Source organism: bacterium, assembly GCA_030018315.1.
Taxonomy (GTDB): domain Bacteria; phylum Hydrothermota; class UBA3073; order JACQXS01; family JAGMCI01; genus JASEGA01.
Genome location: JASEGA010000018.1, coordinates 1 through 43,197 on the forward strand (window position 1 = coordinate 1; position 43,197 = coordinate 43,197).

37 protein-coding genes are annotated in these 43,197 nt (G+C 37.4%); 19 read left to right on the forward strand and 18 right to left on the reverse strand.

What is annotated here, in order from left to right; genetic code table 11:
• On the forward strand, positions 1 to 949 hold a 949-nt coding region (locus tag QMD71_06735; GenBank protein ID MDI6840523.1), incomplete at its 5' end, for a T9SS type A sorting domain-containing protein.
• Between the two features lie 301 nt (positions 950 to 1,250).
• Here the strand turns inward: QMD71_06735 and QMD71_06740 are convergent.
• Positions 1,251 to 2,591: a TldD/PmbA family protein gene (locus QMD71_06740; GenBank protein MDI6840524.1), complete on the reverse strand. Its 1,341-nt coding sequence runs from the start codon at positions 2,589 to 2,591 to the stop codon at positions 1,251 to 1,253.
• 153 nt (positions 2,592 to 2,744) lie between these two features.
• On the opposite strand from QMD71_06740, the gene QMD71_06745 reads away from it, so the two are divergent.
• Together QMD71_06745 and QMD71_06750 are read left to right on the forward strand one after the other, a co-directional pair.
• On the forward strand, positions 2,745 to 3,410 hold the full coding sequence (locus QMD71_06745) for a tetratricopeptide repeat protein (protein MDI6840525.1): 666 nt from the start codon (positions 2,745 to 2,747) through the stop codon (positions 3,408 to 3,410).
• Positions 3,407 to 4,624, forward strand: coding sequence for an asparagine synthetase B (locus QMD71_06750; protein MDI6840526.1), 1,218 nt, complete (start codon positions 3,407 to 3,409; stop codon positions 4,622 to 4,624). The genes QMD71_06745 and QMD71_06750 overlap by 4 nt, the downstream gene beginning before the upstream one ends.
• A gap of 4 nt (positions 4,625 to 4,628) precedes the next feature.
• On the opposite strand, the gene QMD71_06755 is transcribed toward QMD71_06750, so the two are convergent.
• The 6 genes from QMD71_06755 to QMD71_06780 all read right to left on the reverse strand — a co-directional run bounded on the left by QMD71_06755 (position 4,629) and on the right by QMD71_06780 (position 12,832).
• Entirely contained in the window at positions 4,629 to 5,636 is a 1,008-nt protein-coding gene (locus QMD71_06755; protein ID MDI6840527.1) for a Gfo/Idh/MocA family oxidoreductase, read from the reverse strand.
• A 204-nt stretch (positions 5,637 to 5,840) separates the two neighbouring features.
• The gene (locus QMD71_06760) at positions 5,841 to 6,755 is read right to left on the reverse strand and encodes a sugar transferase (protein ID MDI6840528.1); all 915 of its coding nucleotides are present in this window, start codon (positions 6,753 to 6,755) and stop codon (positions 5,841 to 5,843) included.
• A 6-nt stretch (positions 6,756 to 6,761) separates the two neighbouring features.
• Positions 6,762 to 9,173 (reverse strand): leucine--tRNA ligase, encoded by a 2,412-nt coding sequence (gene leuS, locus QMD71_06765; GenBank protein ID MDI6840529.1) that lies wholly within the window; start codon positions 9,171 to 9,173, stop codon positions 6,762 to 6,764.
• 31 nt (positions 9,174 to 9,204) lie between these two features.
• The gene (locus tag QMD71_06770) at positions 9,205 to 10,209 is read right to left on the reverse strand and encodes a hypothetical protein (protein MDI6840530.1); all 1,005 of its coding nucleotides are present in this window, start codon (positions 10,207 to 10,209) and stop codon (positions 9,205 to 9,207) included.
• A gap of 114 nt (positions 10,210 to 10,323) precedes the next feature.
• On the reverse strand, positions 10,324 to 12,399 hold the full coding sequence (locus tag QMD71_06775; GenBank protein ID MDI6840531.1) for a polysaccharide biosynthesis tyrosine autokinase: 2,076 nt from the start codon (positions 12,397 to 12,399) through the stop codon (positions 10,324 to 10,326).
• Positions 12,389 to 12,832: an SLBB domain-containing protein gene (locus tag QMD71_06780; protein MDI6840532.1), complete on the reverse strand. Its 444-nt coding sequence runs from the start codon at positions 12,830 to 12,832 to the stop codon at positions 12,389 to 12,391. The genes QMD71_06775 and QMD71_06780 overlap by 11 nt, the downstream gene beginning before the upstream one ends.
• A 249-nt stretch (positions 12,833 to 13,081) precedes the next feature.
• On the opposite strand from QMD71_06780, the gene QMD71_06785 reads away from it, so the two are divergent.
• Together QMD71_06785 and QMD71_06790 are read left to right on the forward strand one after the other, a co-directional pair.
• On the forward strand, positions 13,082 to 14,869 hold the full coding sequence (locus QMD71_06785) for a bifunctional homocysteine S-methyltransferase/methylenetetrahydrofolate reductase (protein ID MDI6840533.1): 1,788 nt from the start codon (positions 13,082 to 13,084) through the stop codon (positions 14,867 to 14,869).
• Positions 14,866 to 17,202: a homocysteine S-methyltransferase family protein gene (locus tag QMD71_06790; GenBank protein ID MDI6840534.1), complete on the forward strand. Its 2,337-nt coding sequence runs from the start codon at positions 14,866 to 14,868 to the stop codon at positions 17,200 to 17,202. The genes QMD71_06785 and QMD71_06790 overlap by 4 nt, the downstream gene beginning before the upstream one ends.
• Before the next feature lie 169 nt (positions 17,203 to 17,371).
• Here QMD71_06790 and QMD71_06795 read toward each other — a convergent pair whose 3' ends face one another.
• The 6 genes from QMD71_06795 to QMD71_06820 all read right to left on the reverse strand — a co-directional run bounded on the left by QMD71_06795 (position 17,372) and on the right by QMD71_06820 (position 24,183).
• A complete protein-coding gene (locus tag QMD71_06795) occupies positions 17,372 to 17,503 on the reverse strand; it encodes a hypothetical protein (protein ID MDI6840535.1) in 132 nt (43 codons plus the stop codon).
• Positions 17,504 to 17,561: 58 nt separating this feature from the next.
• Entirely contained in the window at positions 17,562 to 18,869 is a 1,308-nt protein-coding gene (locus QMD71_06800; GenBank protein ID MDI6840536.1) for a T9SS type A sorting domain-containing protein, read from the reverse strand.
• Positions 18,870 to 19,181: 312 nt separating this feature from the next.
• The gene (locus tag QMD71_06805) at positions 19,182 to 20,303 is read right to left on the reverse strand and encodes a glycosyltransferase family 4 protein (protein MDI6840537.1); all 1,122 of its coding nucleotides are present in this window, start codon (positions 20,301 to 20,303) and stop codon (positions 19,182 to 19,184) included.
• A 103-nt stretch (positions 20,304 to 20,406) separates the two neighbouring features.
• Positions 20,407 to 22,485, reverse strand: a complete 2,079-nt coding sequence (glyS, locus tag QMD71_06810; GenBank protein MDI6840538.1) for a glycine--tRNA ligase subunit beta — start codon at positions 22,483 to 22,485, stop codon at positions 20,407 to 20,409.
• Entirely contained in the window at positions 22,482 to 23,324 is an 843-nt protein-coding gene (locus tag QMD71_06815; protein ID MDI6840539.1) for a glycine--tRNA ligase subunit alpha, read from the reverse strand. The genes glyS and QMD71_06815 overlap by 4 nt, the downstream gene beginning before the upstream one ends.
• A 13-nt stretch (positions 23,325 to 23,337) precedes the next feature.
• Complete coding sequence (locus QMD71_06820) at positions 23,338 to 24,183, reverse strand: ARMT1-like domain-containing protein (GenBank protein MDI6840540.1); 846 nt, start codon at positions 24,181 to 24,183, stop codon at positions 23,338 to 23,340.
• 125 nt (positions 24,184 to 24,308) lie between these two features.
• Between QMD71_06820 and QMD71_06825 the strand changes: the two genes are divergently transcribed.
• The 5 genes from QMD71_06825 to QMD71_06845 are packed head-to-tail and all read left to right on the forward strand — an operon-like array spanning position 24,309 to position 27,308.
• Complete coding sequence (locus tag QMD71_06825) at positions 24,309 to 25,085, forward strand: NAD-dependent deacylase (protein ID MDI6840541.1); 777 nt, start codon at positions 24,309 to 24,311, stop codon at positions 25,083 to 25,085.
• A 59-nt stretch (positions 25,086 to 25,144) separates the two neighbouring features.
• Positions 25,145 to 25,696: an NTPase gene (locus tag QMD71_06830; GenBank protein ID MDI6840542.1), complete on the forward strand. Its 552-nt coding sequence runs from the start codon at positions 25,145 to 25,147 to the stop codon at positions 25,694 to 25,696.
• Positions 25,693 to 25,977: a DUF6504 family protein gene (locus QMD71_06835; protein MDI6840543.1), complete on the forward strand. Its 285-nt coding sequence runs from the start codon at positions 25,693 to 25,695 to the stop codon at positions 25,975 to 25,977. The genes QMD71_06830 and QMD71_06835 overlap by 4 nt, the downstream gene beginning before the upstream one ends.
• On the forward strand, positions 25,970 to 26,899 hold the full coding sequence (locus tag QMD71_06840; GenBank protein ID MDI6840544.1) for a 4Fe-4S cluster-binding domain-containing protein: 930 nt from the start codon (positions 25,970 to 25,972) through the stop codon (positions 26,897 to 26,899). Before QMD71_06835 ends, QMD71_06840 begins: the two co-directional genes overlap by 8 nt.
• Positions 26,892 to 27,308 (forward strand): UPF0158 family protein, encoded by a 417-nt coding sequence (locus QMD71_06845; GenBank protein MDI6840545.1) that lies wholly within the window; start codon positions 26,892 to 26,894, stop codon positions 27,306 to 27,308. The genes QMD71_06840 and QMD71_06845 overlap by 8 nt, the downstream gene beginning before the upstream one ends.
• Positions 27,309 to 27,358: 50 nt before the next feature.
• Here QMD71_06845 and QMD71_06850 read toward each other — a convergent pair whose 3' ends face one another.
• The 4 genes from QMD71_06850 to QMD71_06865 form a co-directional block, all read right to left on the reverse strand.
• Positions 27,359 to 28,549, reverse strand: coding sequence for an MFS transporter (locus QMD71_06850; protein MDI6840546.1), 1,191 nt, complete (start codon positions 28,547 to 28,549; stop codon positions 27,359 to 27,361).
• Positions 28,550 to 28,573: 24 nt separating this feature from the next.
• Positions 28,574 to 29,548, reverse strand: a complete 975-nt coding sequence (locus QMD71_06855; protein ID MDI6840547.1) for an NAD-dependent epimerase/dehydratase family protein — start codon at positions 29,546 to 29,548, stop codon at positions 28,574 to 28,576.
• Positions 29,549 to 29,935: 387 nt separating this feature from the next.
• Positions 29,936 to 30,859 (reverse strand): transposase, encoded by a 924-nt coding sequence (locus QMD71_06860; GenBank protein MDI6840548.1) that lies wholly within the window; start codon positions 30,857 to 30,859, stop codon positions 29,936 to 29,938.
• A 19-nt stretch (positions 30,860 to 30,878) separates the two neighbouring features.
• A complete protein-coding gene (locus QMD71_06865) occupies positions 30,879 to 31,082 on the reverse strand; it encodes a hypothetical protein (GenBank protein MDI6840549.1) in 204 nt (67 codons plus the stop codon).
• A 474-nt stretch (positions 31,083 to 31,556) separates the two neighbouring features.
• On the opposite strand from QMD71_06865, the gene QMD71_06870 reads away from it, so the two are divergent.
• The 9 genes from QMD71_06870 (at position 31,557) to QMD71_06910 (ending at position 40,231) form a co-directional block, all read left to right on the forward strand.
• Positions 31,557 to 31,916 carry a hypothetical protein gene (locus tag QMD71_06870; GenBank protein MDI6840550.1) on the forward strand — a complete coding sequence of 120 codons (360 nt, stop codon included), beginning with the start codon at positions 31,557 to 31,559 and terminating at the stop codon, positions 31,914 to 31,916.
• Between the two features lie 421 nt (positions 31,917 to 32,337).
• Entirely contained in the window at positions 32,338 to 33,708 is a 1,371-nt protein-coding gene (locus QMD71_06875) for an acetyl-CoA carboxylase biotin carboxylase subunit (protein MDI6840551.1), read from the forward strand.
• Positions 33,709 to 33,763: 55 nt separating this feature from the next.
• On the forward strand, positions 33,764 to 34,249 hold the full coding sequence (locus tag QMD71_06880; protein MDI6840552.1) for a biotin/lipoyl-binding protein: 486 nt from the start codon (positions 33,764 to 33,766) through the stop codon (positions 34,247 to 34,249).
• A 41-nt stretch (positions 34,250 to 34,290) separates the two neighbouring features.
• Positions 34,291 to 35,133: a flavodoxin family protein gene (locus QMD71_06885; protein ID MDI6840553.1), complete on the forward strand. Its 843-nt coding sequence runs from the start codon at positions 34,291 to 34,293 to the stop codon at positions 35,131 to 35,133.
• Positions 35,134 to 35,176: 43 nt separating this feature from the next.
• Positions 35,177 to 35,671 carry a hypothetical protein gene (locus QMD71_06890; GenBank protein ID MDI6840554.1) on the forward strand — a complete coding sequence of 165 codons (495 nt, stop codon included), beginning with the start codon at positions 35,177 to 35,179 and terminating at the stop codon, positions 35,669 to 35,671.
• A 150-nt stretch (positions 35,672 to 35,821) separates the two neighbouring features.
• Positions 35,822 to 35,971 carry a hypothetical protein gene (locus QMD71_06895; protein MDI6840555.1) on the forward strand — a complete coding sequence of 50 codons (150 nt, stop codon included), beginning with the start codon at positions 35,822 to 35,824 and terminating at the stop codon, positions 35,969 to 35,971.
• A 32-nt stretch (positions 35,972 to 36,003) separates the two neighbouring features.
• Positions 36,004 to 36,765 (forward strand): enoyl-CoA hydratase-related protein, encoded by a 762-nt coding sequence (locus tag QMD71_06900; protein ID MDI6840556.1) that lies wholly within the window; start codon positions 36,004 to 36,006, stop codon positions 36,763 to 36,765.
• Between the two features lie 106 nt (positions 36,766 to 36,871).
• The gene (locus QMD71_06905; protein MDI6840557.1) at positions 36,872 to 38,209 is read left to right on the forward strand and encodes a 3-hydroxyacyl-CoA dehydrogenase family protein; all 1,338 of its coding nucleotides are present in this window, start codon (positions 36,872 to 36,874) and stop codon (positions 38,207 to 38,209) included.
• Between the two features lie 87 nt (positions 38,210 to 38,296).
• Complete coding sequence (locus tag QMD71_06910; GenBank protein MDI6840558.1) at positions 38,297 to 40,231, forward strand: DUF3160 domain-containing protein; 1,935 nt, start codon at positions 38,297 to 38,299, stop codon at positions 40,229 to 40,231.
• Between the two features lie 51 nt (positions 40,232 to 40,282).
• On the opposite strand, the gene QMD71_06915 is transcribed toward QMD71_06910, so the two are convergent.
• Complete coding sequence (locus QMD71_06915; protein ID MDI6840559.1) at positions 40,283 to 43,024, reverse strand: M14 family zinc carboxypeptidase; 2,742 nt, start codon at positions 43,022 to 43,024, stop codon at positions 40,283 to 40,285.
• Positions 43,025 to 43,197 lie beyond the last annotated feature (173 nt).

A 43,197-nucleotide genomic window follows, 5' to 3' on the forward strand; every position in this document is an offset into this window, starting at 1 on the left:
GATACCAGGACAGCCTCTTCATACAGTTATCTCTTACTATATAAAAGCAAAAGATGTATTAGGAAATACAAAGACGACACCAGAATATACATTCCGTATAGAGCCTACTTATGAATTCTCTACCATTATATGTAATGCTTACAATGTGTTCATAACTACCAATGATGAGATTATAACCATCAAGCCAGATACACTTGATTGCGGGATTCCTGATAAGAAGAAAGAAATAAGCTTTATTATTAATAAAACTGGCACACTTGGTTGGAGTGAGATTGTGGTTCCTTGGGATCTACTACATGGGAATTCGGTGCTTGGTGGGTTCGTAGTGAAGCTTAATGATATTTCTGTAAACTGTGAGATTACAGAATTCCCGGGACACTTTACCAAAATATATTTTACTTATGAAGATGGTGGCTATGTTACAATTTGTGCACCTATCTGTGTCGGTGATGTAAATGAAGATGGAAAGATTGATATGAAAGATATCCGTGAAGTAGCTAAGCGATTTGGAGATACACCATGGTACTCAAACGCAGGTGTGCCATGGCTTCCGCGTGCTGATATAGATAAAAATAAAAAGATAGATATGAAAGATATAAGATTTGTAGCAAAGCTCTTTGGCCTCACAAAGGAAAGTGATATACTTGCACTCTTAGAAGATATCGTAGGCCATCCAATAGCGCCACCAGTGCTTACTTTGTATCAGAACTTTCCTAATCCATTCTCATCTGGTACTTTAATAAGGTATGGAGTACCAAGAAATGGAAGGGTATCGCTTAAGGTGTATAACTCTGCTGGTCAAATAGTAGAAACAATTGTTGATGAAGAGAAGCTACCTGGATATTACTCGGTGGGTTGGAGTTCCGAAAAAATGCCTGATGGTATCTATTTCTTACGACTTGAGACTCAGGATAGGGTTATCACCAAAAAGATGATATTGGTGAAGTAAAAGGCATCTCGTTGAGATAGGTGAACAGGGGAGGTTGAAAAATCCTTCCTGCTCACCTTTTTATTTAAACTCTGCTAAATCGGAACCTTTCCATATATGAGGTGAAGCTGATAGGATAAGCTTCACTATTCCTAATCTTTATATAAAATATTGTTTTTATTTTTCCTAAATTGTAAGAGAGTATACCGGGATGATAGAGGCTTTCCAGCAGGCATTTATTTTGTAAAGTTTGTAGCCGTAAATTTTAAAGCAACTGAGAAACTGATTTTGATGCAGTTAGTACTTAGTTAACTCCGGTATTTCAGTGTTCTGTTACACCTGTGAAATTCCAGTTCTCTACTTTTATTGCCGGTACCATTGAGCCATATAAAAATGGTAGCCCATAGTGCTCACCACTCGCAATAAGTATAGGTTGTGAGATTTCGGATACATTTGACAAAGCTTCTAATATACTTTGGGTAAATCGGAGATTTTTTAAAGGCTTTGATAGCTTACCATTTTCAATTAAATAAGTACCATCCCTTGTCATACCTGTTATTGTTAGGGTCATTGGGTCTATGACATTTGTATAGTGAAATCTTGTTACAAGTATACCTTTTTTTGTAGACTTAATCATATCTTCAAGGGTTGAACCGCCACCCCCCATAAATAAATTAGATGGTACAGGTCCTATTGTAGTGCTTCCAGTTGAGTGGCCTGTAGACTCTTTACCAGCTTTTTTAGCAGTGGTAAGGTCGTAAACTAAGCCAGTGGCTACACCGTTTTCAATTAGAGATACCCTTGTTTTTGGTACGCCCTCAAAATCAAATGGAAACGCAAATCCAATTGGGTCAAGTCCATCATCCCATATTGTTATATTCTCACCTACTACTTTTTTACCTAATTTGCCACATAAAGGACTTCTACCTTCCTGGTATCTAAGTGCATTGAATCCAAAATAAGCAAGATAAGATAAAAGGTCGGCAACAGCAAGCTCTTCCATTATGACTTCGTATTTTCCACATTCAATTTTGGACGGATTTTGAGCCAGTTTTGCCTTTGTTATAGCTTTATCTGCGACACTTTCATAATCTATTTTGTTTATATCCCTTGAACCTGCTTGGGCATAACCAGAACCAGAGTTTCCTATAATTATTGTATTCAAGAAGGCTGATGTGCTCAAGTTATAAACAAATAGATGATTTGAGTTTGCAATACATATTTCTAATACATCTGTAGATAAACTACCAAAAGATTGTAAATCTTGTGCCCTACGGATGATTGACTTACAGACTTTTGCCATCTTTTGAGGCGTTAACTCTTTAGTTGATGAAATGAAGCTTTCTACTTCTATAATTGATTTTGGCCCCGGAAAGCATGGAAAGTCTTCATTTTTTGGGCTTATTTTTGATACCTCTTGTGCTTTATCTATTATAGCCTCTATTGTATCAGGACGGTTTGTGATGGCTTCACCAATACGATTTTCATTTACACACTTTACTCCTATAAATATATTTTCTTCACTCATATTTTGATGTATGTATGAATTTGCAAATCTTGTAAGTTTTGAATCCCAAGTGTAAATAGAGACTTGGGTTGATTCAGCTTTAGAATATGTTAGAGCCCTATTTACAAGCTCCCTTAATGCTTTTTCACCCCACATATATTACTATGTTATTCTATATTGCAAAGAATGTCAAGGATAAAAATTCAAATACAAGCCATAGATTTCATTGCGTAGAAAGAATATTTTAATCTGTGCAACCTGTGCTTTCTTTTTACTTGACATTTGTGAACTCTTGCATATGATTAAACTATGGTTTTAGAATTGGTATTTTTAATAATGAGTTTTGGTCAACTAAATGTTGCTCACACTGAAATTACCGACTCTCTTGTAAGATATTATTTAGAAACGGGTGAACTAAAAAAGGTAGATGAACTTTCTAATGAAATCAACGATAATTTCTTACTCGGTGAGCTTGCTTATTTTAGTCACAAATTTGACAAAGCCATCAAATTCTACTCCCTGGTGCCGTTAGATTCTGAGGATGCAAATGATGCAATTTATCGGATAATTTTTATTAAAGAAAATAAGAATGCAGAGCTACAAGATTATGTGACCGCAGAACTATTTGGTAGACAAAAGAAATGGGACAAGGGGATTGAAATTTTAAAAAAGATGAAGGAGAATAAATCAACAATTGCTCCTTCAGCTTCAATTCTTTTAGCAAACTTTATTGAACAAAAAGGCGACCTTAATGGAGCACTTAAAGAGTATCAAAATTTTATAAATAGATTTGATACAAATGTCATTGCAAACGATAGAGAAGCAATCTTGCCACAGATTTTATTAAAGATGGGCAAAATTTATACTACACTGGGAAGAATAAAAGAAGCTAGTGAATCATATCGACAGATTTTACTTAAGTACCCAAAATCATGTGTTGCTCCTATCGCTAGAGAGAGACTTGAGAACTTATGATTCTATTTTTTTATATTATTGGGACACTACTCCTTATACCAATGGATTTAACTCAAGCTGACCATTTACGGGCTTATGGTATAGCTTACTATGCACTTGAGAAGACGATAAAAGTGGAGTGGCTACTTAACTATAAAGGAGGCTCATTCTTGATGAGTTATAATCCTGAAATTGAAGAGCTCTGTAAAATAAGGGGTGTAAATTATAAAATTTTAGATGAACCTACAGTTCAAAGCATATATAACACAATAGAGATAGAGAATATGGAGAGGATAGAGCTTACTGTTGCCCCTAGGGTAGCTGTTTATGTACCACCAGATAATTCACCGTGGGATGATGCGGTGAGAATAGCACTTGAGTATGCTAAAGTACCTTATGATAAAGTATGGGATGAAGAGGTACTTGGGGGGGCACTTTCAAATTATGATTGGCTACATTTACACCACGAAGATTTTACTGGTCAATATGGTAAATTTTATGGTAGCTTCCGGAATGCACAATGGTTCAAGGAAGAGGTTAGAGTTAACGAACTTATGGCAAAGAAGCTTGGATTTAAAAAAGTATGGCAACTAAAACATCAGGTAGCTAAGAAAATAAGAGAGTATGTGAATAATGGTGGCTTTTTATTTGCTATGTGCTCAGCTACTGAGACAATTGATATTGCTATTTCTGCATACGGAATTGATATAGTGCCTTTACTTGATGGAGACGGATTTGAAGAAAACTGTCAAGATAAGCTTAATTTTGAAAGTACTTTTGCATTTAAAGATTTTGAAGTAGACCTTAATCCAATGATGTACAGACATTCAAGTATAGATGTGACTAATGAGGCGCGGGCAAGGGGTGAGAATGTGAATTTTGAGCTCTTCAACTTTTCTGCCAAATATGACCCTATTCCTACTCTTTTAACTCAGAATCATACAAGAGTTATAAAAGAATTTTTGGGCCAAACTACAGGATTTAGGCGAAATTTGATTAAGGAGGGTATAGTAATATTAGGAGATATAAAAGGAACAGAGGAAGTTAAGTACTTATACGGTGATTATGGCAAAGGGTTTTTTACATTTTATGGCGGCCATGACCCAGAAGATTACGCTCATCTTGTGGGTGACCCACCAACGAGGCTTGAGTTGTATCCTAATTCGCCAGGTTATAGGTTGATTTTAGATAACCTGCTATTCCCAGCCGCTAAATCAAAACGGCTAAAGACATAAAATTCTACTTAACCTTTATTACTCCTCCACCATTTCTAATTGATTCTTCTGCAAGTTCCAAATATTTAATGACCTTGATTCCTGAACTGCCATCAGTTTTTGGCGTCTCTTTATACTCGACGCACCTTATAAAATGACTTATTTCAGCCTTGAGTGGCTCAACACTGGATAAAACTGGTGCAGTTATATCACTAGTCCGATAAGATAATTGGAATTCACCAAAATTCATAGGTTCAGGCACTAAGACTCCCATATCAAATATTCGCACTTTTTCAGATAAGTTTGTATCATCATAAACTATCATTTTTTTAGATCCCACAATTACAGTATTTCTTAGTTTGCTGGGTGCTAACCATGAAACATGTATATTAACAAGGATATCTGATGGAAATGTTAGCGTCAGGAATGCTACATCCGGCTTATCTTTTATTACAGAGCCCTTTCCAACTGCCTGGATTGAAAGGGGCTCTTCATTAAGCCAATAAAAAATCATAGAAAGGTCATGCGATGCGAGGTCCCATATTACCGATTCATCCTTTCTGTGTATTCCCAGATTTACGCGAGTAGACGAAATATAGTAAATATCACCTATCTCTCTTTTCTCTAATAATTCCTTAATTTTTATTACAGCAGACGCGTATTCAAGGATATGTCCTACCATTAGAGTAACATTGTTTTGGGTTGCTAGACGCACAAGCTCATTGCCTTCATTAACAGAGCTTACGAATGGCTTTTCAACAAATATAGATTTGCCTGCTTCTATACCTTTCTTTGCTAATAGATAATGAGAAGATAAAGGGGTTGCTATAAATACAGCTTGGATTGATGCATCACTAAATATTTCGTCACTATATTTGGTTACCTTAATTTCGGGATAACGAGCGACAATGTTTTTAAGCCTGTCTTCATTTATATCACAACAATATTTTAGTGTGCAATTTGGGTGTTCATGTAATATTCTTACAATGTTAGGTCCCCAGTAACCGCACCCAATAACAGCAGTTGTTATCATATTTTGTTACTATTTAGCTATCCAATCTCTAAATTTATCACTAAAAATAAAAATGTAAATGAAAAATGAGAATGGCAGAGAAATTGTGTACTCCGTAATTTACACAAAATTACTGACATAACCTCTTCTACTGTTTTACTTTTAGACTATTAGACTTTTAGTCTATTTATTTTGATTTTTGCTTTTTTAATTTTTAACTTTCACTTAATACGCTCCTTTTAGGGACAGTACCATTGGAATTGTGCGTAATAGGATTTTTAAGTCTGTCAACAGAGATTTGTTTGTTGCATAATAAAGGTCTAGAACTACCATATCATTGAAGGGGATAAGACTTCTACCCATTACTTGCCAGAGGCCTGTTATTCCTGGTTTTGTGCACAAGCGGGCTTTATGCCAGTCTTCATATAACTCAACTTCGTAAGGAATTGGAGGACGAGGACCTACTAAACTCATTTCGCCTCGTAGCACATTTATAAGTTGGGGCAGCTCGTCTATTGATAGGATTCTGAGCCATCTTCCAATTGGTGTTACCCTTGGATCATTTGTTAGCTTGTATACTTTCCTGCCTGACGGCAAGAGAGGTTGTCTGTCATTGCGAGCCACACCTATACTGTCATTGCAAGCGATAGCGAAGCAATCTATACCAAGGTCATTTTGGAGTTGGTCTTTTATAAATTTCTCAATGTAATTATAATGGATTTTTGGTTCATTTGAGGCTTCCATAGTTCTAAACTTGTAAAAATTAAATGTCTTACCAATCCCATTAACCCGGACTTGACGAAATATGACAGGCCCCTTTGAACTTAACTTTGTTAGAATAGAACTAATAAGGAAGAGAGGTGCAGTTCCAATAATAGCTAATACCCCAATAAAAATATCCATCACTCTTTTTAATAGATAATCTGCTTTTTGATATTTTTTAAAGATGAGATAGCCATTTTTTATAAGTTTTGAGAATAATTTATCTGTTTTCACATATACATCTACAAAATCTACGTATCTCAAAACAATGTTTACAATATCTTTTGCACATAAGTTTGGGATATCTATTTTTACCATGTTAATTCCAGGTGGTAAATCTCTATTTAAATCTTCAACCCTATTTATCACAAGTTCCATTGGATTTCATATTACAAAATTAATTAGCTTGTTTTTGACAAATATAGTTTTTTTAATCTCCCTATTTTTAATACTTTCTGCTATTTTAGGAATTTGAATAGCTTGTAATCTTGCTTCCTCTTCTTCAATATCACAAAATGCAGTAAACTTGGCTCTCAATTTGCCATTAATTTCAACAAGTATTGTGATTTTTTCTTCTTCAATTTCTTCCCACTCAGGCCATTTAGATTTAAATACAGAGCCAGTATTTCCAAGATCACTCCATAACTCATCAGCTATGTGTGGCGCAAATGGCGCAAGTAATTGAACAAAAACTTGAAGTGAATAACCAAAACAAGGGTCTTCTTTTGATTTGTAAAGTTTATTTAAAAACTCCATAAGTGATGCAATAGCTGTATTGTGGCTAAAGGTTTCGATATCTTTAGTTACTTTTTTAATTGTATAATTTAGACTGCGATAAAGGGGAGTAGCCTCTTTTTGTACTATTTTAGGGATATTTCTGTTTTCATGTATTAGATTATATACTCTTTTGAGGAATCTACTTGCACCTGCTACTCCAGCTTCTGTCCAGACTGCATCTTTATCAGGTGGACCTATAAAAAGGATTGTTATTCTGCTTGTATCAGCACCCCATCTCTTTACAAAAGGACCAACAGGAACTGCATTTCCTCTGGATTTTGACATTACATTTCCATTTCTATCCATTATCATGCCATGAGTGAACAATCTAATGCAGGGTTCATCTTGGGGTAACAACCCCTCATCATAAAGAAATTTAGTTATAAAGCGGAAGTAAATAAGATGACCTGTCGCATGTTCAATGCCTCCGATATACTCGTCTATAGGGAACCAGGTTTTAACACTTGTTTGGGAGAATGGCTCAGTTTCATTCTTTGGGTCTAAATATCGTAAATAATACCAGGACGAATCTACGAATGTATCCATAGTATCTGAGTCTCTCTCCGCTACCTTACCACAATTTGGACAACTTGATTTAATAAACTCGGTAGCTGAAGCTAACGGCGATTTACCTTTTGGAGTGAAATCTACTCTTTCAGGTAATCGGACTGGCAAGTCTTTATAAGGAACAGGGACTACACCGCACTTATTACAGTGGATCATGGGGATAGGAGTTCCCCAATAACGCTGACGCGAGATGAGCCAATCTTTAAGTCTATAATTCAACTTAGACCTTCCAATTCCTTTTTTTTCTACATAAGCCTTTATTCTAAGAATTGCTTCCTGTGAATCTATTCCGCTAAATGGACCAGAGTTTACTAATATACCCGGTTCTGTATAAGCACCATTTGGTTCTTCTCCATAAGGTGGTTGTATAACTTTTTTGATAGGTATTTTATACCGCATTGCAAATTCAAAGTCACGAGAATCGTGTGCAGGTACACCCATTACTACACCTGTACCATATGAGGGTAAGACATAATCGGCAACCCAAATTTGGACTCGCTCTCCGGACAACGGATTAATTGCATATTCAGATGTAAAGATGCCATCCTTATCCCTTATATTAGAGGAACGTTCTATATCTGTCCTTCTCAATGAAGTTTCAACATATTTTATGAGTTCTGATTTTCTTTTTGAGCACTTTATAATTTTACTTGTAAGCTCACTCTCTGGTGCTACAGCTATAAATGTTACTCCATAAATTGTATCAGGTCGTGTAGTAAATACAGAAATTTTATCACCATTGTATAGGAAATCTATTTCTATACCATCACTCTTGCCAATCCAATTTCTCTGCAATGTCTTCACTCGCTCAGGCCATTCTGTAAGTTTATCTAAATCAGAAAGCAATCTATCTGCATAGGCTGTTATTTTAAAGAACCATTGAGTTAGTTCTCTTCTCGTTATAGGAGTGGCACACCGCCAACACCTTCCAGCTCCCACTTGCTCATTCGCAAGTGTAGTATTGCAATGAGGACACCAGTTCACATATGCTTCCTTCCTATAAGCAAGACCACGCTCAAACAGCTTTAGAAATAGCCATTGCGTCCATTTATAAAAGGCAGGTTCACAGGTGTTGATTTCTCTATCCCAATCATATGATATTCCCATTAGCTTTAGGGTAGAGCGTGATACGTCTATGTTACTCAGAGTCCATTTTTTAGGCTCAATCCCCCTCTTTATAGCAGCCTCCTCTGCTGGTAGCCCAAATGCATCCCAACCAAAAGGGTACATAACATCGTAGCCTTGCAGCATCTTAAATCGGGCTCTTGTATCTCCAATTACATAATTTCTAAATTGACCTATGTGTAAGTCGCCAGATGGGTAAGGATACATTTCAAGTATATAATACTTTTTGTAGGGGCGGGGTAACCCCGCCCCTACTTTGTAAATTGAGTTTTCTTCCCAAAAGGTCTGCCACTTTTTCTCTATAGCTTGGTAATTATACATTTCTATTGGATAGTTTTAGGCCTACTGACCCAAAAACCTACTCCTTTTTAGTTAATTCAAAGTTACAAGTTGTAGTCATTTCTTTAGCAATATATATCTTTTTCTCTACCCAGTAGTAGCCGGCAGCTTCTGCCCGTACCCAGTAACTTCCAGGTTTAAGTGAAATTATATACCGACCAGTTCTTACATTTGTAGAAACTGGTGAAATAGCAGTCCTTGGAAATGAAACTACCGCAAACAGTGGCTCCTTTGTATGCGCATCTATTACCGTGCCAGTGAGAGCACCAATCTTTGGGACTTTGGGAACCAATTTCCTACGAACTAAAGAGTTTATACTACCACCAATTGCAAACCTTGGGTAAAGTATAGGCGCTCCCCCAAGCCTATGCTCAAGTTTTATTGCCCCTATTCCTATTTGGAAGAAATCAGTCTTAATTTTAATACCTACATTGAAATCTCTGCCAGTAAATTCGCTCACTGCAAACACAGGAGGTGTAAGTTCTATTTCACCACCCCAAAAAATTCCTAAAGTGGGTGGTGGATTGGTTTTAAAAAAGTAATCTGAGTTAAATAATCGGGACCTTGGTCCATATCCTACAAATGAACCTCTTCCTATTCCAATATTATAAACCCCAAAGGGACCAAAATTTTTTGTTGCTACAATGAAAGCAGAAAATTGCTCCCAGTCCCTTTCTTTATATGATAAATCGTCTGCATAGCCGATATCTTCGCCAGCACCTACAGACGAGAGCCAGTGCTGTGTAGATATGCCCAAACTACCAAAAGAAATAACTGGCATAAAAGGGGTTTCATCACAGACTTTACATTTAAACTCACCAGATAAAAGATTTAGACCCAAAATTGATAATCCAACCTCTAATTGTTTTAAAGGATGAAACTTAATATGCATATCAATATTAAATGGATGAGAATCATTCTTAGTTGTTAACGAAGATGTCATTCCCATTTCAAAATACGTGCTCGATATGTATGCAGTTGGGCTATCAATTAAGTCTGTATCAGACATAAACGCACCATACACTGCCCCTACGAGGGGAATTTTGGGTCTCCTGACACAAAAAATGTAAAAATCAAATATCAAATTAATTGATAATAATAGACTCAAAAAGATGAGACAAGCTTTGATTACTTTCACTTATACAGCTTTTGATGTGTAGTATTTGTAGTAATAACGCGACCTGTAATAGATTTCTTTTTTTAATTTGTTGACTACAACACCAAGAAAAGTAGAGCCAGTAGCTTTAAACGAGGCTACCATCTCCTGCAATGTGTCTTTAGGAGTTCTCTCTAATTCTGCAACCAATATTACACCATCTACCATATTACCAAGCAAAAGACCATCTGCACACGCTGTTAGAGGGGGTGAATCTACTATCACTATATCAAACGCTTCCCTTAGCTCAGAGATTGAGGTCCTCATAGACTTAGAGTCTATGAGTTCACCAGGATTTGGTGGTATATGACCTGATGGAATAAGCCATAAGTTTTTAATTTCAGTTGCAATTATTGCATCCTCTTTTTTAATCTCGCCAACAAGTAAATTTGATAGCCCATTTTTATGCGAAATTCCTAAGAGTCTATGTAACTCGGGTTTTCTTAGGTCGGCTTCCAACAGAAGAGTCTTTGCACCTGCACTTGCATAAGTTATACCAAAGTTACAGGCAATTGTTGACTTGCCTTCTCTTGCTATACAGCTTGCAATGAGGATAGTTTTTAGCTCCGAATCTAATGATTTTGAGAACTTTAAGTTAACACGTAGTTTCTTATATGATTCAGCAACTGGCAAATTTTGGTCCTCAATAACTCCTTCTGAATGCACTGGGATTGTCCCAATAACAGGTAGTTTTAATCTTTCTATATCTTCTACATCTTTAATGGAAACATCAAGAAATTCACAAATTAGAACTACACCAAAACCAAGACCTATCCCAAATATTAATGCAAGTGTCAGATTACGCTTAGGCCTCGGTGAGATTGGGGTAGTAGGTTTTCTTGCATACTCAAGTATTATAGCACTGCCAATCTCTTGGGCTTCAACCATTTTTGAAGCCTCATAATCAGTGATTAATCTCTTATAGGAATCTTTGTTGAACTCATAGGTACGCTCCAAACCAGCAAGTTCATACTCTTTTGTAGAAAAGATACGAATACGGTGATTGCATTCACTGATTCTTTCAAGGAGTGCTTCTTTCTTTGCCTGTAGTGTTAGGAGTTCAGACTTGGTACTAAGTATCTTTTTTGACAAATCTTCTGAATAAGAAAGTGGGTCTACTAATAGAGCTTCGTCTTCGGTTCTATTCTTTACTCTCTCTTTAAGGCTTTGCTTTATGGTTTCAATTTTTTCTTTTAGGTCGGATAATTTTGGATGGTCTTCAGATAATCCGGCAAGCACATATGAAGAGTACTCTTTCTCAAGACTTACAAGTTGAGCTCTTAGATTTAATATAGAAGGATTATCGGTTCTTACAATCTCTTCTGTTAGTTTATCCGTTTCTTTTTTGAGTTCATCCCTTAATTGTGCAATTGCTTTGTCTTTTATGCTAATTTCAGATAAGACTAAATTATACTCGCCTTCTAGGTCAGCAAGTTCCTTCTGGAGTGCACTACTACCAGCAGATGCTGATAGTAGTTTCTCGTTTTGCTTGAATTTTTTAATAGCCTCCTCAGATTCTCGTAATTTATCTTTGGCTATTGGGAGCTGGGTTTCAATGAGTCTTTTTGCTTCAGTGAAACTGAGTCTTGCAATTTCGACAGAATAATCTTTAAAAGTCTCTGCTATGTTATTTGCTATAGATGAAATTTCTTCAGCATTACCACCACGAACAGTAATTTCAATGATACTAGATTTTTCTACCCTTGTTATTGTTGTCATACGACATAGGATATCAGGTGCATATTCATTGGATAGGAATGCAAATTTTAGCCCCTTCTCTTTCATTTTATTTACTACTCTTTTCATAAAGTCGTGGGATCTCAATATCCAGCAGTTTGTTTCTATTTCAAACACTTCCTCTGATAATCGAGTTGGAAAGATATAAACGGTTGAAGGTGTTTTCTTTATTAGAACTTTTGATGAAGCAACGAACACTTTTGGACTCCTTGCAGTCATCCAGTATGTGAGACCAAGAATTCCAAATAGTATACCAACAAAGCCCCACTTACGACGCAGGAACGCACGAATATACCTTCTTATATCTATTTCACCTTCCATATCTTAGTATATGATATAGCTGATAATATGCCCCTACGATAAATGTTACTTCAGTAAAGGCACGGACTGATTCTTTGATTCTATAGTAGGGACTCTCTTTTATGTACACCATATCTCCCGGTTTCAATGCCGTTACATTCTCTCTGTTTCCTGTCTTAAAGAAGTTGTTAAGGTTAAGGTTAAATACAGATGGAGATGGAAAAGATCTAACAACCTTAATTTTAGACAAGTCTGCTTCCCTTGACGGCCCACCCGCTATTGTGAGAAGTGTTACAAGATCTGTACCCTCAGGAACAGAATAAAGACCAGGAGCCATCACTTCACCCCATATAGAGACCTTCATCTGTAATTCACCGGTTTCACTGAGGTATGTGTAATACTTGACTACTGAAGGTTGGACTTGCAATAATAAAAAGTGTATAAAAACTACCATTTTGAAAAAATTATAATGCTAAAGAACTATGTTGTCAAGTAAAAATCCTGTTTTTATAACAAGAATTTCTACAAAACTTGCCTGACGGTAGTTAGGAACCTCACTCAAAAAGTCATCGCGAGCGTGAGCGAAGCAATCTATAAATAACTTCTATGTTTTAACACTTGACATTTAAATGATAAGGTTATATCTTTAGAGAAAAGTCATTGCGAGCGTAAGCAAAGCAATCTCCAATTTATCTAATATTACATGGACTTCCTGTCTCTGCTTAATGAACGTATTATTGTAGCTGACGGTGCTATGGGCACTATGCTATATGCGATGGGTGTGCCAAAGGGACATTGCTACGATGAGCTTAATTTATCTAAACCGAAGCTTGTTAAAGAAATACACCAAGCCTATATAGATGCAGGGGCAGACCTTATTGAAACAAATACATTTGGAGCAAACTCGTATATTCTTGGTAAATATTACGATTTGGATAAAAAGACTGCTGATATTAACTATATGGGAGCCAAAATTGCACGTAAAGTATGTAGAGATAAACTTGTAGCTGGTGCAGTAGGTCCAATTACGAGACCAATTGAGGCAGCTGAACGGCTTAGTTTATCCGAGATTCACTCTATTTTTAAAGAACAGATAACCGCTTTAGCAAATGGGGGAGTAGACCTTATTATTCTTGAAACTATGTCATCTATTGATGAGCTTATTCAAGGCTTCTTGGCAGCCAGTGAAGTATGCAACCTACCGGTTATATGTCAACTGTCGTTTGTCCATGATTGTAAGACAATTTTAGGAATAGACCCTGTAGAAGCGGCTAATGCACTTGAAAAGGCGGGTGCCCATATAATGGGGGCTAATTGTGGTACCGGACCACAAGTTGTGTACGAAGCTGTCAGGAGAATGGGACATGTGACTGATGCATTTATTTCAGCACTACCAAATGCAGGACTTGCAAGCTTCTCACAGGGTAAATTTGTGTATCCGGCTACTCCTGAGTATTTTGCAGCTTATTCAAAAAAGTATGTAGATGCTGGTGTTTCAATAATAGGCGGCTGCTGTGGCTCTACACCTACGCATATAGCTGCTATATCAAATGTAGTTAAAGGAATGAGACCTAAGCCACGTAAAATTGTGAGAGTAGAAGTAAAAACAGAATGTAGGGGTTTGATAAATCAAACCCATATAAGCGAGGTTACCTCACCATTACAGCAAAAGCTTAAAGAAAAGTTTATATTGAGCCTCGAAATTGACCCACCACGTTGTATAGATTTTGATAAGGAACTTAATGCAGCTCAAAACTTTAAAGCTATGGGCGGTGAGTGTGTAAATGTATCAGATACTCCTATGGCTAGGCTTAGGATGAGTCCTATTTCACTTGCCCATATAATAAAACATAGAGTAGATATTGATGTAATCCTGCACTGTACATGTAGGGACCGTAATTTGATTGCAATTCAATCCGATCTGATTGGAGCTTATAGCCTCGGCATTAGGAATATACTTGCATTAACTGGTGACCCGCCATCTGTTGGTGATTACCCGTTCGCAGCAGCTGTATTTGAGATTACTTCAGATAAGTTGATAGAGATTATAAATTCACTTAACAGGGGAGTAGACTGGCTCGGTAATCCTATAGGTAAACCGACTTCTTTCTTCATAGGTGTAGCAGGTAAGTTAAATGAACCAGAAAGAGTCAAAGAGAAGGCAATGAAAGGGATTGGGTTCATACAGACTCAGCCTGTATTTGATATAAAAGAGATACAGTCTTTTGTAAAAGAAGTAGCTGAACTTCACATTCCTGTGATTACAGGAATTCTTCCACTTGTGAGTGTGAGACATGCTGAATTTATTCAAAATGAGGTTCCAGGAATTACTATACCTGACAAAGTAATGAAGCGAATGAGAGACGGGGCTGCAGACGAGGGTGTGAAGATAGCGCATGAGTTGTTTGATGAAATAAAGCTTATCTGTAATGGCGTTTGTATAATGCCACCATTTGGTAAATACGAACTCGTTGAAAAGATAATAACATGAAGATATTTAGCAGACTAACTAAAGAAATACTTGTCGCTGACGGCGCTATGGGCACTATGTTACAAGAGGCGGGTTTACCTGCTGGAGCACTACCTGAATTATGGAATTTGACGCACCCAGAGCGTGTTAAGTCTATTCATATGGCTTACATTAAAGCGGGTGCCAATATCATTACAACTAATACTTTTAATGCTAATCGGGCAAGGCTTAGTGAATTTGGACTTGCTAAAAATATAAAACAGATAAATGAGAAAGCTGCACAAATTGCGTTGGATGTGGCTAAACCAGATACAATTGTTGCTGGCTCAATTGGACCGAGTGGTAAATTTTTGAAGCCATTTGGGGAGCTTGACTTTGATAAAGCGTATAAAATATTTTACGAGCAAGCAAAGTATCTATCACTTGCTGGTGTCGATGTTATAATAATTGAGACAATGGTAGACATACTTGAACTTAAAGCAGCAATACTTGGGTCAATGGATGCTACAAATCTTACAGTAATTGCACAGCTCTCATTCAATGAAGGAATTAGAACAGTCACAGGAACAGACACGGCTACTGCTTGTGCAGTCATTGAGCCTATGGGGGTTAGGATTTTTGGCGCTAACTGTATGTGTGTTGAGGATGCAGAAAAAGTTATTAAAATAATGGGTGAATCTACCTCTTCATTCCTAATTATACAACCAAATGCTGGGACTACGCAAAGTAAAGTGGCTCCTACTGAATTAGCAGAATTTGCAGCAAGATTTGTAAGTTTAGGCGCAAATATTGTTGGCAGTTGCTGTAACTCTACACCTGAGCATACATTCTATATTGCAAAAACAGTGAAAAAGATGACCCCTGTTACAAGAGTTAAAAGGAAAAAGACTTGCATAGCAAGCCGTACCAATGTTGTTTATATTGGAGAGGGTGAGCCATTCTTCACAGTGGGGGAGCGGATAAATCCGTCAGGAAAGCCAAAACTTGAGAAAGAATTGCGAAAGAGGAAGCTTGGTAGGATTAAAGCAGAAGCCATTCGCCAAGTAGAATCAGGTGCTATTGCACTTGATGTAAACATAGGTAATACAAATCACAAATTTATTGCCAATGTGATTCAAGAGTTACAAAATGTTGTTAGTGTCCCATTATTTATTGATTCGCAAGACCCAATAACTATAGAGAATGCACTCAAAGTTTATGCAGGTAAAGCGGGGGTAAATTCTGTTACAGGGTGTGCTGATTTATGCTCTAAAATTTTACCAATTGTCAAGCGATATGGGGCAGCTGTTGTTGGGCTTACTATTGATGAAAATGGGATACCTGAGACCCCGGTTGAGCGTCTTAAAGTTGCTAAAAAGATAATAAAGAGTGCTAAATCTTATGGAATTAGAAAAGAAGATGTTATTATTGATACACTTGTCCTTCCAATCGGTACTTATGAGAAAAGTAGCACAGTTGCTATTGAGACGTTAAGAATGGTAAAAAAGAAACTGAAGGTGGCTACAATTCTTGGAATTAGTAATATCTCTTACGGCCTCCCTGGGAGAGAGTTTATTAACCAATCTTTCCTATCAGCTGCTATTCAAAATGGATTAGATGCCGCAATAATTGACCCATATGATACTCAGCTTATGGGCATCGTTAGTGCAGGCTCACTTCTTGCACAGAGAGATTTGCACGCAAAAAGATATATTGAAACGATTCAACGGTTAACGAATCAACAATTAACGATATTACCGACTAACCCACTTTATAGAGAAATACTGTTAGGAAATAAAGAGTTAATACCCAAACTTATTGATGAAGTTATAAAATTAGGAACAAAACCAATTGAGATTATTAACGAGATTATAATTCCTGCAATAAAAGAGGCAGGTGATAGATACTCAAGAAAAGAGCTGTTCCTACCTCAACTTATTGCTGTTAGTGAAGCTGCTAAAGTAGCTTTTTCTATACTCACCCCGTTACTTCCAAAAAATAGTGATAAAAAGCGAGTCAAAATACTTCTTGCTACTGTTAAGGGTGATATGCATGACCTGGGCAAGAATTTAGTTGGTGCTTTGCTTGAGGCAAATGGATGGCATGTAGTTGACATTGGGAAAGATGTGGATAGGGATGAACTCATTAAGGCTTGTAAGATAGAGCGCCCAGATGTAGTTGGGCTTTCTTGTCTTATGACTACTGCTATTCCAAGTCTTGAGTCTACTATAAAATATCTAATTGAAGAATACCCATTAGCAAAAATTATAGTCGGTGGTGCATGTGTAGATGCACGGATTGCAAAAAGACTCGGCGTCAGCTACGCTAAAGATGCAGTGCAGGCAGTGCAAAAAATAAAATCGCTACTATTCTAACCTATCTTACAGTTTAGCACTGTCAAAAGTTCATCAGGAGAGAATATCATTTTTAGCTGAAATTCTCTCAATATCTCTTATCTCTTTCAACCTCTATCCATTTTTCTTATTCCTTAAAAATCAGCACATACAAGGAGCAAACTCCCTAATCTCATGCACCCTCCAGTATTTAGATTTTAGGAGATGCCTCATAAATTTCAACTAAATTTAGCACACCTTCGTTCCCTCTGTTACTTAACCACGCCATTTTTTCACTCATTCCCATCCCTTTTCCGTTCATTCCTCTCCACAAATCATTCATAATCTGCGTGTATCTGCGGGTCCAATGTTCTCCCTAACTACTAACTACTATCTACTAACTACTTAATAATCGTAAGCTTCCTCGTCGCCGTGAACTTACCTGCCTCCATTTTCACAAAGTAGATGCCATTGGGGAGTTCCTCAAGATTTACCGCAATCTCACGAGAGCCCGCACTGACTCCTATAGTCTTTACCAACTTGCCTGAAAGGTCGTAAATCTTCAAACCGATTCTTTCTCTTTCGCTAATCTCTGACCACTGAATCCTAACCCTTGTAGTAAATGGATTTGGATAGATTGACAATTGACAATCGCTAATTGGTAATTGAGAATCGGAAGTCTCATCAGCCCCCGACGGCCCATCTTTTAACCTTATAAGATAGACATCCCACCTGCCAGCACCAAAAGACCATGTCAATCCTGCAATTATAAATCCACCATCCGCACACTCAAGAACTGAATAGCCCAAATCCCGGCTAGCTCCACCATAAGTTTTCGTCCACAGGGTATCTCCATTTGCTTTTGTCCTTATAAGATAGACATCCTCGCTAGAACTAGGAGTATAATATCCTGCCATTATAAATCCACTATCCGCACACTGATGAACTGACATGCCCACATCAAAGTTAGCTCCTCCATAAGTTTTAGTCCACAGGGTGTTGCCATTTGCATCTGTCCTTATAAGCCAGACATCAGCCGAGCCAGCACCAAAAGACCATGTACATCCTGCAATTATAAAGCCACCACCCGCACACTCAATAACTGAACAGCCCACATCATCGTCAGCCCCACCATAAGTTTTCGTCCACAGGGTATCTCCATTTGCATCTGTCCTTAGAAGCCAGACCTCCCTCCCGCCAGCACCAAAAGACCTTGTCTCTCCTGTAATTATAAATCCACCACCCGCACACTTACCAACTGAATAGGCCGCATCATAGTTAGCTCCACCATAAGTTTTCGTCCACAGGGGGTTGCCATTTGCATCTGTCCTTACAAGATAGACATCAGCATCGCCAGCACCAAAAGACTTTGTCTCTCCTGCAATTATAAAGCCACCACCCGCACACTCATAAACTGACCAGCCCCAATCACAGTTAGTTCCACCATAAGTTTTCGTCCACAGGGTATCTCCATTTGCATCTGTCCTTATAAGATAGACATCATCCTCGCCAGCACCAAAAGACCATGTCCCTCCTGCAATTATAAAGCCACCACCCGCACACTCCTGAACTGAATAGCCACAATCATCGCTACCTCCACCATAAGTTTTCGTCCATAGGGTATCAGGCTGTGCATGGAGGGGGGCAAAATTTTGAACCCCTACAACTGTCACAACCACACATCCACAAATTCCTAAAAATGAACGCATCCATCCTCCTTTCCGAGAGAATATCATTTTTAGTTGAAATTCTCTCAATATCTCCTATCTCTTTCAACCTCTATCCATTTTTATATTTTTATCACCCCTCTCCTCCAATCACTCCATTATTCTACAATCACTAAAATCCCCTTATCAAGTTAGAAATTCCTGATACTCCAATTTTTCTTATTCCTTAAAAATCAGCACATACAAGAAGCAAACTCCCTAATCTCATGCACCTCCAGTATTTAGATTTTAGGAGATGCCTCATAAATTTCAACTAAATTTAGCACACCTTCACCTTAACAGTAACAGCAAAATCTACAAGGTTTTATTCAAAAGTTTCATCTTAATAACTTTTTCCATAAGTTCAAGTGTCATTCGTGCTGCACTATCCCAGCTAAATCTCTTTGCCCACTCAATAGCGTTTTGGGATAATATTCCTCTCAACTTGTTGTCCTGTAAAACTTTTATAATTGCCTTTGATAACTCCATAATATTTCCATGCTCAACAAGGAAACCTGTCTTACCATCAACCACTGAGTCTCTAAGACCCGGGGAGTCACTAGCAATCACAGGTGTTCCACATGCATTTGCTTCAATATTTGTAATACCCCACCCTTCTTTTGGAGAAGTATTCACGGCGATAGATGCACTTTGCAAAATTTCTATCTTCTTATCCTCTGTGACAAAACCAGTAAATTCAACTTGTCTTTCTAAGTTCAGTTTTTTAGATAACCTAACTAAATATGGCAAGTAATCACCACTACCCACAACAACAAGCTTAGTATCCGGAATTTGAGAAACTACATCCTTCATAGCATATAAGAGAGTATCAGGACATTTATACTTCTTAACTCTTCCTAAGAACACAATTAATGGCTTCTTAGACTTCTTGCTGAAATTTGGAAAGAAGTTAGGTCCGATTGCGGGTGAAATTACATGAATATTACCCTCAGGAATACCATTTTTTACAAGCTCATCTTTTGTACTCTCTGAAGGCACAGAAAAAAATTCTCTTTTATACACTTTAGGAACCAAAAATTCGCTGAGATACACATAAGAAGCAAAAATAGGATTTGTCTCTCGATATACAGTACGCCCAAAAAAGTGATATCCAATGGCTAATATTGGTATTTTTACATATAATGGGGTGAAAAATGGAATCTTATTAATATTATCGACAACGATATCATACTTATATTTTAAAAGTGTCCGGCAAACAAAGGGGACATAAAAATTAAAGTTGTACCTTCTACCCAATCTTATTACTTTTATTCCATCTATCAACTCGCTTTTCGTCGCTCCATTAAAGGAATTGCAGAAAAGTGTCACCTCATTTCCAAAATTTACAATCCTACCAAATATTTCGTGAATCTGGGTTTCTGCACCCCCGGATAGCGGATTTTTCCTATCCTGCCAGTTAATTGCAAGTATTTTCATCCCGTCTCTCTTTCATCCCGCTCCTCTAGTAAGGGACGGGATTCACAAATAGTGTCTTTAATCCTTAATAAATAAACATAATACCACGAGTGAGGGGTAGGATTCATTCTGCAATTTTTGAGAAGTCAGCTACTTTTTGGAAAAAATAGAAGTGAAGATACTGAAGAAGAGCAAGGCGATTCTCCCTAAGCTCAGGTTCCGGAGCCATCACTAAAATCTCATCAAAGAAATTATTTATTAAAGGAGCTAAATTAAGTAACCAATCTAAAGCACTCTTGTAATCTTTTTCTCCAATGTAATTTTCGAATTTGTCCTGCTGTGATATTAAAGTATTATAAAGCACTCTCTCGGCAGGCTCTTTTAATAATTCTGCTTTACATTTTGAATCTTGAACTTTGGACTTTGAACTTTTTAATATATTTCTTACTCTCTTAGCTAAAATAACCAGTGCACTAAAATTGCCTTTACTTTTCAATCCATCCAATGCTTCTGCTCTTGTTTTTAAATCAAGCACATCTTCATTTGGAACACCAAGCACTGCCTCTACAATATCGCCTCTAACCCCTCTATCTTCTAAGTATTTCTTGAATCTCTGTATAAGAAACTTAAATATATCGTTCTCTATATTCGGATTAGATAGTTTATAAGTTGCCGTAGCTTTTGATATTAAACTTCGTAGTGGAATATGAAGTTTATTTCCTATGATACTATATATGAGGTCGTTGCCTCTCCTCCGTATTCCAAACGGGTCAAAAGAGCCTGTTGGAATCTTGCCAATTATAAAAGACCCAACTATAGTATCTATTCTATCTGCATTCCCTAAAGCTACTGCAGGAGGGTAAGTCGAAAATGGAACAGAATATTCTTGTATTGTTTTAACAATCTCTGAATCCAGTCCTTGTTCCTTTGCTAATATACTGCCGTATACGCCTTCAAGCTTTGTAAATTCCTTACCATCTTTTATCATATTAGTTACTAAATCAACTTTAGAAAGCTCAGCCGCCTTGTTCAATACATTCAAATCCACAGAGATACCCTCTGGAATAATATAGTTTTCTGCTATATATTTGGAGAGTGAAATTAATCTTTGTGTCTTTTCAAAAAGTGTACCAAGGCCTTCCATCCATACAACACCTGTAAGCTCTTCAATCCTTTTCTCAATTGGTATTTTCATATCTTCCCTATAATAAAATTCAGCATCTTCAAGTCTTGCCTTTAATACCATTTCGTGGCCTCTTCTTATCTCCTCAATAGCTCCCTTCTCTGTATTTGCAATTACTATAAAATGAGTGCTTAAAGTCCCATCTTCCTTACTAAATGTGAAGTATCTCTGGTGGCTATGTAGTGCAGCAATTATCACTTCCTTTGGTAGTTCAAGGTATTTTTCATCAAATTTGCATAAAATAGCTACCGGAGATTCAACAAGATTTAATACTTCTCTAAGAAGCTCTGGATTAAGTTTACGATAGCCTATATAACTCAATCCCAATTTATTTGCTTCCCTATCTGTTCCTTCTTTTATCCGCTCAAGCCTGTCGCTGGAATCTACAAACACACTATTTGACTTAAGGACTTGCTTGTATTCACTTGCAGTTTTGATACTGATTGGTGGATAAAATCGTAGCCCCTGCGTCTTCCTACCAGACTTTACACCAGCGAGTTCAAATTTAATTACATTTTTACCAAACAGAGTTACAATCCATCTAATCGGTCTTGCAAATTTCATACCTGTAGCTTCCCAGCGCATAGATTTAGGAAATTCAATACTTTTTACAAGTTCTGGCAAAGCCAATGCAAGAATCTTGGATGTAAGTCCACCTTTTTCCACTTTTTTACAAAATATCACTTCTTTTTTACCCTTTTTCTTTAATTTAAGCTCACAAGTATCTACCCCATGTGCTTTTGCAAACCCAAGTGCAGCTTTGGTAAGTTTACCACTTTTATCAAATGCATTCTCCTTTGGAGGACCGGTGATTTCGATGACTTTATCTTTTTGTTTTTGGGCTACATCTTTTACAAGAATAGCAAGCCTCCTCGGAGTATAAAATCTATTAACTCTACCGTAGGCGATTCCTTTTGTTTTTAACAAATCACATATAAGTTGACTAAGTCTTTTTGATGCAGGCTCAAGCCAGCTTGCGGGTATTTCTTCAGTCCCTATTTCAAGAAGAAAATCTTTCATGTTATTTTTTCTAACCACAGCCTTGCTGCAAGGTTAGAGAGTTTTCTCACCCTCGCTATGTAACTTTTGCGTTCCTCAGGTGATATTGCCTTACGAGCGTCAAGTACATTTAAAATATGCGAACATTTTACTATGTAGTCGTATGCTGGATATAAAAGCTTAAGCTCAATAAATCTTATAGCTTCTTGTTCAAACTTGTTAAATATGTCAAATTCAAGGTCCACAGATGCTTCATCAAAATTGAACCTTGATAACTCATATTCCTGCCTCTTGTACAAATCACCAAACTTTACCCCTCGCGCCCAGTCAACATCAAACATTGAATCCTTTTTCTGTATAATCATAGCAAGTCTACCAAGTCCATAAGTGAGTTCAACTGATATGGGATTAAGCTCAATGCCACCCATTTTTTGGAAATAAGTAAATTGAGTTATCTCCATACCATCAAGCCACACTTCCCAACCAACTCCACTTGCATCAAGAGCCTCTGACTCCCAGTCATCTTCAACAAATCGCACATCGTGCCTTTTAACCTCTATTCCAAGCGCACTAAGGCTTTTAAGATAAACCTCTTGTACATCATTTGGAGCCGGTTTCAATATTACCTGGTATTGGTGGAACTCCTGTAATCTATTAGGATTTTCTGCATACCTACCATCTTTTGGTCGCTTTGATAGTTCTACATAAGCTACACTCCACGGTTCGGCTCCTAAGACCCTAAAAAAAGTAAGCGGATTAAATGTACCTGCCCCTACTTCTCCGGGATATGGTTGTCCAAGTAAACAGCCTTTATTTTTCCAGAATTTGTCAAGTTTTATTATAATATCTTGAAAATTCATCTTGAGGTGACTCTTACTTTTTACCCTTTTTAAATATTATATCTCCAACATTTACACCAAGCTCTTCTGCAACTGCTGGGCATTTAGCTTTAAAAAGAAAGTAGATTGGGGCATTCGTTTCAGATAAAGTTTCATAATTACCTTGCCCTTTACTCAATACTAATTCACTCTTAGCAAATAACTCTCTAAACTCATGATTACAGTATTCAAGAATAATACCGGGTGCATCAGTGCCTGAATTTACAAGCTCTGCAACCTTATCTATACCAGCACTTATAGCATCATCTATTGTTGCGTCATTAAGGACAGGTACACCCCTTACAGCGTATATAACAGGTTTATTAAGTTCTTCAATAAGTAACTTATCCAATACAGTCTCACCTGCATTATCTGCAAGCCATAAAATTTTGGTCACTTTTTGTAAATCTATTTTAAACTCATTGTAGTCAAAAATAACAAACTCCTTGTTAAAAGTGTGCTCTATGTCTTCCTCAATATTGAACCTCTCCCCTCTTCCAAAGTCTATTATATTACCACTAACTGCAACTTTTAGTGCTGTAAATAATGGGTCGCCTGAATTTTCCACTATTTTCTTTAGCTTTGGATAAAGTCTAAGTGTAACCTTCGTATGCTTTGCCTTTACACTTTTGTATGGGTCATGATTATTAGTTATTAGTTTGGGTATATTATGTACTATTCTGCCCACATGAGTAGGTGTAGGTAATTCCATAAGTGCTGGCATCTGTTTAGCAATTTCCTTTAACCCTTTTAGTTGCAAGTCATTATCTTGAGTTGCCATTTGGAGTGTAGTAAGCGCCTGCTGGAAAAAACAGGGTATGCACTCAGGATATATTTTCATAATAGTTTAATTTACTATCCTAAAGCCAACTTGTCAAGACAAAAGACACTATGTCATTAATAAACTTGACAAATACTAATATGCATGTGATAATATGATATTTGTCACAGACTCGTATGAGAAGTATGATAAAAGATATCTTGCTCAAAGGTAAGATTGTAGCTCTCACAGGGGCTGGCATGTCTGAGGAGAGTGGTATTTCTACATTTAGAGGTAAAGGTGGTATATGGGAACGATACAATCCAGCCATTTATGCAAATATACCTGGGTTAAGTTTCACTTTCATTATTCGTCCTCATAAAGTGATAGATTTCATAGTTGACTTTTATGAGCCCATACTTAATGCAGAACCAAACCCCGGTCATCTTGCATTAGCTAAACTTGAGGAAAATGGGGCCTTAAACTCAATTATCACCCAGAATGTGGATGACCTTCATACCAAAGCAGGTAACAAAGTAGTTATAGAATTGCATGGTAATATGTTTAGATTTAGATGTATGAGATGTAGCAACAAAAGGAAGTTAGATAAAAAAGAGCTAACTGAACTCCTATCAAAGCTTGAAAAGAATAGGAACTCACGGCTTGCCATCACGAAATTTTTTGTACCCTGTAAGTGTGGAAGAAGGATGCGGCCTGATGTTGTCCTTTTTGGTGAGTCACTACCTGAAGCTGAACTCAAGCTCGCTTACAAGGAGATAGAAAATTGTAATACTCTACTATTAGTTGGGACTTCTGGAGTTGTGTATCCAGCAGCTTACCTTCCAGCTTATGCAAAAGAAAGAGGTAAACCAATTGTAGAAATAAATCCTGAAAGGACCAAATTCTCTGAGTTTGCTGACTATTTTATCGCTGGCAAAGCAGGTGAAGTATTGCCACAGATTTTACAAGAATACAGTCTATAAATATGTAGCTAAAAACCTTATTTCTTGACAAATATTGGTGAATGTGAAATAATAAAGCAGTGAAGAATATACTTCTAACTGGTGGACCTGGGTCTGGTAAGACTACTCTTATACTTAAGACAATTAAAAAAGTACCATTTAAAGCTTACGGCTTTTATACAAGAGAAATAAGAGAAAATGGTGAGCGGGTTGGATTTGAACTTTGTACCCTTAATGGCAAAAAGGGGATTCTTGCACATAAAAATATAAAGAGTAATTTACGCGTTGGCAGATATGGGGTTAACTTAAAAGACCTTGACGAAATTGGAGTTAAGGCAATAGAGGATGGGATTAAAAACAACGGTCTTATAGTGATTGATGAAATTGGTAAGATGGAGTTGTTTTCAGATATATTTAAATCCACTGTATTTAGAGCACTTGATTCAGGGTCAAAAGTTCTTGCTACGATAATAGAAAGACCGCACAAAATAGGAGACAAGATTAAAACAAGACACGATGTCAAACTTATAAATGTGAAAGATGTAGATAGCAAAAAACTATTAGATATTTTAACCCAACACCAACACTGTTATTCTGACCCTGAAACAAGTTCAGGGAAAGAATCTCAATGAGTGAAGAATTTGTAGGCAACCCAATAATAGTTACATATAATTCTGATAAACTCAAACCTACTTCTTTTACCTGGAAAGACAGAGAGTACAAAATTACTGAAATTATTGATTCTTATCAAGATTTTAAGTTCTCACCTACTGCTCCAAATAAGAAAAACTGGAAGCTACGTAGACATAGAAATTACTGGGTTGTAAAAACAGATGATGGAACAAAATTTAAGATTTACCTTGATAGAGCAGGAAGGAAAAGGGAGTGGATTCTATTTTCAAAATATGTTTGAGCCAGCCTATATTAAGTTATACAAGAGTGGAGAATTAAAAACAAGAGTTAAGAGGGCTGTCTCCATACTTGAAAGTTGTGTTCTCTGTCCACGGCGATGTGGTATAAATCGCTTAGCTGATGAGCGTGGTTTTTGTGGCACTGGTAGATTACCAATAATATCAAGTTTTGGGCCACATTTTGGTGAAGAGGCGCCACTTGTTGGAATTAATGGCTCCGGAACTATCTTTATTAGCGGATGCAATTTGAAATGCGCATTTTGTCAAAATTTTGAAATCTCGCATAAGTTGGAAGGTGAAGAGATAACTCAAGAAGGGTTAGCAAAAATTATGCTCCACTTGCAAGGGATTAGCTGTCACAATATAAATATAGTAACACCAACTCATGTTGTACCACAAATACTTGAATCGTTACCAATTGCTATTGATGGAGGATTAAACTTACCACTTGTGTATAACACTGGTGGCTACGATTCTATTGAGACAATTAAACTACTTGACGGTATTTTTGACATATATATGCCTGACTTCAAATTTGCATCAAATGAAGTAGCGGAAAGGTTTACCAATGCAATAGATTATCCAGAAGTAGCAAAAGAGGCAATAAAAGAGATGCATCGACAGGTAGGTGACCTCATAATTGAAGATGGAGTCGCTAAAAGAGGGCTACTTGTCCGACATTTAGTACTTCCTGATGGGCTTGCCGGGACAAACGATGTGGTTAAGTTTATCGCATCAATATCCAAACACACTTATCTGAACATAATGGACCAGTATAGACCTTGTGGTGATGCCTATAGATTTCATCCGCTTAACCGTGTGATTACAATAGAAGAGTTTGAGAGTGCAATCCGTATTGCAGATGAGGTAGGTCTGCATAGATTAGATAAGAGAAAGACAAGTAGATTTATATATTATGCCTGAAATAGATTGGGAAGCAATTTGTGAAGCAATAGGTGATTATACCAAAACACGATATTACTTCTTTAATAAAGTGTCAGGTAAGATCCTAATTTTATCTGAATATATGAGCGAAAGCAGAAAACTAGAATTAAGAGAGAAAGTAAAGACTGAGCATCCCGGTGAGTATGTGCCAATACCAACGATAACATCTCGTGATAGTTACAAGCTTATGGAAGAATTCATTTCTGTAGTCCATGACGATAAGCTAAAAAGTCAACTACGAGATGCTATTAATAAAGATGCTCCATTTAAGCGATTTAAGGAGATTGTGTTTAAACACCCTGAGGAACGTAAACGGTGGCTTGACTATAGGAAACAGAAACTAACTCAAAAGGCAACAGAGTGGCTTAAAAAGATAAGCGTCATTTAAAATCGCCACCCAAAAAATCAATAAGGGGTTAGCACAATTCTAATCTCTGGTTATTTCACAGGGTAAAGATTGTTAGGTTGTGCCTTCACAAGTCCAGTGGTTTCTGCTTTTTCCCTAAAGGCTAAAAGCAACAATACTGCTATAAAACTTGCCAAACTACTAAACCCAAATGTTAGAGCTGGATTAATACGCCATAATCCACCAGCTATCAAACTTGACGGTAAAGCTATTAATCCTATTGATGTATGAAAGGTCCCAAGTGCAGTCGCTTTTAAGTCAGCAGGTGCTAAATCAGCTATAAATGCACGCTGATTACCCTCTATACATGCATAAGCTGAACCATATAGAATAAAAAAAATTATAAATGAGATTAATGAATGAAAAAATGCAAACCCCAAGCAAGTTGTTCCAAATAGAAAATATCCAGCCATTATAACCCATTTCTTACCTATTTTATCCGCAAGCTTACCAAACGGTAACGCACACAAAGCATAAAAAAAACTAAATAAGACATACAAAAGAATAGGTATCCCTATTCCTAACCTTGATTGGAAAAACGCTTTTGCCCTAAGGATAAAAAACATATAGCTGAAGTTAGCAAGTGCAAAGATACTGGCTATCGCTATAAATAGTCTTACCTTCTTTGGCAGCTCTTTTAGGCTTACCTTTAATGTAGACGTTTTTGGTTCCTTCTTTATTTCTTTCACAAAATAAAGTGGAACTAAAGAGACAAATCCAACTCCAGCAGCAGTTAATATAATAAGCTTAAATCCAAAGCTGGCTACCCAAAATAAAACAAAAGCAAGTAATGAACCCACAACTGCACCAGATGAATCAAACGCACGGTGGATACCAAATCCCCTGCCCCTTTCCATTGGCATAGACTCAGATATAATAGCATCCCTTGGTGCTTCCCTTATTCCCTTTCCTACTCTGTCAGCTGAGCTAAAGATAAGAACATGTTGCCAAATTGTTGAAAATGGGAGTAGTAATCTAAATGAAGAAGAGGTAAAATAGCCATAGTCTACAAATATTTTTCGTCTCCCTAATTTATCAGACCAAAAGCCGGCTAAAACTTTCAACATACTGCCAACACAATCTCTTAATCCACCAATGAGTCCAATAACTAAGCTACTGCCACCTAAACTTGTAATAAACATTGGTAAGATTGGTAGTATCATATCACCGCTGACATCATTCAAAAAACTAACTACACCAAGCAAAATTACATTTAAAACCATATTTAGAATACCAAAATCAAAAGTTCAAATGTCAAATTTAGCATTTGGGCTTCGTAATTTGGATTTTAGCTTCTCTATCATATCTCTTGTCATATCTTGAAGCTCATATTCTGGGTGCCAGCCCCATTCCTCTCGAGCTGCTGAGTCATCTAAAGATTTTGGCCATGAGTCAGCAATCTTCTGCCTATAATCAGGCTTGTATTCACACTTAAATTCAGGTATTATTTCTTTAATTGAGGCAGCAAGCTCACCTGCAGAAAAACTCATTGCAGTAACATTGAAATCGCAATGATGCCTCAATTTTGAGATGTCAGCTTCAGCTAAACCAATAATCGCCTTAATAGCATCAGGCATATACATCATTGGAAGGACAGTATCTTCGCGCACAAAGCATGTGTATCGCTTATGCTTTATTGCCTCATAATACATTTCAACAGCGTAGTCTGTAGTTCCGCCACCGGGTAGCGTCTTATAACTTATAATGCCAGGATACCTAAGTCCACGGACATCTAATCCAAAGTGATAGAAGTAATAGTTACCAAGAAGCTCACCAGTAACTTTGGTAATCCCATACATAGTTGTGGGCCGTAAGATTGTCTCATTAGGAGTATTGTGTTTGGGGGACTCTGGTCCAAACACAGCAATAGAACTTGGTATCATAATGCGTTCAAGTTTATGTTCGCGTCCCACTTCTAATACATTATAAAGTCCAAGTACATTTACATTGAATGCAAGCTGTGGCTTCTGCTCACCGACAACAGAAAGGATAGCTGCCATGTGATAGATAGTATCTATCTTGTATTTTATAACAATATTCTCAATTGCATCTTTGTCAAGTACATCTATAAGCTCAAATGGACCCGGCTTGAGCATCTTTTCTTTAGGCTGTGGCTTAATATCAGCTCCTACAACATTAGCGTTGTCGTACTTCTCTCTGAGCTTTTCAATCAATTCCGACCCTATCTGACCAAGTGCGCCAGTTACCAAAATCTTTTTCATTTACAAAATTGTATTACATAAAGAATAGTCTTGTCAAGCCTCTAATTTTTTCACATGGTTTAAGTATAGTATCTTTATAATGAAATGCTTAATAAGGTTCTAATAGCCAACCGTGGTGAGATACCAGTTCGTACCATTTTTTTTATCATATTGTGGGTAGTTGGGATAATCTAAAAATAAAAGTTGACAGTGTAAAAATTGATAGTATATTTTATCCACAGGGTCCTTCGAATAAAAGTGAATAGAGATAAGTATTGTGTCCCTAAAAACCTAAAAAGCGCGTCACATATTTATCACCTATTTAACCTATTTTGACGCTTCACCATTTTTTGTCCAAAAATTTTCATAACATCTTCTAAATAAAAGACTTATAGAAAATTTTCATGCTTAAGGGAAATTACCTTTTAAATACTTGCTAATCTGGTATAATTTTAAATGGTCTAATCTCCCTTTATCTGTTTTAAAACCAAAACGTGCTCCCTTAATCTGTCGCAAGATGCTATTAAGATTCTCTAAATTGCCTGAACGAGGAATTCTATGGTCTTCAAGATAAGTGACCATGTACTGAAACTTATCGCTCATCAAGAATTCCATCGCCTTCCAAAGATGCCATGAATTTTGCCACCATTTCTCTCGAAAGAGAGCGTTCCTTTTGACATAGGCTTCCTCTTTAGTGGAAGAGAAGTCAAAGATATTATGGAGTTGCTCTTTGAAAATTAAAACCTTTTCAACTATAGTGCCAGCATATGTTTGAATTAACTCTTCAATAATTTCATGGTCTCTAGGAGTCCACTTATCCATGTTCTTTAACAATCGCCACTTATGTTCCCAAATCTCAGATCGCATATCTTCATAACCTTGTCTCTTCAATTCTTTGCGAAACTGAAGGAGAGCATTCTTTAGATACTTATGAATCCACTGCATTATATGAAAATAGTCGTATTGGATGATAATATTAGGCCAGACCTTCCTTATTTGTTTAGGGAAAGCAGCCCATAAGTCAAAAACTACTGCCCAAGGTATAATACTAAAGCTGACTAATTTTTCCAAGAACGACTTTACTGCTCCTCTGCCGAAAAAGCCTGAGACTGTTTCCATGTACAGGATTCGTTGCTTAATGGCATCGCCAGCCACTAAAGCATAATTATCTGCTCTTTTAGGCATATATTCATCCAAAGTAAGAATGCCTGAGAACTCAAGACGAGCAATAATGTCTTTAATGTCGTATTTATTAGCTTCTTTCCGTTTCCAACGGTAAATAGAAGATTGACTCCCTGTAGTATTGAAGCAACGATTTAATCTTACAGACATTCTTGGGGCAGTGGAATTATCAGCTACTATCACAGTTTGGATTTAAACATTTCGCTCTAACAATCTGAACTTTAAGTAGAACTGGCTCATCAAGATTAATATCTTTAACTATTTTCCAATACACATCTCCACTCTTGAACAGCTGCTTAACTCCACAGTTGGGGCAGACACAAGTTTTAGGGATACGGGCCTTGAGTATCTTAATTTTGGGTTCTTTTGGCATGATACACCTCCTATTGGAAGTGTATCGTCAATCCAGAAAGCCGGGAATTTATAAATATCAAAGAGCAAAGAAAAGTTGGACAAAATTCGGTGAAGCCCTTCAAAAACTTCTTGACATTCCTACCTATATTCAGCAGTAAAAAATGAGAGTGTATCATTGCTCTTTGAATTCTAATTAAGCGATTCACTTGCTTAGCAAAACCTCACACAGGTTAAGTGAGTTGCCCCGCTAACCCGGGGTGCTCTGTTGCTCTTAAATCCTGTGTGAGGTAGTCACGGAATTTTGTTTCGTGGCTGGGCAATGTGAGTGCCTTTTTTTTGTTATGCGGGTTTGATAACAACAAAAGGTATAACTTTTAACCCCTTAACTATGGAGGTGCAAGATGAGGGTATAAATTAAGACTGGAGGCATACTAATTTATTGGTGTTTGCAATGTGAGGTTGTCCCCTGTCAATACAGGGGAAAGGAGGAGAGATGTGGAAGAGGTTTTTAGTTGCTGGTGTGTTTCTCTTTGTTGGTGTTTCGCAAGGAGTGGCTCAAGAAGGTGGAACTTATGTAGAGGGAAAACACGATAGAGAAATAGCAGGTGGTTCAGGTAATACAATGTGCTTGGGTGGAGGGATTGGTTGCTTGTTTGGTCCTCTTGGTTATTTATGCATTCCTATGGCTGGGACAGAACCTCCTTATTCTATAATGTTGGAGCTTAAAAATAAAAGTGAGGACTATAAACTCGGTTTTCGTGAGGGGTATAAGGGGAAAAAGAAGCGATTTTACATCAGGTGTTTCCTTTGGTTGGTTGATTTGGATAGGAGTAGTAGTGGTATCAGCTCTTAGTAGTGAGTAGTAGCGGTTCTTAAATAAAAAGCCCTGATGGTTGGTCAGGGCAGGACAAAATAAACGTATATAGAGGACAGATACCCTGTTTTTTTGTTTTGTCTGAAAAAGAAACCCGATAATTAGGGAATTAAACAGACTAAAAGTTCAAAAGTTAAAAATTTATGTAGCTGTACTTCTTGCTGTAGCTTGTTTTGTATTTGATGTAGTGAATAATAATAATACAACGAGTTGTCCATACAAAATAAAATCCAAAAATTTAAGCAAGGCTGAAGCCTTGCCCTACAATATTTATTCTGGGTCTGTGTAGTGAGATTCTTCGCTTCGTTCAGAATGACAATTTGTGTTGATTTACGACTTTTTCAGCAGGCTTACTCCTTTTTATTGACAACTTGTATTTTTTAGTATATCTTATGGTGGGATGCTTAATAAGGTTCTTATTGCCAATCGTGGTGAGATAGCGGTTCGTATTATCAGAGCTTGTAAGGAGCTTGGTATTTCGACAGTCGCTGTCTACTCTACAATTGATAAGTCAGCTTTACATACTCAGCTTGCGGATGAGTCTTGTTGTATTGGGGAGCCGCCGCCACTTGAGAGCTATCTAAATATGGATGTTATTATTGATACAGCTAAGAGGGTTGGTGCCGATGCTATTCATCCGGGTTACGGCTTCCTTGCTGAGAATCCGGAGTTTGCAAAGAGGTGTGAGTCTGCTGGGGTTGTATTTATTGGACCGACATCTAAGGCATTGAGTCTTGTGGGTGACAAAGTAGTATCTCGTAATACTATGAATAAGGTAGGTATCCCTATAATTCCTGGTATGCATGAGGTAATCACCTCAAGCTACAGTAAGAATATAAAAGAGCTTAAAGAAGTAGCATCGAAAGTAGGCTATCCGGTCCTTGTGAAGGCATCGCTTGGTGGTGGCAAGGGGATGCGTATTGTTAAGAATGAAAAGGAGCTTGAGAATGCTATATCTGCAGGTAAGCGTGAGGCTATGTCTGCGTTTGGGGATGACTCGGTGTATCTTGAGAAATATATAGAGAAGCCACATCATGTAGAGTTTCAGGTATTAGCGGACAACTTCGGTAATGTAGTTCATGTATTTGAGCGTGAGTGTTCAATTCAGAGAAGGTATCAGAAGGTAGTGGAAGAGACTCCATCGCAAGCACTTACTCCTGAGCTTAGGGAAAAAATGGGTGAAGTAGCTAAAAAGGTGATAAAAGTGGCTGGCTATACAAATGCGGGGACAGTTGAATTCTTACTTGATGAGAATAAGAATTTCTACTTCCTTGAAGTAAATGCAAGGCTTCAAGTTGAACACCCAATAACTGAGTTAACTACAGGTGTAGATTTAGTTAAACAGCAAATTTTAATTGCGGGGGGTGAGAAATTAACTCTTAAACAAGAGAATTTAGCACAGCGTGGTCATGCTATAGAGGCACGAATTTATGCTGAAGATGCTGAAACTGATTTTCTGCCATCACCTGGCAAAATCCATTTCCTTAAAGAGCCACAGGGACCTGGTGTAAGAGTGGATTCTGGTATATACTCTGGGTGTGAAGTTTCGCCCTATTATGACCCAATCCTATCTAAACTTATTGTCTGGGCAGAGACACGTGAATTTGCACGTAGGCGGTTAGTGCAGGCATTAAAAGGGTATGTAATTTTAGGAATAAAGACGACTATTCCATTCCTAATTGATGTTATAGAACACCCTAAATTTATAAAGACTGAGACGACTTCTTCACCATGGCAAGAGATAGGAGAATGGGAAATGTGTTCTCATTGAGGCAAATAGAGTTCAATTGATGTAGACAGATGAAACTTAGTCTTAATCAATGAAAATGGAGTGTAGATTTGTCTATTTGGGTAAGAGTTATAAGGTGAATGTTGATAGGCAGGGGCACTTGTATCTTGTGAGTATAGAGAATAATAAACCTTTGACTGTTGAATTACTTGGTTCTACTCCAAATTGTTTTTCCTTCACTACGGACGGTAAAATGATAACTACATATATAACTCAAGAGGATGGGAAGACTTATGTATTTGTGGATGGCAAGTCTTTTGTTTTTGAGTTAGAGAAAGCTAAGTCAACTCAAAGAACTGTGTCAACTCAAATAGTCTCACCTATGCCTGGTACTTTGGTGAAGTTGCTTGTAGCACAGGGTGATAAAGTAGAGGCTGGTCAGACGCTTGCTATTGTTGAAGCGATGAAGATGGAGAACGAGTTAAAGGCATCAGTTGATGGAGTAGTAAAGCGTGTAAATTTTGCTGAAGGTGCTCAAGTAGATACACTTCAACCTATTGTGGAACTGGAAGATGGGAATTAGAAATTAGAAATAGAAATTGGGGAATTTGTAATATTCGAACTATGTACTTTGTGTCATTAATTGCGTCTGAACGAAAAAAGGGGAACTCAGACTTTTTGGCCAGATTAGCTCTTAAAACTGCATTAGAAAATAGAGCAACTGGTGAGCTTTTATACCTTAAGGATTTCAAAATACAGGAGTGTCAAGGTTGTATGAACTGTGTATTTAATAATGTGCAATGTAAAATTGATGATGATTTATACAAATTTTTGACAAAAATAAATTCTTGTGATATATTATTTTTAGTTGCTCCAACGTATGTGCTCTCTATACCTGGTAAGTTGAAAGTAGTATTAGATAGATTTCTTTCAATTTATAATGATATAAAGGAACAAAAGACAAGACCTGCAATAAGTGTTGGAATAGCAGCGTTGCCTGACTGGTATCAATTTCAGCTACCTTTGATGAATTTATTTTTGTTAGCTATGGGGTTTAGAGTAGTGAATAGTTATATAGCTTATGGAGCAGGACAGGGTGAAGTGCTACTTTCCGAAGGATCCTGTGGAGATGATACTTTGCCTAAGATTTTGGATTCAATAAGAGAAGTCTGCAAGAATCCATTACCGAAGCCATTTGAGTCACAAGTATCTACTTATTGTCCTGTGGATTACTCAACTATATTTGAGAGAATAAGTGGCAAGAATTACAGGTGTCCGGTATGCTTGACACCATGTGAGGAACGAGAGGATGGGTTTTATTTTAGAGGTGAAGACTTAAACAATCACCGCTGGACTCCACCTAAACTTAAGGACCACTTTGATAACTGGATATTGAAGACAAAACCGAGATTTAAAGAAAGGCTTAAAGATATATACAAAAAGAAGAAAGAATTAGGATTAGAGTAAAAGTGTAAGTATTGCAAAAATGATTGAGGTAGGTTACTAGAAAATGAAGAAACAGTTTGATGAAAATATCTATACTTCAATATCACTTACTAAATTGGTAATTTTTGCAATAAATGAGATTGCTAATAATGGTGAGGAATGTGCTTATGAAAGAATTGTAAAAGAATGTTTTACTCTCTTCCCAAAACGGTTTAGTTTCCAAAGATACCCTGAATGGCCTGATGGAAGTAGAATTAAAATTGAAATATCACGATGCCGTGATAAGGGATGGGTTACAGGAAATGAAAAAAATGGATTCCAAATTACATTATTAGGAAAAAGAGTTGCTCAAGAAGTGTTAAAAGAGTTGCAGGAGGGGAAGGTTAAAAAACTGCAAACGGGACAAATACGAGACCGGGGTAATGCTATAATTAAGTATTTAAAGGAAAGTGAGCCATTTATAAGATTTCGGCAAAATAAAGAAAATTTTGCTCTTTTAATGAGAGTGAATTTAGAAGATTGCTTGTCACTACATTTGAGACACCACCACGAGTTCTGAAACAAAATCTTAATTACTGTCTTGATATTTGTAAACAATATGGAGAAAATGAGCTCTTTGGATTTTTAAAAGAATGCGGAAGACAAAAAGAGTCGTTATTAAAAAGCTCTATTAAAGGTAGGAAAAATATAAATCCTAAAGGGAGGAGAAATGAATAAAAAAGAGTTTGAGGATGAACTTGAAAAGGAGCAAGACCTTCCTATAGACCCCAGACTGGCTATACAAACAAGCTATGGAACCATTCGTTATCTTATTGATGCAGTAGTAGAACTTGTAACAAAGAAAGGCAATACAAATTGATGAAGTTAAAAAAGTTTTAGTAAGGGGGAAAAATGGGGTATAAGAACTTAGTTGTGGAGATAGGGGATAAAATTGCAGTCGTGAAGATAAATCGGCCGCAAGTCTTGAATGCTATGAATCCCGAAACTATACTTGAGTTTGAGTCTTCGCTACATGAGTTAAACGATAATCCAAATGTCGGTGTTATAATAGTTACTGGTGAAGGTAAGTCTTTTGTCTCAGGTTCGGACATTGCTGAGCTTTCTAAGATGGATTCAATTAAGGCAAGAGAATATAGCCAGCTTGGTCAAAGAGTGCTAAATAAAATTGAGGGTATGGCTAAGCCAGTCATTGCTGCAATCAATGGCTATGCGCTGGGGTCGGGCTGTGAGCTTGCTATGGCTTGTGATGTAAGGGTAGCGTCTGATATGGCTAAGTTTGGTCAGCCTGAGGTAAAGCTTGGGCTCATCCCGGGGCATGCAGGCACTCAGCGGCTTGCAAGAATAGTTGGACTTGGTAAAGCAAAAGAGTTAGTCTTTACTGGTGATATAATAGATGCTAATGAAGCGTATAGAATTGGGTTAGTGAATAAAGTAGTGCCTGCAGCTAATTTATTAGATGAGGCAAAGAGTTTAGCTAAAAAGATGCTGTCAGTGGGTCCAATTGCTTTAAAGTTAGCTAAGTCTGCAATTAATAAGAGTTTTATTGATACAGGTAGTGCTTATGAATCTGAGGCTTTTGGTATATGTTTCTCTACAGATGAAGCAAAAGAGGGGATGAAAGCGTTCATTGAAAAACGCAAACCTAACTGGTAAATGAGTCTGTTGAGTCATTGAGTTGTTGAGTTGGTTGAGTCAATACTTTAAGACTGTGTTGACTCAAAAGACTCAATGGACGCAAAGGACTGAGGAAGGAGGGATTATGACTCTTGATGATAGGCTTGAAAATGTATCAATAATAGGGGCTGCGGGAAAGATGGGGAGTGGGATTACCGTTCTCATTGCTCAGGAGATGGCAAAGCTCAAACTTAAGACTGAAAACAGAGATAAAGTTTACAGATTAAATCTCATTGATGTCAACGAACGAGCACTTGATGGTCTACAGGATTACATTGGGTCACAGGTAACAAAAGCAGCAGAAAGGGCAATTGTTAGCTTACGAGCGCTGTACAGTGATAGAAGCGACCTTGTAGAAAACAGTGAAATCATAGACGCTTTTGTTACAGACACTTTCAAAGTTATAAGAACTGGAACTGACCTTGGAATAGCTAAGAATTCAAAAATAGTGTTTGAAGCAATAGTAGAAGATGAAGATGTAAAAATAAAAGTACTTAAGGAGCTCAATAAAATGTGCAGTAAAGATACTCTTTACTTCACAAACACTTCATCTATCCCAATTGGTTTCCTTGATGATAAGGCAAAACTTGATGGTAGGATAATAGGATACCATTTTTACAATCCTCCAATAGTTCAGCGACTTGTTGAAGTGATAACTGCAAAGTCAACCTGTAAAGAGCTTAAAGAGATAGGAGCTGAGCTCGGCAAGCGGTTAGGCAAGAAGCTTGTTCCTGCAAACGACATCTCCGGCTTTATTGGGAACGGTCACTTTATGCGAGACGGATTACATGCAATTAGTGAGGTGAAGCGATTAAAGGATGAATATTCGCTGGCAGGTGCAATCTACATTATGAACCGTATCAGTCAGGATTTTCTAATTAGACCAATGGGTATATTTCAACTCATTGACTATGTTGGAGTAGATGTATTTAAGTGCATTTTGAAGGTTATGAGAAAGCATCTTGAGGACAACACACTCCAAAGTAACCTCATTGACCTATTAGTAAGTAGAAATATATTAGGTGGCCAAAAGGCGGATGGCTCACAGAAGGATGGGTTTCTGAAATATGACAAGAATAGACCAGTTGCAGTGTATGACCCAGAAAAACAGCAGTATGTTCCTATTGAGGGTAACTTGAAACAGCAATTAGATTCTAAAATTGGTGACTTACCCAATGGGTTTAGCCCGTGGAGGAAACTCCTTGCAGACCCTGCTAAGGAGAATAAGTTCTCAGTTTACTTTAATAACCTAAAAGCCTCAAATACCTTTGGGGCAGAGCTTGCAAGGGCTTACCTTACTCGGACAAAAGAGATAGCAAAGAAGCTGGTTAAAGATAGGGTTGCCAATTCGGATGCTGATGTCAACGCTGTGTTAACTAATGGTTTCTATTGGCTTTATGGACCTATTAATAATTATATCTGAGAAAGTGAATACTGTGTGAGATCATCAACCGGCGATTATGAAAATTTAACTTGACAATCTGTAATAGATGAAGTGTATTTTAAAACAATGAGTTTATTTATCTTTCTTTTTATCTTTGCAATTTCTACGCAAATTGAGAAAAAATTGCAGACACGCGACTTTGTAATAGTGCCCACTAAGGAAAAGAGTATTTACGATATATATGAAGGGTGTAAGAAAGCAGATGAACCTATCTTTGTAACACAAGACCTTATTTTACATACTACTCACATATTTTTTGACTATACACTACGGATACTTGAAATTGATAACCTGAAACCAAAACTTGATACACTTACGATAAAGATGTTTGAATTAAGTATGAGTCAAGCAAAACAGTTAAAGTATGAACCTACAAAACTATCTGCTCTTAAGAATGTTGCCTTCTTTGGGGTAGCAGCTAAATTGCTTGGAATGGAACTACATGAGAGATTACCTGAGAGTGTGGGACAAGAGATTGAGCGTGAACTTGAACTAATTGAAGCCCATACTGGCACTTTTCATTCACCAATTTTTGGCTATCGTGAAGATTACACCCAATACATACCACGTGGCCACTATACACGAAACAATGAATTTGAGCGCTATTTTAAAGCAATGATGTGGTATGGCCGTATAGGATTTTATCTTCAACCCCATCCAACTATGTATTATCCTAAAGAAGTAAATTCAATTAAAGAAGGATTAAAGCTTACAAGAATGGCACTCCTAATAACAAAAATTGTTAAATCATCGTCTGAATTAGCAAGACTTTGGGACGAGATATATAAGCCAACAATATTCTTTACAGGAAGAGCTGAAGACTTTACTATCCACGATTATAGTCCATTTGTAGATGATATAGACCTATCTTCAGATTCTTCAATTCTTCTATTTATAGACAAGGCAAAAACATTGCCACAGCCTAAGATTATATCAACTGCAGTTGCAGATACAGTTGGACTACAGGGATTTAGATTTATGGGACAGCGGTTTATACCTGATTCATATATATTACAAAATCTTGTCTATTCAAAAGTAACTCGCTACACTGGGAGTGGTAACCCCTTTACACTTGAGATGACTCTTCTCGGTCCAATGCGTTGCTTTCCCAGGGCGCTTGATGTTATGTGGGTGTTTGGGAGTGAGGCTGCTGGAGACATATTGAAGGAAGAGGGTGATACAGATTATATAGATTATATCAGTCAAGTTAATAAACTAAAAGAAGAGTTTGCAAAATTGCCTGTATCTCAGTGGAAAGACAACCTTTATTGGAGGTTATTATACGCTGTTAAATTACTTGTAACACATCCACATAAGGGATATCCAAGCTTTATGCAATCAAGACTCTGGAGGCTGAAAGAGCTTAACACTGCATTAGGAGCATGGGCAGAGTTACGCCATGATACTATCCTTTACGCAAAGCAAAGCTATACAGTAGAAGCATTAAGTATACCGAGACCCATAGAACTCACTAAAGGATGGGTTGAGCCATATCCTGAGATTTACAGGTGGATAAGTGAACTTGTGAACGAACTTGCTAAAATTGGTGGATACCCAATTGAAGTTAAAAATAAGATAATTAGTTTTTCTGAAATCTTAATAAGACTCAGTGAAATTTCAAATAAGGAACTTAATGGGAAAGAGCTTTCAGATGATGACTATAAACTTATATGGAATATTGGTAGTATTCTTAAAAATGTGACCCAGTTTTCGACCCAACTAATGAGTAGGATTACTTCAGGAACTGACGAAAATATGGCTGTAGTCGCAGATGTTCATACGGACACAAATTCTAAAAAGGTGCTTGAGGAAGGAATTGGATATCCATCTGTAATCTATGTTAAACTACCGGATAAAAGAATATTGAAGGGTAGTGTATTTTCTTATTATGAATTTAAGTTAGGATTAGCAGACCGTCTTACAGATGAGACATGGCAAGAGCAAATTGAAGAAAAGCCACCTCAACTACAAAAATGGCTACTCCCACTTATGTCATTCTGAGCGAAGCGAAGAATCTCTGAAACTGACTACCCCTGTAACAGTAGAGCACTTTCAAAGAATGATTAACTTCATTGTTTTATTAAATTTATTACTCTCCAGCTTATAGAAGTACACTCCAGAAGATACTCTACTACTAAAAGAGTCATAGCCATCCCACTTAACTGAATAATAGCCAGGTTTCTTATCTTCATTAATAAGAGTTTTAACAAGTCTACCTGCACAGTCGTAAATCTTTAAACTTACATGACACTTCACTGGTAACTGGTAACTAATAACCGATGACTTTGTAAATGGGTTTGGTCTATTCTGCGAAAGTCCAAAACTTGTAGGCATACGTTCGCTCACTTCTACTCCAGTAGGAGGTCCAACATAAATATCATCAATGTACCAACCTTCTTTGGTTACAGATCTATCACTACCAAACCGCCATCTGAAATTAACTACCCCTGTATATCCAGTAAGGTCAAATTGAGTAAGAGTCCAGTCTTGAGTTCCTGAATAGCACGGTGTACCACCAGGGAAAGGACTTTGTGGATTACCTATAATAGTGTAAGGATAGCCATTGGTAGGAGTTATTTGTTGCCAGCTTAAACCTTCATCTCTTGATATTTCCACAATCCCACCATCCCATGCACTTGTTTGTGTTTCAGTCTCTGCATCTATCCAGTGCCAGAATTGAAGATAATAACCGGGTACAACTAAAATAGGTGGACTCTCAAGCCCAGCATCATCGCGGTTACTATAGCTTGCACTACCTGCACCTCCACACTTCCAGGAATGAGTCGGTGAGTGACTCCTATAAGTCTCAATATGCCACTCATCACTGTAGCCACTTGTAATTGAGTAATGGGTCCAGCCAGGAAGTGCAGGCTCAAGTGAGTCACAGAAGCCAGGTGTAAGTATAAATAGAGTGAATGTATCAACAGTTGAATAACCAGTTGCTGTTATATTAAGTAACATCTCAGCATAGTGTGGGGCAGGGCATACTGAGCTTATCGTTACATTCAGAGGGGAGAGATTAGCTGTTGAATCAGGTTCTATATCTATACAGTTTCCAGCCCCTACATTCACAGTAACATATGGGTCAGATGTAATTATAGTTGCATTGACTCCTGTCGCCTTAGCTGTTCCAGTATTCTTTAAAGTAATTACTAAATCGCCAGTCTCACCCGGCTCTATCCCGCCATTACCGTTACCACCGGGTGGCTGGTCATTCACTGTATAGCTCTTAAAATTAATGTCAGGGGCAGCAACTATAACATTGAAATTAGAGACCCAAGTTGAGTCCTGTGAATCTTTAATAGTTAAGTTAAAGTTTATTTTATATCTATCTGGACAGTTTTGAGCGACAGTAAAATTGTAGCCATCACTGCCTGTATAAGATGAATCATTTGAAGCTATATTTCCAAAATTTTTAATAGAGTCAGAAAGCTGTGTAATAAAAGTATCTGTACTGCTTAAAATACCACTCACCCCATACACAATAGTTTGGCTCCAATTCTTCACCCATAAAGGCATCTCTATTGACTCACCCGGGTTTACAATTCCATCCCCATTACCACCAGCTACATCATCAATTTTATGCTTAAGATACATCACTCCATACTTTGGAGTCCACATATTCTGAGCAAGCCTCGCAAGTTTCAAGTTCATAGGTATACATTCCTCTAAGTTACGTGGAATTGAAGCTTCATCCCAGAAACCATAGCCAGCAACCTCTGGTGATAAGCTAAATATCTTTGGCTTAGCGATAGTATCACCATACATCCAGTCAAATGTACCACCATTTGCAACATACCATATTGTTTCAATTACAGTCCCGTATGGATAGTTATTTTCAGAAGTCAAAGTCTCAGCCATCGCTACATAAGTAGAATAGTCTGGCTCAGGCACATGAGAGCCATCATAACCCCACGGATATATAAGGCACCCAGCATATGAATGATAGCTAAGATTAACTACAAACTCGTGCTCTTTACAGAAATTAATATATGCTTGAGTTTCAGGCTCTGATGCCGGTGATGGGCCACGATATACTTCACTTCCAGGATCTGGACTTGAGCCTACATCATCATATCCCCAATTATATGGGAAATTGCGATTTAGGTCAACTGGACCCGGGTCACTACGTCTATTCTTACGCCACATACCACCGCCACCAGGGGCTATGGTTTCATTATATAGATAGCCGTCAGGATTTAAGACTAAAATAAACCATAGTTCACAGTTGTTAACAATTGAGGTTACCTCCGGGTCGCTCCCATACTTATCCACTAAATACCTAATTGTTTCCACTAATACATTAACAGTAATCGGTTCCCTTGCATGGATGCATGCATCATATAATACTTCGGGCTCATTCTCATCTGTATTTGGATTATCTGATACCTTCACTGCCCATATTTTATTTCCTTCGTGCCCCTGTCCTATCTCTATTCGTTGAGTCATAATTTCAGAGTGTGCTGTATAAAGTGAATCAACAATTGCATTTGCTTCAGAATAAGTATAAAAGTCACCAAAGTTTGTCCTGCCACTCATCCGCTCAGAGTAATATTTCTCCATATCATCAATTATAATATCAAATGAAAACCCCTGCTCCATCAGTTTTGGAATTTGTTCAGGAAATGCAACTACTTCAGCTATTCCTTTTTTAACCTTTACAATGTCCAATCCAAGCCTTGCAAGCCCACGTACATCCTCAGTATATACTCTGACAAGCATGTATTGCTCAGAGAATGTAGGGGTAGCCGTAGCTATAGAAATAACCAATATACCAAAGATTATGCTTCTCATTTTATACCTCCAATTTAGTCTTTTTACTCTGGATGTTTCTATCAGATTAATCCCATATAATTTTAGATGTATTAAATCCGAGTTTTAGAAATCAGTCAGAATTATCTTGCGCTTTGTTACCTCAACACTATTATTTTACCTGTTTTATTAAATTTGTTGGTTTCTCCACAGGA

Bases quoted from the DNA above. Each gene is read 5' to 3' on its own strand.
- QMD71_06870 (MDI6840550.1), top strand. From the start codon at position 31,557: ATGTGGAAGAGGTTTTTAGTTGCTGGTGTGTTTCTCTTTGTTGGTGTT.
- QMD71_06845 (MDI6840545.1), top strand. From the start codon at position 26,892: ATGCCTGAAATAGATTGGGAAGCAATTTGTGAAGCAATAGGTGATTAT.
- QMD71_06795 (MDI6840535.1), bottom strand. From the start codon at position 17,503: ATGAATGATTTGTGGAGAGGAATGAACGGAAAAGGGATGGGAATGAGT.
- QMD71_06785 (MDI6840533.1), top strand. From the start codon at position 13,082: ATGGACTTCCTGTCTCTGCTTAATGAACGTATTATTGTAGCTGACGGT.
- QMD71_06760 (MDI6840528.1), bottom strand. From the start codon at position 6,755: ATGGAACTTGTGATAAATAGGGTTGAAGATTTAAATAGAGATTTACCA.
- QMD71_06860 (MDI6840548.1), bottom strand. From the start codon at position 30,859: ATGTCTGTAAGATTAAATCGTTGCTTCAATACTACAGGGAGTCAATCT.
- QMD71_06740 (MDI6840524.1), bottom strand. From the start codon at position 2,591: ATGTGGGGTGAAAAAGCATTAAGGGAGCTTGTAAATAGGGCTCTAACA.
- QMD71_06900 (MDI6840556.1), top strand. From the start codon at position 36,004: ATGGGGTATAAGAACTTAGTTGTGGAGATAGGGGATAAAATTGCAGTC.
- QMD71_06840 (MDI6840544.1), top strand. From the start codon at position 25,970: ATGTTTGAGCCAGCCTATATTAAGTTATACAAGAGTGGAGAATTAAAA.
- QMD71_06890 (MDI6840554.1), top strand. From the start codon at position 35,177: ATGAAGAAACAGTTTGATGAAAATATCTATACTTCAATATCACTTACT.
- QMD71_06855 (MDI6840547.1), bottom strand. From the start codon at position 29,548: ATGAAAAAGATTTTGGTAACTGGCGCACTTGGTCAGATAGGGTCGGAA.
- QMD71_06755 (MDI6840527.1), bottom strand. From the start codon at position 5,636: ATGATAACAACTGCTGTTATTGGGTGCGGTTACTGGGGACCTAACATT.
- QMD71_06780 (MDI6840532.1), bottom strand. From the start codon at position 12,832: ATGGTAGTTTTTATACACTTTTTATTATTGCAAGTCCAACCTTCAGTA.
- glyS (MDI6840538.1), bottom strand. From the start codon at position 22,485: ATGAAAGATTTTCTTCTTGAAATAGGGACTGAAGAAATACCCGCAAGC.
- QMD71_06820 (MDI6840540.1), bottom strand. From the start codon at position 24,183: ATGAAAATATATCCTGAGTGCATACCCTGTTTTTTCCAGCAGGCGCTT.
- QMD71_06800 (MDI6840536.1), bottom strand. From the start codon at position 18,869: ATGCGTTCATTTTTAGGAATTTGTGGATGTGTGGTTGTGACAGTTGTA.
- QMD71_06835 (MDI6840543.1), top strand. From the start codon at position 25,693: ATGAGTGAAGAATTTGTAGGCAACCCAATAATAGTTACATATAATTCT.
- QMD71_06880 (MDI6840552.1), top strand. From the start codon at position 33,764: ATGGAGTGTAGATTTGTCTATTTGGGTAAGAGTTATAAGGTGAATGTT.
- QMD71_06910 (MDI6840558.1), top strand. From the start codon at position 38,297: ATGAGTTTATTTATCTTTCTTTTTATCTTTGCAATTTCTACGCAAATT.
- QMD71_06885 (MDI6840553.1), top strand. From the start codon at position 34,291: ATGTACTTTGTGTCATTAATTGCGTCTGAACGAAAAAAGGGGAACTCA.
- QMD71_06825 (MDI6840541.1), top strand. From the start codon at position 24,309: ATGATAAAAGATATCTTGCTCAAAGGTAAGATTGTAGCTCTCACAGGG.
- QMD71_06915 (MDI6840559.1), bottom strand. From the start codon at position 43,024: ATGAGAAGCATAATCTTTGGTATATTGGTTATTTCTATAGCTACGGCT.
- QMD71_06805 (MDI6840537.1), bottom strand. From the start codon at position 20,303: ATGAAAATACTTGCAATTAACTGGCAGGATAGGAAAAATCCGCTATCC.
- QMD71_06815 (MDI6840539.1), bottom strand. From the start codon at position 23,324: ATGAATTTTCAAGATATTATAATAAAACTTGACAAATTCTGGAAAAAT.
- QMD71_06875 (MDI6840551.1), top strand. From the start codon at position 32,338: ATGCTTAATAAGGTTCTTATTGCCAATCGTGGTGAGATAGCGGTTCGT.
- QMD71_06850 (MDI6840546.1), bottom strand. From the start codon at position 28,549: ATGGTTTTAAATGTAATTTTGCTTGGTGTAGTTAGTTTTTTGAATGAT.
- QMD71_06895 (MDI6840555.1), top strand. From the start codon at position 35,822: ATGAATAAAAAAGAGTTTGAGGATGAACTTGAAAAGGAGCAAGACCTT.
- QMD71_06790 (MDI6840534.1), top strand. From the start codon at position 14,866: ATGAAGATATTTAGCAGACTAACTAAAGAAATACTTGTCGCTGACGGC.
- QMD71_06745 (MDI6840525.1), top strand. From the start codon at position 2,745: ATGGTTTTAGAATTGGTATTTTTAATAATGAGTTTTGGTCAACTAAAT.
- QMD71_06865 (MDI6840549.1), bottom strand. From the start codon at position 31,082: ATGCCAAAAGAACCCAAAATTAAGATACTCAAGGCCCGTATCCCTAAA.
- QMD71_06750 (MDI6840526.1), top strand. From the start codon at position 3,407: ATGATTCTATTTTTTTATATTATTGGGACACTACTCCTTATACCAATG.
- QMD71_06775 (MDI6840531.1), bottom strand. From the start codon at position 12,399: ATGGAAGGTGAAATAGATATAAGAAGGTATATTCGTGCGTTCCTGCGT.
- QMD71_06905 (MDI6840557.1), top strand. From the start codon at position 36,872: ATGACTCTTGATGATAGGCTTGAAAATGTATCAATAATAGGGGCTGCG.